The sequence below is a fragment of the Lentzea sp. NPDC060358 genome (genome assembly GCF_042725365.1).
In the GTDB taxonomy this organism is placed as follows: Bacteria; Actinomycetota; Actinomycetes; order Mycobacteriales; family Pseudonocardiaceae; genus Lentzea.
The window spans coordinates 1-55,509 of the sequence record NZ_JBHXCW010000012.1 but is presented as its reverse complement, the minus strand read 5'-3'; the positions used below and the strand labels follow the sequence as shown (position 1 = coordinate 55,509).

The 55,509-nt window shown below is 70.9% G+C and carries 57 protein-coding genes (1 of these 57 only partly in view); 20 read left to right on the top strand and 37 right to left on the bottom strand.

Annotated features, from left to right (window positions below; all coding sequences use genetic code 11):
* The 4 genes from ACFWGZ_RS04570 to ACFWGZ_RS04555 all read right to left on the bottom strand — a co-directional run.
* On the bottom strand, positions 1 to 2,066 hold the 5' portion of the coding sequence (locus tag ACFWGZ_RS04570) for a S8 family serine peptidase (RefSeq protein ID WP_382450068.1). It extends 1,081 nt beyond the left edge of the window; only the first 2,066 of its 3,147 coding nucleotides appear in the window; it begins with the start codon at positions 2,064 to 2,066; the stop codon falls past the left edge of the window.
* A 1,094-nt stretch (positions 2,067 to 3,160) separates the two neighbouring features.
* Positions 3,161 to 3,820, bottom strand: a complete 660-nt coding sequence (locus ACFWGZ_RS04565) for a hypothetical protein (protein WP_382450067.1) — start codon at positions 3,818 to 3,820, stop codon at positions 3,161 to 3,163.
* 85 nt (positions 3,821 to 3,905) lie between these two features.
* On the bottom strand, positions 3,906 to 5,180 hold the full coding sequence (dinB, locus tag ACFWGZ_RS04560; protein WP_382450066.1) for a DNA polymerase IV: 1,275 nt from the start codon (positions 5,178 to 5,180) through the stop codon (positions 3,906 to 3,908).
* Positions 5,181 to 5,215: 35 nt separating this feature from the next.
* The gene (locus ACFWGZ_RS04555) at positions 5,216 to 6,313 is read right to left on the bottom strand and encodes an amidohydrolase family protein (RefSeq protein ID WP_382450065.1); all 1,098 of its coding nucleotides are present in this window, start codon (positions 6,311 to 6,313) and stop codon (positions 5,216 to 5,218) included.
* A gap of 12 nt (positions 6,314 to 6,325) precedes the next feature.
* Here ACFWGZ_RS04555 and ACFWGZ_RS04550 point away from each other — a divergent pair, with 12 nt between their 5' ends.
* A complete protein-coding gene (locus ACFWGZ_RS04550; RefSeq protein ID WP_382450064.1) occupies positions 6,326 to 7,636 on the top strand; it encodes a glutamine synthetase in 1,311 nt (436 codons plus the stop codon).
* Here ACFWGZ_RS04550 and ACFWGZ_RS04545 read toward each other — a convergent pair.
* The 5 genes from ACFWGZ_RS04545 to ACFWGZ_RS04525 all read right to left on the bottom strand — a co-directional run bounded on the left by ACFWGZ_RS04545 (position 7,617) and on the right by ACFWGZ_RS04525 (position 11,324).
* Complete coding sequence (locus ACFWGZ_RS04545; RefSeq protein ID WP_382450080.1) at positions 7,617 to 8,156, bottom strand: sigma-70 family RNA polymerase sigma factor; 540 nt, start codon at positions 8,154 to 8,156, stop codon at positions 7,617 to 7,619. The genes ACFWGZ_RS04550 and ACFWGZ_RS04545 overlap by 20 nt on opposite strands.
* A gap of 185 nt (positions 8,157 to 8,341) precedes the next feature.
* Positions 8,342 to 9,019: an RNA polymerase sigma factor gene (locus ACFWGZ_RS04540; protein WP_382450063.1), complete on the bottom strand. Its 678-nt coding sequence runs from the start codon at positions 9,017 to 9,019 to the stop codon at positions 8,342 to 8,344.
* A 103-nt stretch (positions 9,020 to 9,122) separates the two neighbouring features.
* Positions 9,123 to 9,689: a sigma-70 family RNA polymerase sigma factor gene (locus tag ACFWGZ_RS04535; RefSeq protein ID WP_382450062.1), complete on the bottom strand. Its 567-nt coding sequence runs from the start codon at positions 9,687 to 9,689 to the stop codon at positions 9,123 to 9,125.
* Positions 9,690 to 9,936: 247 nt separating this feature from the next.
* On the bottom strand, positions 9,937 to 10,506 hold the full coding sequence (locus tag ACFWGZ_RS04530; protein ID WP_382450061.1) for a sigma-70 family RNA polymerase sigma factor: 570 nt from the start codon (positions 10,504 to 10,506) through the stop codon (positions 9,937 to 9,939).
* Between the two features lie 98 nt (positions 10,507 to 10,604).
* Positions 10,605 to 11,324, bottom strand: a complete 720-nt coding sequence (locus tag ACFWGZ_RS04525; protein ID WP_382450060.1) for a class I SAM-dependent methyltransferase — start codon at positions 11,322 to 11,324, stop codon at positions 10,605 to 10,607.
* Between the two features lie 33 nt (positions 11,325 to 11,357).
* Here ACFWGZ_RS04525 and ACFWGZ_RS04520 point away from each other — a divergent pair, with 33 nt between their 5' ends.
* Genes ACFWGZ_RS04520 through ACFWGZ_RS04505 form a run of 4 tightly spaced genes read left to right on the top strand, consistent with a single transcriptional unit; the run spans position 11,358 to position 15,254 of the window.
* A complete protein-coding gene (locus ACFWGZ_RS04520) occupies positions 11,358 to 12,203 on the top strand; it encodes a ParA family protein (RefSeq protein ID WP_382450059.1) in 846 nt (281 codons plus the stop codon).
* Complete coding sequence (locus ACFWGZ_RS04515) at positions 12,196 to 12,957, top strand: Fpg/Nei family DNA glycosylase (RefSeq protein ID WP_382450058.1); 762 nt, start codon at positions 12,196 to 12,198, stop codon at positions 12,955 to 12,957. Before ACFWGZ_RS04520 ends, ACFWGZ_RS04515 begins: the two co-directional genes overlap by 8 nt.
* Positions 12,958 to 13,010: 53 nt before the next feature.
* Positions 13,011 to 14,228: a cytochrome P450 gene (locus tag ACFWGZ_RS04510; protein ID WP_382450057.1), complete on the top strand. Its 1,218-nt coding sequence runs from the start codon at positions 13,011 to 13,013 to the stop codon at positions 14,226 to 14,228.
* A gap of 39 nt (positions 14,229 to 14,267) precedes the next feature.
* Positions 14,268 to 15,254, top strand: a complete 987-nt coding sequence (locus ACFWGZ_RS04505; RefSeq protein ID WP_382450056.1) for a quinone-dependent dihydroorotate dehydrogenase — start codon at positions 14,268 to 14,270, stop codon at positions 15,252 to 15,254.
* Here the strand turns inward: ACFWGZ_RS04505 and ACFWGZ_RS04500 are convergent.
* The 8 genes from ACFWGZ_RS04500 to rimO form a co-directional block, all read right to left on the bottom strand.
* Positions 15,197 to 16,417 carry a glycosyltransferase gene (locus tag ACFWGZ_RS04500; RefSeq protein ID WP_382450055.1) on the bottom strand — a complete coding sequence of 407 codons (1,221 nt, stop codon included), beginning with the start codon at positions 16,415 to 16,417 and terminating at the stop codon, positions 15,197 to 15,199. The two genes, ACFWGZ_RS04505 and ACFWGZ_RS04500, sit on opposite strands and share 58 nt — an antisense overlap.
* Positions 16,418 to 16,623: 206 nt before the next feature.
* The gene (locus tag ACFWGZ_RS04495; RefSeq protein WP_382450054.1) at positions 16,624 to 17,808 is read right to left on the bottom strand and encodes a uracil-xanthine permease family protein; all 1,185 of its coding nucleotides are present in this window, start codon (positions 17,806 to 17,808) and stop codon (positions 16,624 to 16,626) included.
* Positions 17,809 to 18,045: 237 nt separating this feature from the next.
* Positions 18,046 to 18,867, bottom strand: a complete 822-nt coding sequence (locus tag ACFWGZ_RS04490) for a hypothetical protein (protein ID WP_382450053.1) — start codon at positions 18,865 to 18,867, stop codon at positions 18,046 to 18,048.
* 28 nt (positions 18,868 to 18,895) lie between these two features.
* Positions 18,896 to 19,747 carry a PspA/IM30 family protein gene (locus tag ACFWGZ_RS04485; RefSeq protein ID WP_382450052.1) on the bottom strand — a complete coding sequence of 284 codons (852 nt, stop codon included), beginning with the start codon at positions 19,745 to 19,747 and terminating at the stop codon, positions 18,896 to 18,898.
* Positions 19,748 to 20,096: 349 nt separating this feature from the next.
* Positions 20,097 to 20,519 (bottom strand): helix-turn-helix domain-containing protein, encoded by a 423-nt coding sequence (locus ACFWGZ_RS04480; protein ID WP_382450051.1) that lies wholly within the window; start codon positions 20,517 to 20,519, stop codon positions 20,097 to 20,099.
* 102 nt (positions 20,520 to 20,621) lie between these two features.
* Positions 20,622 to 21,101, bottom strand: a complete 480-nt coding sequence (locus tag ACFWGZ_RS04475) for a CinA family protein (protein ID WP_382450050.1) — start codon at positions 21,099 to 21,101, stop codon at positions 20,622 to 20,624.
* On the bottom strand, positions 21,098 to 21,676 hold the full coding sequence (gene pgsA, locus ACFWGZ_RS04470; RefSeq protein WP_382450049.1) for a CDP-diacylglycerol--glycerol-3-phosphate 3-phosphatidyltransferase: 579 nt from the start codon (positions 21,674 to 21,676) through the stop codon (positions 21,098 to 21,100). The genes ACFWGZ_RS04475 and pgsA overlap by 4 nt, the downstream gene beginning before the upstream one ends.
* Entirely contained in the window at positions 21,673 to 23,076 is a 1,404-nt protein-coding gene (gene rimO, locus ACFWGZ_RS04465) for a 30S ribosomal protein S12 methylthiotransferase RimO (RefSeq protein ID WP_382450048.1), read from the bottom strand. Before rimO ends, pgsA begins: the two co-directional genes overlap by 4 nt.
* Before the next feature lie 95 nt (positions 23,077 to 23,171).
* Here rimO and ACFWGZ_RS04460 point away from each other — a divergent pair, with 95 nt between their 5' ends.
* From ACFWGZ_RS04460 to ACFWGZ_RS04425, 8 genes are all read left to right on the top strand, one after another.
* Positions 23,172 to 23,672 (top strand): amino-acid N-acetyltransferase, encoded by a 501-nt coding sequence (locus ACFWGZ_RS04460; RefSeq protein WP_382450047.1) that lies wholly within the window; start codon positions 23,172 to 23,174, stop codon positions 23,670 to 23,672.
* Between the two features lie 62 nt (positions 23,673 to 23,734).
* Complete coding sequence (locus tag ACFWGZ_RS04455; protein WP_382450046.1) at positions 23,735 to 24,586, top strand: MerR family transcriptional regulator; 852 nt, start codon at positions 23,735 to 23,737, stop codon at positions 24,584 to 24,586.
* Positions 24,570 to 25,364, top strand: coding sequence for a hypothetical protein (locus ACFWGZ_RS04450; protein ID WP_382450045.1), 795 nt, complete (start codon positions 24,570 to 24,572; stop codon positions 25,362 to 25,364). The genes ACFWGZ_RS04455 and ACFWGZ_RS04450 overlap by 17 nt, the downstream gene beginning before the upstream one ends.
* A gap of 94 nt (positions 25,365 to 25,458) precedes the next feature.
* A complete protein-coding gene (locus tag ACFWGZ_RS04445; protein ID WP_382450044.1) occupies positions 25,459 to 25,869 on the top strand; it encodes a hypothetical protein in 411 nt (136 codons plus the stop codon).
* Positions 25,866 to 27,020 (top strand): YcaO-like family protein, encoded by a 1,155-nt coding sequence (locus ACFWGZ_RS04440; protein WP_382450043.1) that lies wholly within the window; start codon positions 25,866 to 25,868, stop codon positions 27,018 to 27,020. Before ACFWGZ_RS04445 ends, ACFWGZ_RS04440 begins: the two co-directional genes overlap by 4 nt.
* A gap of 5 nt (positions 27,021 to 27,025) precedes the next feature.
* The gene (locus ACFWGZ_RS04435; RefSeq protein WP_382450042.1) at positions 27,026 to 27,679 is read left to right on the top strand and encodes a nitroreductase family protein; all 654 of its coding nucleotides are present in this window, start codon (positions 27,026 to 27,028) and stop codon (positions 27,677 to 27,679) included.
* 82 nt (positions 27,680 to 27,761) lie between these two features.
* Positions 27,762 to 28,229 carry a phospholipase gene (locus ACFWGZ_RS04430; RefSeq protein ID WP_382450041.1) on the top strand — a complete coding sequence of 156 codons (468 nt, stop codon included), beginning with the start codon at positions 27,762 to 27,764 and terminating at the stop codon, positions 28,227 to 28,229.
* A gap of 21 nt (positions 28,230 to 28,250) precedes the next feature.
* Complete coding sequence (locus ACFWGZ_RS04425; RefSeq protein WP_382450040.1) at positions 28,251 to 28,829, top strand: maleylpyruvate isomerase family mycothiol-dependent enzyme; 579 nt, start codon at positions 28,251 to 28,253, stop codon at positions 28,827 to 28,829.
* 99 nt (positions 28,830 to 28,928) lie between these two features.
* Here ACFWGZ_RS04425 and ACFWGZ_RS04420 read toward each other — a convergent pair whose 3' ends face one another.
* The gene (locus tag ACFWGZ_RS04420; protein ID WP_382450039.1) at positions 28,929 to 31,328 is read right to left on the bottom strand and encodes a DNA translocase FtsK 4TM domain-containing protein; all 2,400 of its coding nucleotides are present in this window, start codon (positions 31,326 to 31,328) and stop codon (positions 28,929 to 28,931) included.
* Between the two features lie 118 nt (positions 31,329 to 31,446).
* Between ACFWGZ_RS04420 and ACFWGZ_RS04415 the strand changes: the two genes are divergently transcribed.
* Complete coding sequence (locus ACFWGZ_RS04415; RefSeq protein ID WP_382450038.1) at positions 31,447 to 32,220, top strand: lysophospholipid acyltransferase family protein; 774 nt, start codon at positions 31,447 to 31,449, stop codon at positions 32,218 to 32,220.
* Here ACFWGZ_RS04415 and ACFWGZ_RS04410 read toward each other — a convergent pair.
* Together ACFWGZ_RS04410 and ACFWGZ_RS04405 are read right to left on the bottom strand one after the other, a co-directional pair.
* On the bottom strand, positions 32,117 to 32,797 hold the full coding sequence (locus tag ACFWGZ_RS04410) for a hypothetical protein (protein WP_382450037.1): 681 nt from the start codon (positions 32,795 to 32,797) through the stop codon (positions 32,117 to 32,119). The genes ACFWGZ_RS04415 and ACFWGZ_RS04410 overlap by 104 nt on opposite strands.
* 48 nt (positions 32,798 to 32,845) lie before the next feature.
* The gene (locus ACFWGZ_RS04405; protein ID WP_382450036.1) at positions 32,846 to 35,629 is read right to left on the bottom strand and encodes a BTAD domain-containing putative transcriptional regulator; all 2,784 of its coding nucleotides are present in this window, start codon (positions 35,627 to 35,629) and stop codon (positions 32,846 to 32,848) included.
* 124 nt (positions 35,630 to 35,753) lie between these two features.
* Between ACFWGZ_RS04405 and ACFWGZ_RS04400 the strand changes: the two genes are divergently transcribed.
* Positions 35,754 to 36,368 (top strand): class I SAM-dependent methyltransferase, encoded by a 615-nt coding sequence (locus ACFWGZ_RS04400; RefSeq protein ID WP_382450035.1) that lies wholly within the window; start codon positions 35,754 to 35,756, stop codon positions 36,366 to 36,368.
* A 68-nt stretch (positions 36,369 to 36,436) separates the two neighbouring features.
* On the opposite strand, the gene atpB is transcribed toward ACFWGZ_RS04400, so the two are convergent.
* The 9 genes from atpB to thyX form a co-directional block, all read right to left on the bottom strand.
* Positions 36,437 to 37,234, bottom strand: coding sequence for a F0F1 ATP synthase subunit A (atpB, locus tag ACFWGZ_RS04395; protein WP_382450034.1), 798 nt, complete (start codon positions 37,232 to 37,234; stop codon positions 36,437 to 36,439).
* A 123-nt stretch (positions 37,235 to 37,357) separates the two neighbouring features.
* A complete protein-coding gene (locus ACFWGZ_RS04390; protein ID WP_382450033.1) occupies positions 37,358 to 38,896 on the bottom strand; it encodes a CBS domain-containing protein in 1,539 nt (512 codons plus the stop codon).
* A gap of 63 nt (positions 38,897 to 38,959) precedes the next feature.
* Entirely contained in the window at positions 38,960 to 40,639 is a 1,680-nt protein-coding gene (locus tag ACFWGZ_RS04385) for a ribonuclease J (protein ID WP_382450032.1), read from the bottom strand.
* Positions 40,636 to 41,532 carry a 4-hydroxy-tetrahydrodipicolinate synthase gene (dapA, locus tag ACFWGZ_RS04380; RefSeq protein ID WP_382450031.1) on the bottom strand — a complete coding sequence of 299 codons (897 nt, stop codon included), beginning with the start codon at positions 41,530 to 41,532 and terminating at the stop codon, positions 40,636 to 40,638. Before dapA ends, ACFWGZ_RS04385 begins: the two co-directional genes overlap by 4 nt.
* A gap of 19 nt (positions 41,533 to 41,551) precedes the next feature.
* Entirely contained in the window at positions 41,552 to 42,163 is a 612-nt protein-coding gene (locus tag ACFWGZ_RS04375; RefSeq protein ID WP_382450030.1) for a TIGR03085 family metal-binding protein, read from the bottom strand.
* A gap of 25 nt (positions 42,164 to 42,188) precedes the next feature.
* Entirely contained in the window at positions 42,189 to 42,602 is a 414-nt protein-coding gene (locus ACFWGZ_RS04370; protein ID WP_382450029.1) for a hypothetical protein, read from the bottom strand.
* Between the two features lie 3 nt (positions 42,603 to 42,605).
* The gene (locus ACFWGZ_RS04365; protein WP_382450028.1) at positions 42,606 to 44,048 is read right to left on the bottom strand and encodes a serine/threonine-protein kinase; all 1,443 of its coding nucleotides are present in this window, start codon (positions 44,046 to 44,048) and stop codon (positions 42,606 to 42,608) included.
* A 71-nt stretch (positions 44,049 to 44,119) separates the two neighbouring features.
* Positions 44,120 to 44,521, bottom strand: coding sequence for an ACT domain-containing protein (locus ACFWGZ_RS04360; RefSeq protein WP_382450027.1), 402 nt, complete (start codon positions 44,519 to 44,521; stop codon positions 44,120 to 44,122).
* A gap of 4 nt (positions 44,522 to 44,525) precedes the next feature.
* Positions 44,526 to 45,230, bottom strand: coding sequence for an FAD-dependent thymidylate synthase (gene thyX, locus ACFWGZ_RS04355; protein ID WP_382450026.1), 705 nt, complete (start codon positions 45,228 to 45,230; stop codon positions 44,526 to 44,528).
* Between the two features lie 67 nt (positions 45,231 to 45,297).
* Between thyX and ACFWGZ_RS04350 the strand changes: the two genes are divergently transcribed.
* Both ACFWGZ_RS04350 and ACFWGZ_RS04345 read left to right on the top strand, forming a co-directional pair.
* The gene (locus ACFWGZ_RS04350) at positions 45,298 to 45,813 is read left to right on the top strand and encodes a toxin-antitoxin system HicB family antitoxin (protein WP_382450025.1); all 516 of its coding nucleotides are present in this window, start codon (positions 45,298 to 45,300) and stop codon (positions 45,811 to 45,813) included.
* A gap of 5 nt (positions 45,814 to 45,818) precedes the next feature.
* Positions 45,819 to 46,739: a DUF4097 domain-containing protein gene (locus ACFWGZ_RS04345; protein WP_382450024.1), complete on the top strand. Its 921-nt coding sequence runs from the start codon at positions 45,819 to 45,821 to the stop codon at positions 46,737 to 46,739.
* Between the two features lie 29 nt (positions 46,740 to 46,768).
* On the opposite strand, the gene ACFWGZ_RS04340 is transcribed toward ACFWGZ_RS04345, so the two are convergent.
* From ACFWGZ_RS04340 to ACFWGZ_RS04330, 3 genes are read right to left on the bottom strand one after another with little or no spacing between them, the layout of a single operon-like run.
* Positions 46,769 to 47,263: a hypothetical protein gene (locus ACFWGZ_RS04340; protein ID WP_382450023.1), complete on the bottom strand. Its 495-nt coding sequence runs from the start codon at positions 47,261 to 47,263 to the stop codon at positions 46,769 to 46,771.
* Between the two features lie 18 nt (positions 47,264 to 47,281).
* On the bottom strand, positions 47,282 to 47,890 hold the full coding sequence (locus ACFWGZ_RS04335; protein WP_382450022.1) for a TetR family transcriptional regulator: 609 nt from the start codon (positions 47,888 to 47,890) through the stop codon (positions 47,282 to 47,284).
* Between the two features lie 5 nt (positions 47,891 to 47,895).
* Positions 47,896 to 48,879 (bottom strand): aldo/keto reductase, encoded by a 984-nt coding sequence (locus tag ACFWGZ_RS04330; RefSeq protein ID WP_382450021.1) that lies wholly within the window; start codon positions 48,877 to 48,879, stop codon positions 47,896 to 47,898.
* A 130-nt stretch (positions 48,880 to 49,009) separates the two neighbouring features.
* On the opposite strand from ACFWGZ_RS04330, the gene ACFWGZ_RS04325 reads away from it, so the two are divergent.
* A complete protein-coding gene (locus ACFWGZ_RS04325) occupies positions 49,010 to 49,552 on the top strand; it encodes a helix-turn-helix domain-containing protein (RefSeq protein ID WP_382450020.1) in 543 nt (180 codons plus the stop codon).
* Positions 49,549 to 50,421 (top strand): SRPBCC domain-containing protein, encoded by an 873-nt coding sequence (locus ACFWGZ_RS04320; protein WP_382450019.1) that lies wholly within the window; start codon positions 49,549 to 49,551, stop codon positions 50,419 to 50,421. Before ACFWGZ_RS04325 ends, ACFWGZ_RS04320 begins: the two co-directional genes overlap by 4 nt.
* Positions 50,422 to 50,599: 178 nt before the next feature.
* On the opposite strand, the gene ACFWGZ_RS04315 is transcribed toward ACFWGZ_RS04320, so the two are convergent.
* Positions 50,600 to 51,106 carry a hypothetical protein gene (locus ACFWGZ_RS04315; protein WP_382450018.1) on the bottom strand — a complete coding sequence of 169 codons (507 nt, stop codon included), beginning with the start codon at positions 51,104 to 51,106 and terminating at the stop codon, positions 50,600 to 50,602.
* A 21-nt stretch (positions 51,107 to 51,127) separates the two neighbouring features.
* Positions 51,128 to 51,670, bottom strand: a complete 543-nt coding sequence (locus ACFWGZ_RS04310; protein ID WP_382450017.1) for a GNAT family N-acetyltransferase — start codon at positions 51,668 to 51,670, stop codon at positions 51,128 to 51,130.
* 70 nt (positions 51,671 to 51,740) lie between these two features.
* On the opposite strand from ACFWGZ_RS04310, the gene ACFWGZ_RS04305 reads away from it, so the two are divergent.
* Positions 51,741 to 52,946 carry a winged helix-turn-helix domain-containing protein gene (locus tag ACFWGZ_RS04305; RefSeq protein WP_382450079.1) on the top strand — a complete coding sequence of 402 codons (1,206 nt, stop codon included), beginning with the start codon at positions 51,741 to 51,743 and terminating at the stop codon, positions 52,944 to 52,946.
* Positions 52,947 to 52,979: 33 nt separating this feature from the next.
* Here ACFWGZ_RS04305 and ACFWGZ_RS04300 read toward each other — a convergent pair whose 3' ends face one another.
* From ACFWGZ_RS04300 to ACFWGZ_RS04290, 3 genes are read right to left on the bottom strand one after another with little or no spacing between them, the layout of a single operon-like run.
* A complete protein-coding gene (locus tag ACFWGZ_RS04300; RefSeq protein ID WP_382450016.1) occupies positions 52,980 to 53,417 on the bottom strand; it encodes a hypothetical protein in 438 nt (145 codons plus the stop codon).
* On the bottom strand, positions 53,414 to 54,151 hold the full coding sequence (dapB, locus tag ACFWGZ_RS04295; protein ID WP_382450015.1) for a 4-hydroxy-tetrahydrodipicolinate reductase: 738 nt from the start codon (positions 54,149 to 54,151) through the stop codon (positions 53,414 to 53,416). The genes ACFWGZ_RS04300 and dapB overlap by 4 nt, the downstream gene beginning before the upstream one ends.
* Positions 54,148 to 55,485 (bottom strand): M16 family metallopeptidase, encoded by a 1,338-nt coding sequence (locus ACFWGZ_RS04290; RefSeq protein WP_382450078.1) that lies wholly within the window; start codon positions 55,483 to 55,485, stop codon positions 54,148 to 54,150. The genes dapB and ACFWGZ_RS04290 overlap by 4 nt, the downstream gene beginning before the upstream one ends.
* Positions 55,486 to 55,509: the final 24 nt, after the last annotated feature.

Genomic DNA, 55,509 nt, shown 5'->3' with positions numbered 1-55,509 from the left:
GCCCAGCCGTGGCGGTAGGACGCGCCCGCGACCGGGGCGCTGACCGAGATCGTGCCGATCATGCCCTTGGCGGCGGGGTCGGGGGTCTTGAGCGCCACCGGTTTGGCGATGCGCGCGTCGACCGTCATGGACGTCTTGCCCGCCACGACGAACTTCGGCTGCACGATGAACGCGACCTTGAAGTCCGCCGGGCTCACGACGCTGGTGTCGACCACGTACTCGCCCTTGGGCAGCCGGACGTCGGTCCCGTACCCGGGATACCCCTTGCCGGTCGCGGTGTTGACGAAGTACGTGCTCTGGTTCTCGCCGGCCGGCGCGCCGTCGAAGCCCAGCACCGAGACGCCGACGTCGTAGCTCTCGACCTCGCGGTTGACGCTGATGAGCGTGCGCAGGCCGTTCGACGCGGCGATCGCACCGCTGTAGGCGCCGTCGGGCGCGGTCACCCTGGTGTCGGCGGTGACGGCGGCCTTGGCCTCCCCGCCGGCGGGGACCGTGATCTTCGCCGGGGACACGGCGACCAGACCGGCGGGCGAGGGCTTGCCGTCCGGTCCCTTGACGTCCACGGTCAGGTCGAGCGTCACGGGCTCGCTGCCGGCGTTGCGGTAGGTGACCTCGCGGACGATCTTCTGGTCGTCGTCGTGCGGCCACCGCTGCACGCCGAAGTTGATGTTGCTCGGCTCGGAGACCACCTGCCGCGCCAGCATCTTCGGCACGTCGACGCGACCGGTGCCCTGGTCGAACGGCGTCAGCGCCGGGTTGGCCTTCGCCGACGCCATGACGGTCGCCTTGAGCCGCTCGCCCGTCCAGTCCGGGTGCTGCTGCTTGAGCAGCGCGACGACACCCGCGACGTGCGGGGTCGCCATGGACGTGCCGTCCATCGCGACGTGGCCCTGCGTCCCCGCCTCGGCCGCCACGATGCCCACGCCGGGCGCGGTGACGTCCGGCTTCACCGCACCGTCCGCAGCCGGGCCGCGGCTGGAGAACGGCGCGATGCCGTCGTTGCGGTCGACCGCGCCCACGGTCAGCGCGGACTCGGCGCTGCCCGGAGAGCCGACCGTTTCCGGGGCCCCCGAGTTGCCCGCCGCGATCACGAACAGCGCGCCGGTCTCGCGGGAGATCCGGTTGACGGCCTCTTCCAGCGGGTCGACGTCCGGGGTGTCCCCTCCGCCCAAGCTCATGTTGACGACGTGCGCGCCCTGCTCGGCCGCCCACTGCATGCCGGCGAGAATCGCCGACTCGCTGCACCCGCCCGGCCGGCAGACCTTGCCGTCGAGGATCTCGGCATCCGGCGCGACCCCGCGGTACTGCTCGCCCTTGCTGGCGATGGTCGACGCGACGTGCGTGCCGTGCCCGACCTCGTCGGTGTTGTCCGGCGACTCGGTGAAGTTCTTCTCGGCGACCTGCCTGCCCTGCAGGTCCGGGTGCTGCTCGTCGACGCCGGTGTCGAGCACGGCGACCTTCACGCCCTTGCCGGTGATGCCCGCCTGCCAGGCCTGCGGGGCACCGATCTGCTTGGTGCTGCGGTCCAGCGCCGGCTTGCGCACGCCGTCGAGCCAGACCTTCTCGACCGCACCGCCGCGCAGCGACTCCCAGGCGCTGCCGGACTTGTCGGCCTTCCCGATCACCAGTCCCGCGACGGTCCCGGTGGCCGCCAGCGCGGTCACCCCCGATCGCGCGCCCGCCGCCGGCCGCACGATGACGGGCACGGTGCCGCGCCGCGCGTCGTCGTAGCCGAACTCGGCCAGCGACGTCACGTCGAACAACCGCGGGTCGAGCTTCCCGTTGCCCACCAACGGCACCGCGTCCGCCGGAACGACGTGCCGGTGCCCGTCGCGCGTGAAGGTGCGCACCGGCAGCTTGCCCCGGCCGGGACCCGGCACGTACCGCACGACGCGGTCGCCCGAGAGCTCGACCTTGTCGCCGGTGATCAACGTGACGCTCTGGTCGCGCTGGCCCGGCGGTGGTTCCTGCGCGTGCGCGACAGCGGTCGTCGTCGCGGCGACGAGACCGGCTGACAGCGCGAGCGCGGTGATCCCCCGGCGGGCACCTCGCTGACCTGCTCTCACTGGTACCTCCAGTGTTCGATGAGGTGATGTCACAGTGACCGTAGGGTCACCGAGCGTCACGCCACCTCCGTCTGGAGGCCGGTGCTGGTGGGAACGAAGTCGTCCCCGGGTCGTAGGTGGAGTGGCCGAACGACTGGTTGACACACCTCCTTCCCGCCCGGTCGGCACCGGCTCGGGGAGTGCGGTTCGGGGCGCACGGGGCGGGTCGCGGGCAGATGAGCGGGTGTGGGTTGTGGGTTGTGCGGCGGCGGTCTGGACCCACAGGGACAGGCCGGGCCAGCTGGGCCGGGAGCAGGGGCGGGGGCGGGAGTCGGGCGTTGGGGCCGGGGTCGGGGGGCGGGCATTGGGGCGAGGGTCAGGGGGCGAGGGTCGGGGACCGGGGTCGAGGGTCGGGGGTCGGGGACCGGGGCGAGGGTCGGAGGGCGTGGTCAGGGGGCGAGGGTCGGGGGGCGAGGGTCGGGGGGCGAGGGTCGGGGTCGGCGGGCGGCGGGATGCGGGCGGCGGGATGCGGGATGGAGGGACGTCGCCGGGGTGCGCCGGAAGGCGGGCTGCGGTCACGGGTCGGGGGTTCGGTTGCGGAGTGGTGAGGCTGCCGTGGGGACGCGGGGCCGCGGGCGGGACTTGTCGGGGACGGACTGTGGTCGGTTGGCGGGGAGTTGGGCGGCCGGGCGGCGAGGGGTGCGGTTCGGGTGGTGCGGCTCGGCTCGACGACGGGGGCGCGGGCTGTTCGGGCAGAGGCGGTGGGCGGGTCGAGGCGGTGGGCAGGTCGACGCGGTGGGCAGGTCGACGCGGTGGGCAGGTCGACGCGATGCGCGGGCTGGGCAAGGCAGGGCGCTCCGAGGGGCGGGGCTGGCCGCGCTCGTGGGCGAGTGGACCTCCTGGAGGGTGAGCGACCACCGCGAGGGTGCGGATCGCGCCGGTGTGTTGCGCGCTGGGTGTGTTGGGGGCTGGGTGTGTTGGGGGCTGGGTGTGTTGGGGGCTGGGTGTGTTGGGGGCTGGGTGTGTTGGGGGCTGGGTGTGTTGGGGTGGGGTGCGACGGGGGTGAGGAGCCGGTGCCCGCCCGCGCCGGGCGGGCACCGGGGACTGCCGTGCTGCTAGCTGATGGCCAGCGGAGTGCGGGAGTGCGGTAGTGGGAGCGGGCGGCGGTCCATCACCGCTCGTTCCAGCCGGCGGGCCGGGGACTCGCCCAGGAGTGTGCGGGCCAGGGTGGTGCCCTTGCGCGGGGCCAGGGCCAGTTCGGCGCGCAGGGCCTGCACGCCCACGTAGTGGGTGGCCTCCTCGAGGATGGCCTTCGTGTCGCTGATGGAGCGGGTGCGGCGGATGGCGTCCACCGCGGCTCGTTCCAGCGGGGCCACGTGGAAGCCCCTGCGGATGACCGGGCGCGGGAGGCGGTCTGTGCGTTCCAGGCGCAGGGTGGCGTGGCCCCAGGCGCGGGAGTGGCGCGGGGCCAGCACGTGGATCGCGTCGGCCGTGGGCAGGACCGCTCTCATGCCGTGCAGGTACAGGGCGTCGAACGCGGTGAGCATGGCTCGCTCGCCCGCGTAGAGGAGGGCGGCCTGGACGAGCTGTTCGCGGGAGGGGCCCGCCCTCGTCAGCAGGAAGATGCCGGGGAACAGGCGCTGCCACGGGCCTCCCGGGCGGGAGCGCTCGTCGATCAGGGACGCGGACAGTCCGATGTGGAGCAGGGCGGCCACCGGGGCCACTCGGTGGACGAAGAGGGTGCCCAGGGCTTCCAGGTCGATGGGGTGGCGCATGGGTCCATCGTGGGGTGGGGGGCGCCGGGGGAAGTGGGGTGAGCGGGAAGTTGTGGACAACTTCCGGGTTGTGGACAGGTTGCGATCACTCGGGCTTGGGAGCGGTCTGGCCGGTCCTCTCGGGACCGTCGCGCAGCAGGGAGGCCGGGCGGATGGCCAGCGAGCCGAAGCGGGAACGGGCCTGGTCGGCGGCTTGGTCGGCTTCGCGCCAGCCGTTCTCCGGGGCGTCGAAGACGAGTTGCTGGGCGGAGTCGGCGTTGTCAAGTCCCTCGATCCGGACGCCGATCAGGCGGACCGCGCCGGGAGGCACCTGGGTGTCGAGGAGCTCGGCGGCCGTGCGGTAGATCTCCTGGGTCACGTCGGTCGCGAGGGGCAGGGTGCGCGAGCGCGTGATCGTGGTGAAGTCGGCGAAGCGGACCTTGATGGACACCGTCCGGCCGCGCAGGCCCTTCAGGCGCAACGACGACGCCGAGCGTTCGGACAAGCGCAGCAGCTCGCGGCGCAACAGGGTCCGGTCGAGGTGGTCGACCTCGAACGTCTCCTCGGCACCGATCGACTTCTCGCGCGACGTGGGCACCACGGCGCGGTCGTCCACGCCCGCGGCCAGGCCGTGCAGGTGCTCGGCCAGCGCCACGCCGATCAGGCGGCGCAGGCGCGGCAGCGGTGTGGTGGAGACCTGGCCGACCGTCTCCAGGCCCAGCTCCTCCAAGCGTGCGGCGGTCTTCGCGCCCACGCCCCACAAGGCCGACACCGGCAACGGGTGCAGGAACTCCAGCACCGAAGAAGAGGGAACGACCATCATGCCGTCGGGCTTGCACATGCCCGAGGCGAGCTTCGCGAGGAACTTCGTCGGCGCCACCCCGACCGAGCACGTGACGCCGTGGTCCTCGAAGACGCGGGACCTGATCAGCTCCCCCACCCCGCCCGGCGTGAGGCCGAGCCGGCGCAGCGCACCGCCGACGTCCAGGAACGCCTCGTCCAGCGAGAGCGGCTCCACCAGCGGCGTGATGTCGCGGAAGATCGCCATGACCCCGCGCGACACCTCGTGGTAGAGGTCGAACTGCGGTGGCAGGTACACGGCGTCCGGGACCAACCGGCGCGCGTGGGCGGTCGGCATCGCGGACCGCACGCCGTACTCCCGTGCGAGGTAGTTGGCCGAACACACCACACCACGGCCGCTGACACCGCCGACCACGACGGGCACGGACGCGAGTTCGGGACGTTCGCGGATCTCGACCGACGCGTAGAAGGCGTCCATGTCGACGTGCAGCATCCGGCAGCCCGTGTCGTCCGGCCAGACGCCGTCACGCGCGCGGAAGCGATCGACCAAGCCGCGTGGCAGGTTCGCGCTGCGACCCATGAACACCTCTCTCGAACGCCCGTTCGAGCAGAATCCTACAGTTCGTACACGCGTGCCGCGTTCTCCGACGAGATCATCCGTGCGATCCGGTGCGCGTCTTCTTCGAGGAACGCATCGCGCCGCAACCCGTCGGCGAGGAAGTCCGACAACGCCTGCCGGAACAGCAACGCGCCGAGGTAGTACAGCTCGGGCAACGCGAACGCGTCGGACGAGAACAGGAACTTCCCGTACGGCACGATCTCCAGCGCCTCGGCGAACACGCGCGACGCCTGGTGCCCCAGCCCGTGCGTCGCCAGTCCCAGGTCGCAGAACACGTGCGGGAACACCTGCGCGAGGTATCCGGCCTGCCGGTGGAACGGGTAGTTGTGCAGCAACAGCACGGGCACCCCAAGCGAAGCCGTCGCCCGCAGGAACGGCGTCAGCAGCGACGGGTCGCACCGGTGCAGGTCGATGTCCGAGTCGCCGTACCCCACGTGGAACTGCAGCGGCAGCCCCGCGTCCAGCGCCTCCCAGGTGAGCCACGCGATCACCACCGGGTCCGCCAGCCGCCCCGGCTCCCGCGCCGACACCGCGGCGACGACCTCGGCATCGGCCGGCCGCGCTCCCGGCAGGTCCAGCCCGGCCCGGTAGGCCGCGACGGACTTCGCCCCCACCGCCGTCGAGGAGGCGAGCCGCGACCGCACCTCGGTCAGGAACTCCGAGGGTGGCACGACGTCCAGCAGCGACTCCGCCAGCACCTCCAGCCGCACGATCTCGTGCGCGGCGCCGCCGGTCAGCGAGGCCAGGTCGGGCCCCGCGACCAGCCGCTCCGGCTGGAACCCGCCGTCCACCAGGAACGTGTGGATGCCCGACGCCATCAGGAACGTCCGCGTCACCTCGGTGACGTGCAGGGAGTTCCTCCGCTCGAGGTACTCCTCCGCGGGCGCGTGCCGGGGCAGGTCCAGCAGAGGCGCGCACCACCTCCGCACCGCGAACCCGACCGCCGAGTCGAAGAACGAGCCGCCCAGCGGCGAGACCTCGTCCGCCTCCAGCAACAACGACTCGAACTCGGCGCGTGTGCTGTCCGTGCGCAACACACCGTGGCAGTGGTGGTCGATCAGCCCGATCTCGGCGACGAACGGCAGGATGGCCATAAGCTCAGCATCGTGGACTCTGCCGAGCGGGACCAGCGGTTCGACCGGGCGACCGGGCTCGTCGACCGGCTCGACGCCGAGGGCGTGCGCGTGGTCGCGCTCACCTGGGTCGACAACAGCGGGATCACCCGCACCAAGTCCGTCCCGCTGCGCCGGCTCGCCCACGCGGCAGCGCACGGCGTCGGCGCCTCACCGGTGTTCGACGTGTTCCTGTTCGACGACTGGATCATCCAGGGCCGGTTCGCCGGCGGGCCGGTCGGCGACCTGCGGCTGCACCCCGACCTCGACCGCCTCACCGTGCTCGCGGGCCAGCCGGGCTGGGCGTGGGCGCCCGCCGACCGCCACTTCCAGAGCGGTGTCCCGTACCCGATGGACCAGCGCCTGCAGGCGCGCCGGGCCGTCCAGCGGCTCGCCGAGCGGGGCCTCGGCGCCCAGGCCGGGTTCGAGATCGAGTGGTGCGTCGGCAAGGCGCACACCGACGACTGGGTGCCCGCGACGAGCGGGTCCGCCTACGGCCACGCGCGCCAGGTCGAACTGTCCGACTACTGCGTCGACCTCCTCGCGGCGCTCGACCGGCAGGGCGTCGAGGTCCTGCAGTTCCACCCCGAGTACGCCGCCGGCCAGTTCGAGGTGTCCACCGCGCCGGAGGACCTGGTCGGCGCCGCGGACACCGCCGTGCTCGTCAAGGAGACCGTCCGCGCCGTCACCCTCAAGCACGGCATGCGCCCGTCGTTCTCCCCCAAGGTGGTCAACGGCGGCGTCGGCAACGGCGGCCACCTGCACGTGAGCCTCTGGCGCGACGGCACGAACCTCTTCGACGGCTTCCAGGAGGAGGCGAAGCAGTTCAGCGCCGGAGTGCTCCACCACCTCCGCGCGTTGTGCGCGATCGGCTGTCCCTCTCTCGCGAGCTACCTCAGGCTCGTGCCGCACACGTGGTCGGCGCCGTTCGCAGCGTGGGGCGAGGAGAACCGGGAGACGGCGTTGCGGCTGATCCGGGACAACCTCGAGATCAAGTGCTTCGACCTCACCGCGAACCCGTACCTGCTCGTCGCCGGGGTCGTCGCCGCCGGTCTGGACGGCATCGCCACCGAGGCGGCGCTGCCGGACGGGCTGCACGTCGACCCGGCGCTGCTCGACGGCGTCCCGCGCCTGCCGGCGTCCCTCGGGGAGGCCGTCGACGAGTTCGAGAAGGACACCGTGCTCACCGAGGCGTTCGGCCAGGAGCTCGCGGGCACCATCGCCGACGTGCGGCGCGGGGAGATCGAGCGCTACCGGGACGCCAGTCCGCAGGGGGTCGCGAACCTCATCCGCTGGCGTTATTGATCTCCTTGCGCAGCCGCGTCAGCGCGCGGTGCTGGGCCACCCGCACCGCGCCGGGCGTCGACCCCACGGCCTCGGCCGTCTCCTCCGCGGACAGTCCCACCATCACCCGCAGCACCACGATCTCGCGCTGCTTCTCCGGCAGCACGCGCAGCAGCTTCGACATCTGGTCGGACAGCTCGCCCTGCATCGCCCGCTGCTCCGGACCCGCCGCGGTGTCCATCGACTCGGGCAGCTCGGGCACGGCCTCCGCGCGGTTGCGCGAGAAGCTGCGGAACGAGTCGGCCACCTTGTGCGCCGCGATGCCGTAGACGAACGCGAGGAACGGCCGTCCCTGGTCGCGGTACGACGGCAGTGCGGTCAGCACGGCCAGGCACACGTCCTGCGCGACGTCGTCCGCCGACGCGAACGTGCCGACGCGCGCACGGCAGTACCTCACGACCAACGGCCGGATGGTGCCGAGCAGCCGTTCGATGGCACGGCGGTCGCCGGCCACAGCGCGCGCGACGTGGTCGTCGGCCACTTCGGGACGACCCGTGTAGTAGGAGGGCGAAGGCGGGTCCACCGGTCCCGTGGCGCCACCGGCCGTCCGGTCCACCAACGCGTCGAGCGTCCCCCTCGAAGCTGCAACCGGGCCTCCGACCGAGGAGCGCTGAACCGCTCCGTCGGGCACCTTGCGGTGCAGGCCGGGTGTGAACTCCACGCAGATCACCGTTCCTCTTCTGGAAGCCGGCGCACGGAGAGCCTCGCGCGCCGGATCCGTCCTTCGACCGCACGCGGGGTGAGCCGCAAGAGCTCACCGATCTCCGCGTGCGAGTAGCCCTGGTCATGGAGGAAGAGCAGCCGCCGGTTGTCCTCGCTCAGCGCCGCGAACGCCGCGTTGACGGCGTCCTGCTCGATGACGGCGTCCTCGGGGGTCCCCTCGGTCACCACGTTCTCGAGCGAGGCCACGGTGTCGACCAGCCGCACGTCCTGCCAGCCGTTCCCCCGCGTCTGCCAGCGGCGGTAGACGTTCGGGAACGCGAGCACGCAGGCGTTGACGAAGTACTCGTTCAACGGCTGGCCGTGCTCGACGGTCCACTCCCGGCCGAGCAGCCCCCGGTCGCGGAAGATGACGTACCCCTCGTACACCGCGTCGCTCGCCAGTTCCTCCGCTTCCTGCGGCGGGATCTCCTGCCGCTGCAGGAACCGGCCCTGCTGGTCGCAGCGGGCGAACATCGCACCCGAGCGGACGAGCTTCGTAACAACTTCGAGACCATGGGCGAGAAGCTGACGGTGGAACTCCTCCCAGCGCGGGCCGGAAAGCCCCCACTCGCGGAAGTGCTGCATCAGCACCCCGTCTGTGCGCAGCCGGTCGGCGGCAAGCGCTGAGTCCGAACTTCCCATGCCCCCTGGTCCCTATGTCGGCGTCTTCCTGCCCTCTAGGTATGTCGTTTGGGTGCGTCCACCCCACGCACTCCGCACTACTTGTCACAAATGCAAACGAATGTCACCCGATCGGGACACTCAAAGCAGTGATTTCCTTGCGAAGTCGCCCCAACGCACGGTGCTGGGCAACACGAACGGCACCCGGCGTCGACCCCACGGCCTCCGCGGTCTCCTCCGCCGACAGCCCCACCACGACGCGCAGCACGAGGATCTCGCGCTGCTTCTCCGGCAGGAGGTGCAGCAGCTGCCCGAGCGTCCCGTTCAGCTCGCCCTGCAGGACGCGGTCCTCCGGTCCCCCGCTGCGCACGGCCTGGTCCGGCACCTCGGCCACCGGCTCCGCACGGTTACGAGCGAGCGCGCGATGAGCATCGGCGACCTTGTGCGCCGCGATGCCGTAGACGAACGCGAGGAAGGGCCGGCCCTGCTCGCGGTAGTTCGGCAGCGCCGTCAGCACGGCCAGGCACACGTCCTGGGCGACGTCGTCCGCGGTCGTCGCGGACCGGCCGACCCGCGCGCGGCAGTACTTCACCACCAGCGGTCGCAAATAGCGAAGCAGCAGATCAGTGGCCTTGCCGTCGCCGAGCACAGCCAGTCTGACCAGCTCCGCGTTGACTGCCGAAGTCTCCATCCGAAAGGTCCCCTCGTCTTCGTCCCGGAGAGGAGACGTGCGATCCGTCACTCCTTATGCGGAAAGTATGGAGAAACTTCAATTGTCACCCGGATGGAGCAACAGACAGCAGGGAGTGACAGGCGTTGAGCAACCACTCCACGTAATCGAAACCGGCTCGTTCCGCCGATTCGGTGATTTCGTGGCGAGTAATTGCCCGAGGCCGTTTCCTGCCCACGACGGTCTGACCGAGAGCCCCCGAGGCCCGTCAGATCAGCTCCTCGACCCCCACCGAGGTCCGCAGCTTCGCCAGGGCGCGGTGCTGGGCCACCCGGACGGCCCCCGGCGTCGAGCCGGTCGCCTCCGCGGTCTCCTCCGCCGACAGCCCCGCGACGACCCGCAGCAGCAGGATCTCGCGCTGCTTGTCCGGCAGCACCCGCAGCAGCCGGCCCAGGCGCACCGAGAGCGAGCCGAGCAGCGCGTTCTCCTCGGGGTCGATCGCGAGCGACGGCCCGTCCGGCACCTCGGCGACCGGTTCGGACCGGTTGCGCGCCGACACCCGGTGCGCGTCCGCGACCTTGTGGGCGGCGATGCCGTAGACGAACGCGAGGAAAGGTCTGCCCTGTTCGCGATAGGAGGGCAGAGCCGTCAGGACCGCCAGGCAGACCTCCTGGGCCACGTCGTCCGCGGAGGCGTACGCGCGCTCATGGCGGCCAACGCGCGCACGGCAGTACCGCGCGACGAGGGGCCGCACGGACGCCAGCAGCCGTTCCACGGCGAGCCGGTCACCCGCAACGGCCTCGTTGACCAGGGAGGCCAGCAGGTCGGAACTTTCCATCGCGTCGGTTCCCTACTTCGGCAGCGGAGACATCATCTTTCGCCGCCAACTCGTTCGGGACCACTCCCCGGGACCAGAAGTCCCGAATGCAAACGCTGTCAGGCGGTACGGCGGGCGAGCACGTGCAGGCGGGCGGCGACGTCGCGCAGCGGGGACCGCGTGGCAGCGGCCAGTTCCAGCTCGGCGAGCGCGTCCGCGGCACCGGGGTTGGCGTCGAGCACCACTCCGGGCACCAGGTCAGAAACTACGCCGTGACCCTGCAGGATCTCGACAGCCAGACCGGATTCGAGGACGAGTTTCTCGAGATTCGCCACGTCGAAGCGGCGCTGCAACGGGTCGCGGGTGCCCGCCAGCTGGCCCGCCTCGTCGTCGAGCAGCCTGCGCGCGTCGACGATCCGGCCCGCGATCGCGCGGTGCAGGATCGCCGCGTACCGGTTCGCGACCAGCACCGACACCGCGCCGCCGGGCGCCACGGCGACGGCCAGCGCGGCCAGTGCGGCGGGTGCGTCGTCGACGACCTCGAGCAGCCCGTGGGCCAGCACCAGATCGGCCTCACCTGCGGGAACGCCCAGCGAGTCGGTGTCGCCCTGGACCGCGTCGATCGTCACGCCGGCCTCGCGCGCACGGGTGTTCAGCGTCGCCAGCGCGTTCGGGGAGGGCTCCACGACCGTGACCGCGCACCCCGCCGCGGCGAGGGGAACGGCCCAGACGCCGCTGCCACCGCCGACGTCGAGCACGCGCGGCGGTTCACCGCCCCTGCGCTCCCGCGCGGCGGCCAGTTCGGCGTCGAGCACCCGTTGTACGGCGTCCGGTCGCATGGCACACAGAGTAGGAGACCCTAGAGTAGGTCTGTGCATACGGTGTCCGTGCTCAGCCTCAAGGGAGGCGTCGGCAAGACGACGGTGGTGCTCGGCCTGGCCTCTGCCGCCCTGCGCCGTGGCGTCCGCACTCTGGTGATCGACCTCGATCCGCAGTGCAACGCCACGTCGACGCTGGAACCCGAGGAGTCCAAGGCCAGCATCTACGACGTCCTGCAGGACCCGTCGGAGGAGAACCTGGAACAGGCGATCCGCCCCAGCAGATGGGGTGACGGCATCGACGTGCTGTCCGGGTCCGAGGACGCCGAGCTGCTCAACCACCCGGATCCGAACGAGTCGCGCCTGCACCGGCTGAAAGACGCGCTGCGAACACTGCGCGACATGTACGACGAGTTCCCGTACCACCTCGTGCTGATGGACTGCCCTCCCTCGCTGGGCCAGCTGACCCGCTCGGCGCTGGTGGCGGCCGACCGGGCGCTGCTGGTCACCGAGCCGACGATGTTCGCCGTGGCGGGCGTGCAGCGGGCGTTCGAGGCCGTGCAGAACGAGCGTGAGGCCAACAACGCCGACCTGCAACCGCTGGGCGTCGTGGTGAACCGGGTGCGGCCGCGCTCGCACGAGCACCAGTTCCGCATCGAGGAGCTGCGCGACATCTTCGGCCCGCTGGTGATGCCGGTGGCGCTGCCGGACCGGCTCGCGGTGCAGCAGGCGCAGGGCGCGTGCATGCCGATCCACGAGTGGGGCACGCCGGGCGCGCGCGAGGTGGCGCTGGCGTTCAACCTGCTGCTCGCCCGGATCCAGCGGATCTCCCGCAGCCGGCGCCGCGCGGTGCACCACGACTTCGACGACGACGAGATCCAGGAAGCGGTGGATGCCTGAGGGCGACACCGTCTTCCTCGCGGGCAAGCGCATGCACGACGCGCTCGCCGGGAAGACGCTGCTGAAGGGCGAGCTGCGCCACCCCAGGCTCGCCACGATCGACCTGGCGGGCCTGGACGTGCTCGGCGTGCGCACCTACGGCAAGCACATGTTCACGCACTTCTCCGACGGCAACAGCCTGCGCAGCCACTTCCGGATGGACGGCTCGTGGCACCTCTACCGGCCGGGCGAGCGCTGGCGCCGTCCCGCGCACCAGGCCCGCGCGGTGTTCGAGGTCGACGACCGGCAGGCCATCGGATTCGCGCTGCACGACATGGAGTTCGTTCCGACAGCGCGCGAAGATGAGCTCATCTCGCATCTCGGTCCTGATCTTCTGGCGGAGGACTTCGACGCCGCTGAGGCCGTTCGGCGGTTGACCGCCGATCCTTCCCGGCCCATCGGGATCGCATTGTTGGACCAGCGGGTGATGGCCGGAGTCGGCAATCTCTACCGCGCGGAAGTGTGTTTCCTGTTGCGCGTTCTGCCGACGGCCCCGGTGTCCGCCGTGGACCCCTCACGTGCGGTGGCGCTGTCGCGGAAGCTCTTGCAGGCCAACCAGTGGCGGCCGGAGCAGTCGACCACGGGCGACCTCCGCGTCCAGCACTACGTATTCGAGCGCACCGGCAGACCGTGTTTGCGATGCCGCACAAGAGTCCGATCGGACGAGATCGAGGGCAGATTCGTGTACTTCTGCCCACAATGCCAATCCGGTTGAACCGAGACGCCCGTCCGGCCGTGTCCTTCGATATGGCGGTAAATCTGGATGCGTTGCGCCCGGGCTTCACCGACGACCCGTACTCGGTGCTGAAGAACCTGCGCGAGTCGGGCCCCGTGCACCGGGTCGAGACCCTCGGCGTGCCGATGTGGCTCGTGACCCGCTACCCCGACGTGCGCGCGGCCCTGGACAACCCGCTGCTGTCCTCGCACGGCTCCGCGCTCGCCGAACCCCTGCGCGGCCACCCGCACTTCGCGTCTTGGTGGTTCGGGGACCTCTCCGACCACATGATGAACAGCGACGCCCCCGACCACACGCGCCTGCGCCGCGCGGTGTCGAACGTGCTCACGCCGCGGCGGATCGCCGCCCTGCGCCCGCGGATCGAGCAGCTCGCGGCGTCGCTCGCCGACGGGTTCGCCGACTCCGGCGGCTGCGACCTGATCGCGGACTTCGCGGCCCCGCTGCCGATCACCGTGATCATGGAGCTCCTGGGCGTCCCCGCCGTCGACCAGGAGAACTTCCGCTACTGGGCCGACGTGGTGACGGGCCTGGCCGACGGGGACGCGGCCTCGGCGCGCGAGGAGACCTCCGGCTACCTGCGCGACCTCGTGGCGCACAAGCGGACCTCCGGCGACGACGACCTGATCGGCGGCCTCGCCCGCACGACCGGCGAGGCGGCGCTGACCGACAGCGAACTGGCCTCTCTGTCGTTCCTGCTGCTCGTGGCGGGCTACACGACCGCCGTCGACCTCGTCGGCAACGGCACGCTCGCCCTGCTGCGCAACCCGGAGCAGCTCGAACTGCTGCAGCGCTCGTCGTCGATGCTGCCGGGCGCGATCGAGGAGTTCCTGCGCTTCGACGGGCCGGCCTCGCACGTGCTGCGGTTCGCCTCCCAGCCGCTCACGATCGGCGGCGTGCAGATCCCCGCCGGCGACGTGGTGCTGCTGTCGTTGGCCTCCGCCGAGCACGACACCGCGCGCTACCCGCGGGCGGACCAGCTCAACATCGAGCGGGCGGACCGGCAGCACCTCGCGTTCGGGCACGGCATGCACTTCTGCCTCGGCGCGCCGCTCGCCCGGCTCGAGGGCGACGTGGCGTTCCGGACGCTGCTGGAGCGGTGCTCGGGGCTCGCGCTCGACACGGCGCAGCCGCTCGGGTGGCGGGTGTCGCTCGGCAGCAGGGGGCTGCGGTCGCTGCCGGTGACGTTCCGGACCAAGCCGAGGATGCCGCTCGACGAGCAGGCAACGATCAAGGTGCCCAGGCCGATGTGACCGCGATCCCATCCTGAACTGGCGTTATAGGGTGGGCGCGTGGTCTACAAGCAGGTGGTTCGCAGGGCGTTGTTCGGAATGCACGGCGGCGACGCGGAGCGGGTCCACGAGACCACGCTCGCCGCCATGGCGCGGCTGAGCCCGCTCGCGCGGTTCGCCCGCGGCCAGAACAACCCCCGCACGGTCTTCGGCGTCCGCTTCCCCAACCCCGTCGGGCTCGCGGCGGGCCTCGACAAGGACGGCCGCGCGCTGCCCGCGTGGGCCGCGCTCGGGTTCGGGTTCGTCGAGGTCGGCACCGTCACCTGGCACGCCCAGCCCGGCAACCCCCGGCCGCGCCTGTTCCGGCTGCGCGAGGACGAGGCGATCATCAACCGGATGGGCTTCAACAACGCGGGTGCGCAAGCGCTTGCCGAGAAGCTCGGCCGGACGACGCTGCGGGCGCCGCTCGGCATCAGCCTCGGCAAGTCGAAGATCACGCCGGTCGAGGACGCCGTCCAGGACTACCTGAACTCGCTGACCGCGCTGCGGGACCACGGCGACTACTACGCGATCAACGTCAGCTCCCCCAACACGCCCGGCCTGCGCAGCCTGCAGGACAAGGGCGCGCTGACCGAGCTCGTCCAGGCCCTCACGCGCGCCACGGCCAAGCCGATGCTGGTCAAGATCGCCCCCGACCTCACCGACGACGCCATCGCCGAGGTCATCGAGGTGTGCGCCGGCAACGGCATCAAGGGCCTCATCGCCACGAACACCACCCTCAGCCGTGAAGGCCTGAAGAGCGCTCATCGCGACGAGACCGGCGGTCTGAGCGGCAAGCCGCTGACCCAGCGCGCGAACGACGTGGTCCGGTTCATCACCAGGAACAGCGACCTGCCGGTCATCGGCGTCGGCGGCATCGCGACCGCCGACGACGCCAAGCGCATGATCGACGCGGGCGCGAGCCTCGTGCAGATCTACACCGGGTTCATCTACGAGGGACCCGGGCTCTTGTCGAGGATCAACCGGGCGCTGTCAGCCGGGAGCTGAGGCGCCGTGCGCTCGACGTGCTCCCAGCGGCCCGCGGGCCGGTAGCCGCGCAGGACCGTGAGCGCCGACCGCAGCACCGCCACGAAGTCCACGACCACGATCACCATCAGCAGCGGGTACGCCACGGGCGCCAAGGCCAGCAACGGCGCCTTGGCGCGCCACGACTCGGTGAGGTCACCGATGATCGTGAACAGCGCCACGCCCGTGTAGACCGCGCACAGCAGCAGGATGCCGGTGAACCAGCCCGTCCGGAACGTCGCGCTGATGACGACGTAGACGAAGACCGGTTCGAACAGCACGAGCACCTCGCCCGCCGCCGTGTACGGCAGATGCACCCACGACAGCAGGCGTGAGCAGGTCGAGCCGAAGAACAGCGAGCGGTGCTTGTAGAACGCCTGCAGGCGCCCGAACTTCCAGCGGAACCGCTGCCTCAGCAGGCCCCGGAACGACGGCACGGCCTGCGTGTAGGCGATCGCGTCCGCCGCGAAGATGATTCGCCAGTCGAAGTTCCCGCGCCGCGACAGGATCTTCATCGAGAAGTCGATGTCCTCGGTCATCGTGTCGGTGTCGAAGTAGCCGCACTCGCGCACGACCGACGTGCGGAACATCGACCCGACACCGCCGATGACGTACTCGCAGTTGAAGACCGTGTAGCCCTGCTTGAGCCGGTGCACCACCGCATACTCCAGGCGCTGCACCCACCCCAGCACGCCGCGCTGCCCGGCCACCTTCACGTTCGCCGCCGCGGCCAGCACCATCGGATCCGCGAAGTGCGCCACCATCTTCGCGACGGCGGTGCGGGACAGCATCGAGTCGGCGTCCAGCACCATCACGAGCCCGTCGCCGACCAGCCGCATGCCGGCGTTGATCGCGGCCGCCTTGCCCGCGTTCTCCTGGGAGACGACGCGCACCCGGTCGCCGAACCCGGCCAGCGCGGCGAGGGTCCCGTCGGTCGAGCCGTCGTCGACGACGACCACCGACACGTCCGGATAGGAGCTGTCCACAACGGACTGGACCGCGCGGGCGACGCAGAGCTCCTCGTTGTAGGCCGGGATGACCACCCACACCTCGGGTTCGTAGGGCAGGGGGAGGTACCTGTGCAACGACAGGTCGTAGACGTCAGCCGCCACGAGGACGACGCACACACGCACAATGCCGATCATCGCGAGCGGCACCATCAACCACGCCAAGGACGTCATCGGCGATGACGCAGCAATCGGATGCGTGTCGAGACCAGACTGCCCGCGATGATGGCGCAGGCGAAGAAGAGCACCACGTAGTACGCGGCGACCATGACGAGACTCCCTCCGAGGACCGGATGCAGGATCGGTCCGATGTGGAGGGAAAAAACCACTCGAAGAGGTGGCGGTCAGCTGTGCCGCGCCGCCCTGAGCCACCGCATGACCGGGTGCAGGATCACGACGAGCAGCGAACCCCACACCATTCCGCCGAGCTCCAGGTCGCCGACCTCGATGGTCAGGTCGCCGACGCCGGCCACGAGCGCCGCGCCGCCCACCATCGCGTTCGCCGGGTTCGACAGGTCGACGCCGCGGTCCATCCAGATCCGCACGCCGATCAGCACGATCAGGCCGTAAAGGATCAGCGTGCAGCCGCCGAGCACCCCCGGCGGGATGGTGGCGAACAGCGCGATGGCCTTCGGGGAGAACGCCAGCGCCGCGGCGAAGACACCGGCGAACGCGAACGCCGCGGTCGTGTAGACGCGGGTCACGGCCATGACGCCGATGTTCTCGGAGTACGTCGTCGTCCCGACGCCACCGCCGAGGCCCGACAGGGCCGTGGACAGCCCGTTCGCGATGATCGCGTCGCCCGCGCTGCCGTCGAGGTTGCGCCCCGTCAGCGCCGCGACCGCCTTCACGTGGCCCACGACCTCCGCCACCAGCACGATCACGACGGGCAGCATCAGCAGCACCACGGACGGCCGCAGCTCCGGCTGGTGCAGCTGCGGCAGGCCCACCCACGCCGCCTCGCGCAGCTCGGTGAACCGGGCCTGCGGGACGGCGCCCGCCAGCAGCCCGCCCGCCCAGACGGCGACGAAGCCCAGCAGGATCGAGAACCGGAACAGCAGCCCGCGGCCGAGCACGCCCGCCAGCAGGATGACCGCGGTCGTGACGGCGGCCAGCACGGGCTGGTCCGCGAAGTTCGAGGTGGCCTGGTGCGAGAGGTTCAGGCCGATGATGATCACGACCGCGCCGGTGACGACCGGCGGCATGACCGACTCGAGCAGCCGCACGCCGAGGGCCTTCACGGCGATGCCGACGACGATCACCAGCAGGCCGGCGGCGACGACTCCGCCGAGCTGGGCCGCCATGCCCTGCTCGCGGGCGGCCACGAGCGGCGCCACGAACGCGAACGACGAGCCCAGGTAGCTCGGGACGCGGTTCTTGGTGATCACCAGGAACAGCAGCGTGCCCAAGCCCGAGAACAGCAGCGTGGTGGCGACGGGGAGGCCGGTGGCGGTGGGCACGAGCACCGTCGCGCCGAACATGGCGACCAGGTGCTGCACTCCGAACCCGATGGTGAGCGGCCAGCTCACCCGTTCCTGGGGTGCGACGGTTTCACTGTCGGTGATCCGACCGTCCCCGTGCACGGTCCACAACGCCAACGCACTGCCTCCCGGCGTTTCAGCCGGTCTTCCCGCAGACCGACCCCGGAATCCTGCCACGCCATGTAGTGACTACGGCTAGGTAACGGTCTGATAATCACACGATCGCCGTAAGGATCTCCAGAGAGAACCGTCGATTAGGCGTATGCAATCACAGAGAGTTACATCTCAGTGCGCTGAATAGCCGGACACGTCGCGCATCGCGGACGCCAGACCGGCCAGGTGGTCCGTCGCGTCGTCGAGCACCTCGCGCGGGTCCTGGAACTGCGTGCTCACCGCCAGCGCCTTGCCCGCCTCGGCGACCAGCGCGCAGTAGCGGTCCACACCGTCCGCCAGCTGGATCCTGAGCACCCGCACGCCCTCGACGAGCTGGGCCCGCTCCAAGTGCGGTGCGGTGTCCCTGGCACGTTCGACGGCCTGCAGCTGCCCGGACACCGCGCGGATGGCCGACGAGGCCTCCAGGGCGGTCTGACGGGCGTGCTGGACCGACTCGGCCGGCATCGTGGTGAGCGCGGGCGAGTCGAGCTGGCGCAGCAGCTCCGCCATCGCGTCCTCGGCGGTGTGCAGCTTCTCCATCGGCACCCGCGCGGACGAGATGTGCGCGGGCAGCGGCGGCCGGGGCGGAGGCGGCGGCGACAGCGCGAGCCGCTGCCGGGTCGCGGTGAGCTCGCGCAGCTTGAACCCGCTGCGCACGGCGAGCAGGCCGGGCACGGCCGCACCGATCGTGCCGCCGACCGCGGCCCACGTGTCGAGCACGCCGGTGAAGCCGAAGACGGCGAGCGTGCCGAAGATCGTGATCAGCACCAGCCAGAACGTGAGCACGGCGTTGGTCCGCTTGCGCTTGCGCTCGAGCTTCGCGACCGGGTCGTTCCACTTCTGCAGGCGGTAGCGCGCCTGCTCGGCCAGCGGGTGGCCCTGGAGCGACGCACCCAACTCGCCGACGACCTTGCGGACGATCTCGTTGTTGGGACGGTTTCTCCAGGGCTCCATGATCACCTGCTGACTCCTCCCCCGCGGCTCAGTGCTGAGCCGGCGGGACCTGCTGCTGGGTGGTCTTCTGCTCCTGCTGGACGCGCTGCGCGATCTCGGCCTGGATCTGCGCCGCCGCGCTGTTGCCCGCGGTGACCTGCTGCGGCGTGCCCTGCTGGCCGCCGTGCATGGACGCGCGGATCTGCTCCAGGCGCGACGAGCCGGCCATCTGGGTGGTCGAGGCCTGCACCTCGAGCATCCGGCCCTGGACCGAGTTCTGGGCGAGCTCGGCGGACCCGAGGGCCGTGGAGTAGCGCTTCTCGATCTTGTCGCGGACCTCTTCGAGCGACGGCACGTTGCCGGGCGCCGCGAGCTCGCTCATCTGGTTGAGCGACGCGGAGACCTGCTCCTGCATCTTCGCCTGCTCCAGCTGGCTGAGGAGCTTGGTGCGCTCGGCCAGCTTCTGCTGCAGCATCATCGAGTTGCGCTCGACGGCCTGCTTGGCCTGCGCGGCGGCCTGCAGCGACTGGTCGTGCAGCGTCTTGAGGTCCTCGATGCCCTGCTCGGCGGTGACGAGCTGGGTGGCGAAGCCCTGCGCGGCGTTCTCGAACTGCGTCGCCTTCTGCTCGTCGCCCTTCGAGCGCGCCTCGTCGGCGAGCACGAGCGCCTGACGGGCGGAGGCCTGCAGCTTCTCGACGTCGCCGAGCTGGCGGTTCAGCTTCATCTCCAGCTGCCGCTGGTTGCCGATGACGGCTGCCGCCTGCTGGGAGAGCGCCTGGTGCTGACGCTGCGCCTCCTCGATGGCCTGCTGGATCTGCACCTTCGGGTCAGCGTGCTCGTCGATCTTCGTCGAGAACGACGCCATCAGGTACTTCCAGAACTTCACGAACGGACTGGCCATCTCCTACGCCCTGCCTTCTCGGTGCCGGTGTTGGATCCATCGTCTCAATTGTGCGTCGGCGTATCCACCGACACGGGGAGATATCCGGGAACACCCTGACCCACCCCGGGACTTAGGAGTACACGTCTGACGACGTGCCAATCCTGCCCGCACCCGCGCCCTGCGACGCGGTGACCCAGTGTGCTGTGGCCAAGCCGTTGCCTGGCGTCCGGCACGCCGCCGTCGTTGTCAGTTGAACGTACGGGGAGTCGTTCTTGTTGCAGACGGTCACGTGGCCCGGACCACACGCCACCCGAATGCAGGCGGCCCCGCACACCTGGCGGAGTGCGGGGCCGGAACGACAGGGGGATCAAGCAGCAACTACCGCCTTGGGCGTCTCGCCGATCTTGCTGGTGAGCCGGTGCGTGAGCATGGGCTGCAGGCGCAGGTCGGACAGGTCGTCCGACAGCGTGGACGGCAGCACGCGGCCGCCCTCCAGCTTGCCGCGGTCCGCCCGCCCGTCCGGGACGGTGTCGGGCACCGTGTCCGGCGTCTGCTGGACGGCGCCGATGTCGGACGCGACGTGGTGCAGCAGCTCGGACAGCGGCAGTTCCAGTGCTTCGCAGATGGCCGCGAGGAGCTCGCTGGACGCCTCTTTGCGGCCGCGCTCCACCTCGGACAGGTACCCCAGGCTCACGCGGGCGGTCCGAGAGACCTCGCGCAGCGTGCGGCGTTGGTTGGTGCGGGCATGGCGAAGCCGATCACCGATCGCCTCGCGCAGCAGCACGGTCATCGCGCGCCTCCTTCCGGCCGGCCGTGTCCCTACGTTACCGATCGACACCGACAACGGGCAGTGACTTCCGAACACGTCCGCCAAGGGCGAACGAACGGCCGGTCACCGTTTGTTCCCGTCCGGCGTGATCAGCAAGTATTCCGAGAGCAGGACCAGCGCTTTTTCCACGGCTGTGAGACGCACCGCTGTCCGGTCGCCACTCACAGTGATCGTCCGCACTGTGGACACTCCAGGCCCGCTCAAGCCGATGTGGACCGTGCCCGGAGCGACCCCGTCCTGCGGACCGGGCCCGGCGACTCCCGTCAGCCCGACACCCCAGTCCGCGCCGCACCTCACCCGTGCGCCGTCGGCCAGCTGGACCGCGACGTCCGGGTGCACGGCACCGTGCTCGTCGAGCAACTGCTGATCCACGCCCGCGAGCTCGTGCTTGAGCTCGGTCGCGTAGACGATCAACCCACCGCGGACCACGGCACTCGCCCCCGGTGTGTCGACGATCGTCGCGCACAGCAGGCCCGCGGTGAGCGACTCGGCCGTGGCGACGGTCTGGTTCCTCTGCTGGAGCAGCTCGACGACGCCGGTCACAGCACCGCCCTGCCTGCTCTCGCCTTCATCTTGAACGCCCGGATGACGTAGTCGATTCCCGTCACGACGGTGAGGACGAGCGCGAGCGCCATGATCGCCCACGCGATGAGCTCCAGCACGTCGTTCTGCGGGAGCACGAACAGCCCGATCGCGATGACCTGGGCCAGCGTCTTGGCCTTGCCGCCGCGGCTCGCGGGGATCACGCCGTAGCGGATCACCCAGAAGCGCAGCAGCGTGATGGCGACCTCGCGGACGGCGATGGTGATCGTGATCCACCACGGCAGCACGTCGAGCATGCTGAGGCCCACCAGCGCGGACCCGGTCAGCGCCTTGTCCGCGATCGGGTCGGCGATCTTGCCGAAGTCGGTGATCAGGCCGTGCTTGCGGGCGAGCGTGCCGTCGATGTGGTCGGTGAAGCTCGCCACCGCGAAGATCGCGAACGCGATGAGCCGCCACGTCGTGTCGAAGCCGCCCGCTTCGAACAGGGAGAACAGGAAGACCGGTACGAGCGCCAGCCGCGCCATCGTGAGGACGTTGGCGACGTTGAGCAGCGGGACCTTCCTGGCCTCCGTCATGTCGGGATTACCTCGACGATCAGGTCGACGCCCTCGGAGTCGACCACCCGGCACCGCACGAAGTCGCCGCGCTTGAGCCCCTCGGCCTCCAGCACGATGCACTCGCCGTCGACCTCGGGAGCCTGGTGCTCGGCGCGGCCGACGCAGTCGTTCTCGTCGTCCTCCTCGGTCTCGACGAGCACCGTGACCTCGGTGCCGACCCGGTCCTCGGCGCGCTGGCTGGTGAGCTCCTCGACGAGGTTGCCGATGCGCTGCACCCGCTCGGCGATGGTGTCGGCGTCGAGCTTGCCGTCGAGGTCCTCGGCCTCGGTGCCGTCCTCGTCGGAGTAGCCGAAGATGCCGACGGCGTCGAGGCGGGCCTCGGTGAGGAACCGCTCCAGCTCGGCCAGGTCGGCCTCGGTCTCACCGGGGAAGCCGACGATGAAGTTGCTGCGGATGCCCGCCTCGGGCGCGTGCTCGCGGATCTGCCAGACGAGCTTGAGGAAGCTGTCGGTGTCGCCGAAGCGGCGCATGCGGCGCAGCACGTGCTCGCTGGAGTGCTGGAACGACATGTCGAAGTAGTTCGCGACCTTGTCGGTCTTCGCGATGGCGGCGACCAGGCTCGGCTTGGTCTCGGCCGGCTGCAGGTAGCTGACCCTGACCCGCTCGACGCCCGGGATGGACGCGAGCCGCGGCAGCAGCTGCTCGAGGGCGCCCTGCTCGCGCGGCAGGTCCTTGCCGTAGCTGGTGGAGTTCTCGCTGACGAGGAACAGCTCCTTGACGCCGTTCTCGGCGAGCCACATGGCCTCGGAGACGATCTCGTCCGGGTGCCTCGACACGAACGCGCCGCGGAAGCTCGGGATGGCGCAGAAGCTGCACCGCCGGTCGCAGCCGGACGCGATCTTGAGGGGCGCCACCGGTGCGTCGTCGAGGCGCTTGCGGGGCGTCTTGGTCGGCCCCCAGCCGTGGCCGGGCACCTGCACGGCGTCCTTGGCCTCCTGCCGCTGCACCGGCGTGATGGGCAGCAGCGTGCGGCGGTCCACCGGCACGTGCGACTCGACGGGCTTGCCGTGCAGCACGTCCTGCAGCCGCTCGGCGAGGTCGTTGTACTGGTCGAACCCGAGGACCGCGGCCGCCTCGGGGAGGCTGTCCGCGAGCTCCTTGCCGTAGCGCTCCGCCATGCACCCGACCGCGACGACCTTGGCGCCGGTGTCGGACGCGGCGAGCAGCGTGTCGACCGAGTCCTTCTTCGCCTGCTCGACGAAGCCGCACGTGTTGACGACGACGACGTCCGCGCCCTCGTCCACCAGCTCCCAGCCGCCCTCGCCGAGCCGCCCGGCGAGCTCTTCGGAGTCGACCTCGTTGCGGGCGCAGCCCAGGGTCAGCAGCGACACGCGTCGCGGAGTGGTGGGAGAAGACACGGTGCTCAGCGTAACCGGCTCCGCTCCGCGGGTTTGAATCGCGCCGCGACCTCTGCCCGCAGGCGTCCCGGGCGCCCGCTCCATACTTGACGGTTGTGACCAGTGGGGTAGTCGTGCGGCGCGCCCGCACCAGCGACGTGCGCGCCATGAAGGCGTTGATCGACGGATACGCGGGCAAGGTCCTGCTGGCCAAACCGCTGGTCACGCTCTACGAGGCGGTCCAGGAGTTCTGGGTGGCCGAGGAGGACGGCGAGCTGCTCGGCTGCGGCGCCCTGCACGTCATGTGGGAGGACCTGGCCGAGATCCGCAGCGTCGCGGTGTCGCCGCTCGCGCTCGGCAAGGGTGTCGGGCACCGGATCGTGGCCCAGCTCATCGCGACGGCCCGCGAGCTCGAGCTCGCGCGCATCTTCTGCCTCACGTTCGAGACCAGGTTCTTCCGCAAGCACGGGTTCGTGGAGATCGAGGGCACGCCGGTGAGCCCCGAGGTCTACGAGGAGATCATGCGGTCGGTCGACGAGGGCGTCGCCGAGTTCCTCGACCTCAGCTACGTGAAGCCCAACACGCTCGGCAACAGCCGGATGCTCCTGGAGCTGTAACTCTTCGAGTGATCACTCGAAGAGTCTTGACTCGACTAACCGGGTGGCGCGAAGCTACGGGCGTGTCCGAATCGCTCACCGTCGACGAGCTCGCCGCCCGCGTCGGCCTGCCCAGCAGCACCATTCGCATGTACCAGACGAAGGGTGTGCTGCACGCGCCGAGACGGCAGGGGCGCGTGGCGTACTACGACGCCTCGCACGTCGAGCGGCTGACGCTGGTCCAGCGGTTGCAGCAGCGGGGGTTCTCGCTGCCCGCGATCGCGGAGCTGATCTCGGCGCGCGAGAAGGGCGAGTCGGTCGCCGCGGTGCTCGGCATGGGCGAGACCGAGGGGCCCGACGACTGGGTCCGGATCAAGGTGCGCGACATCCGCCACCTCGTTCCGATGGGAGACGTCCAACCGCGACTCCTCCTCCGGGCAATGCGGTTGGGCTTGGTGCGGTGGAAGTACGGCTGGCCGCACGCGCGTCGCTGGGCACTCGAGGCGGGCGGCAGGCTCGCCGGCCTGCGGGTGCCCAGCGATGACGTCATGGACAGCTTCACGCGCCTGCGCACGGCGACCGACGCGGTGGCGGCGGACTTCGTGCGGTTGTTCGAGCGGCAGTTCTGGCCGGAGCTCGCGCGCAAGGCGGGCGACGAGAACCAGCTGGAGAACGTGCGGTCGCTGCTCGTCGAGCTCACCTACACCGCGGAGACCGCGGTCGTGGGGACGCTGCGGGAGTCGATCCGCGACGCGGCCGAGGAGTTCGCGTCGCGGCACGGGCTGCTGCCCAGCGACGACTTCCAGCCCGCGTGGGCCGAGCAGCCGCTGCCGCCGATCGCGGAGAACATCGTGGACCCGGCGGGCGACCTGCCGAGCGAGCAGGAGATCGCGAGCTTCCTGCAGAGGGGGGACGAGGATGAGCCTGGTCGCTGACCCCGCGTGGAGCGCCCAGATCAGGGACGAGGGGCTCGTCGTCCACGCGGGCGCGGATCTCGTGTACCTGATCCCCGACCTGCCCGGGGCGGTGGCCGTGGCACTGGCGGGGCTGTTCGAGCCGGAGCTGCGGGGAGTGGCGCGCACGGTCGACGAGAGCCGGTTGGGGGAACCGGTGCGCCGGCACGTGGCCCAGCTCAGGACCCTGGGCGCGCTCCGGCCGGCGGGGCTGCCGCCCGCGGGCGACGGGAAGCCGGTGAAGGTCGGCACGCGCGTCGTCGGCCGGGCGCCCGCCGGGCTGGTGGAGCGGCTGCCGCACGACGACGAGCCGGACCTGCTGCTCGTCGTGCGCACGACCGGGACGTTGCTCGACCTGGTCGAGGTGGCGCGCGAGACGCGAGTCCCGCACCTGCTGCTGGACCTCGCCTACCACCACACCGCCGCGATCGGGCCCTTCGTGGTGCCGGGTGGCGGCGCCTGCCTCGGGTGCCTCGCGGTGCGGGCGGGACGGCGGTGGGGCGACCCGCCTCCTCCCCCGATCCCCGGCGCACTGGCCTTCGACTTCCCGATTTCCCTTGCTCTGCAAGCGGTCCAGAACATCCGCACCGGATCACTGGCGCTGCTCGACACGGTCGTGACCGTCCACCTCGACGAGTTCACGACGACGCGGGAGAGCGTGCTGCCGGCGGCCGGGTGCGACATCTGCCCGACGGTCGAGTTCGGGCGCGTCTCACTTCCTTGGGGGAACCATGAACGCGACGGCAGTCCGGTTACCTGACCAGTTCTCACCCGGTGCGGCGGCGACCAGCGCCGCGACGCCCACCTGTTGCTGCTGTTGTTGCTGCTGCGCGGTTTCCTCGGTCGGCGCGGCCGTGCAGATCCCGGTCGCGTTGCGCCGAGACACCGCGGAACTGCCGAAACCCCGCGGCGCGCTCGTGCTGCCCGCCGCGATCTTCCCGCTGCTCGTGCTGGTGTCACCGTTCGTCGCCGACGGCGCGGTCCTGGACCTGCACCGGGGCTGGTGGGCCGGTGCCGCCGCGGCCGCGCTGGGCTGGGCGGTCGCCTCCGGGTTCCTCGCGCGCTCACCGAAGCCGTGGGCGAGCGTGGTCCGGCTGCTGGGCTGGGTGCTGCTGTGGTGCGTCGAGCCGTTCGTCGCGTTGCCCCTTCTGGGCGGCATCGCGCAGCTGGGTGACGTGGCGGCGGTGACCGGTGCCGTGCTGTACCTCGGAGGCGCGCTCGCGCTCGGGTTCTGGATCTTCCGGCGCAACCGGGCGCGGCGATGAGGACCGTCGCGGAAGCGCTGGCCGAGCGCGCGGTCGGGTGGCGGCAGGGCGTGGTGTCGCGGCTGCACCCCGTGCCGCGCAGTCTGTCCGATGTAGACGTCGAGGGCTGGGCGGCGGTGCCGGAACCGTTCGCCACCGGCGGCACCTCCGGGGGCACGTCGAAGGTCGCGGCGATCGCCGAGGCGCTGGAACGCCACGCCGCCGCGCGAGCGCGGCTGGAGATCGCGACCGACGGGCCGTGCTGGCCGCTGGAGCACTTCAGCCTGCACACGGTCGAGCAGCGCGTGGCCCCGGGTCACCGCTACCGCAAGGGGTACGTCGACACCCCGTACACGTGGGCGTGGACGTTGCCCGCCAACGAACCCGTCCGCGTGCCCGCCGGTCTGGTGGGGCTGGACGCGTCCTACGGCCTGCCCACGACGTCGTCCGGCCTCGCCGCGGGACCGTCGGCGACCAGCGCTCTGCTGAGGGCGGTGCAGGAACTGGTCGAGCGCGACGCGTTCACCACCACCTGGCTGCACTCCCTCGCCCCGCCGCGGTTCGCCGCGGACCTGCCCGGCGGAGTCGAGGCGTTCGACCTCACCCCCGCCTACAGCCCGCACCCGGTGGTCGCCGTCGCGGGGTCGCTGCCGATCGCCGGCAGGCCACGCCCGACGCTGGGGCTCGCCTGCCGCGCGACGGTCGGGGACGCCGTGCGCAAGGCGTACGAGGAGTGGGTGCAGGGCACGGTGTTCATCGAGGTGTGGCTGGCGCGCAACGGCGACCGGCCCGCCGGGGAACCCACCGACTTCGACCTGCACGCCGTCCACCACGCGACGCACCCTGCGCGGTGGGACGCGCTGCCGTGGTTCTCCGGTTCCGAGGCGGACCCGCCGCGCGATGCCGGGGCCACGGGCACCGCGGCGGAACTGACCGAGCTCGTGCACGCGCTGGACGACGCCGGCCTCCGGCTCGCCTACCGCGAGCTGACCACGCCGGAGCTGTCCGCGGTCGGCCTGCACTGCGTCCGCGCCCTGTCCCCCGACCTCGCGCCGCTGCACGCGGACCACCGCTGGCCGCACCTCGGCGGCCGCGCCCGGGAACTGGACTGGCGCTACCCGCACGCCTCGCCGGGCGTGTTCCCGAATCCCGCACCGCATCCGCTGGGGTGACGCCGATGTTCGACGACTTCTGGGCCGCCAGCCGGTTCTCCCCGCTGCACCGGCGCCGCCTCGGCGACCGGCTGCGCGACTTCCGCCCTCAGCCGCCGCTGGTCGACCCGCTGGAGCTGCCGTCGCCGCCCGTCGCGCTGCCCAGGCCGGGCGACCGGCTGCAGAAGCTGTTCCGGGCGCGCCGCAGCACCCGCGAGTTCGCGCCGAAACCGTTGACGGACAAGCAGCTCGGCGCGGTTCTCGGCGCCCTGACGGACACCAGCTACCCGTCCGCGGGCGGGCTGCAGTCGTTGCGCTGCTACGCGTTCTTCGCCGGCCGCGCGGTCCGGTACGACATCCGCCGCCACGCCCTGCAGGACATCGGCCCGGCCCCGGAAGACCTCGCCGAGGTCCTCGGGACGCCGTCGGTGCCACCGCTGACGATCGTGCTGGTGCTGGCGGACGCGGAGGCGTTCGAGAAGTACGGCGAACGCGCGGGCCGCTTCGGCCTGGTCGAGGCCGGTGCCGCCGCGCAGAGCATCTGCCTGCGCCTCGCGGAGCAGGGGCTGGGCGGGTACCTGCTCGGCGGAGTCGCGGACAACGAGGTGCTGCACGCGCTGGGCCTGCCGCGCGACCTGCGCGTGGCCACGGCGATCGCGTGCGGCCGCGTCCTCACCTGACGTTCACCGGATCGTGTCTACCGGTGGCAATCGATCACCGGCTACAACTGGGCGAGACCCTGCTCACACCGAGGAGCTCGCCATGTCGAAGACCCTGCGCTCGGCGTTCGTGGGTGCCGCGGCCACCCTGTCCCTGCTCTTCACCGGCACCCCGGCGCACGCCGTGGACGCCGTCGCGGTGACCGACGACTACCTGTTCTCGAAGTCCCTCAGCCAGTTCACGACACTGCGCGCCCAGCAGCCCTACGCCGACCAGCTCGACTGGTCGTCCGACGGCTGCTCGTACTCGCCGGACAACCCGTTCGGCTTCAAGTTCCTGCCGGCCTGCCACCGCCACGACTTCGGCTACCGCAACTTCAAGCGGCAGACGCGGTTCTCCGAGGCGAACCGGCTGCGCATCGACGACAACTTCAAGAGCGACATGTACCACCAGTGCGGCAGCAACTGGACGTGCAAGCGGACCGCGGACATCTACTACGCGGCGGTGCGCCAGTTCGGCGGCAGCGGCTCGTCGACTGCGGCGATCATGCGGCAGGCAGGAGTGCGGTGAGCGCCTGACTATCCTGCCGCGGTGACGGTGACCGCTGACGACCTCGACGCGGCCGTGTCGTGCCTGGCCGGCGTACTCGGCCAGGCGACCGGCCGGGACTGGGCCACCTCGCCCGGCACCGGTGAGTGGACCGGCCGGGACACCGCGGAGCACATCGGCGACTGCCTGCTGTCCTATGCGGCACAGCTCGTCGCCCGGCCCGCCGACCGCTACGTGCGCTTCCTCGCGGTGGCGGAGAAGGACGCGAGCCCGGCCGAGGTGCTGGAGTTCGCGGTGACCGGCGGCCGCGTCCTCTCCTCGGTGGTGCGGACGACGGCGCCGTCCGCCCGCGCCTACCACCCCACCGGCGTCGCGGGCCCGGCCCACTTCGCCGGCATGGGGTGCGTCGAGGTGCTGGTGCACGGCGAGGACATCGCCCGCGGCCTCGGCCTGGCGCTCGACCCGCCGCGCGACGTGTGCGCCCGCGTGCTCACGCGGATGTTCCCGCACGAAGACCTGGACGTGGACCCGTGGACCGGCCTGCTGTGGGCCACGAACCGCGCCGAGCTGCCGGGCCGCGAACCGCAGACCGGCTGGCGCTGGCAGGGCCCGCCGGACTGACCGCGAGAAACTGTCAGACCCGGTGAGTACGGTGAAACGCAGGGGTTCCCGGTTCGGGGGGACCCCTGCGTCAGCGTCGGGACCGGCCGGACCAGGCGGCTATTCGTCCTCGCCGGGACCGCCGCCGCGCATCAGGTAGATCACCGACTCCAGCTCGTCCGGCTTGATCAGCACCTCGCGCGCCTTCGACCCCTCCGACGGGCCGACCACGCCGCGCGTCTCCAGCAGGTCCATCAGGCGCCCGGCCTTCGCGAACCCGACCCGCAGCTTGCGCTGCAGCATCGACGTCGAGCCGAACTGCGACGTCACGATCAGCTCGGTCGCCTGCACCAGCAGCTCGAGGTCGTCGCCGATGTCGGCGTCGATCTCCTTCTTCTCGCCCGCCTTCTGCGACGTGACGCCGTCGGTGTACTCCGGCTGCGCCTGGTTCTTGGTGAAGTCGACGATCTGCGAGATCTCCTCGTCGCCGACGAACGCACCCTGGATGCGCACCGGCTTGCCCGCGCCCATCGGCAGGTACAGGCCGTCGCCCATGCCGATCAGCTTCTCGGCGCCGGGCTGGTCGAGGATGACCCGCGAGTCCGTCAGCGACGAGGTCGCGAACGCCAGGCGGGACGGCACGTTGGTCTTGATCAGACCGGTGACGACGTCGACGGACGGGCGCTGCGTCGCCAGCACCAGGTGGATGCCGGCGGCACGGGCCTTCTGCGTGATGCGGACGATCGCGTCCTCGACGTCGCGCGGCGCGGTCATCATCAGGTCGGCCAGCTCGTCGACGATCGCCATGATGTACGGGTACGGGCGGTACTCGCGTTCGGAGCCGGGCGGTGCGGTGATCTCACCGGACTTCACCTTGCGGTTGAAGTCGTCGATGTGGCGCACCCGGTTGACCTGCATGTCCTGGTAGCGCTGCTCCATCTCCTCCACGAGCCACGCCAGCGCCGCCGCGGCCTTCTTCGGCTGCGTGATGATCGGCGTGATCAGGTGCGGGATTCCCTCGTACGGGGTGAGCTCGACCATCTTCGGGTCGATCAGGATCATCCGGACCTCGTCCGGCGTCGCGCGGGCGAGCAGCGACACCAGCATGGAGTTCACGAACGACGACTTGCCGGAACCCGTGGAGCCCGCGACGAGCAGGTGCGGCATCTTCGTCAGGTTCGCGGTGACCATGTGGCCCTCGATGTCCTTGCCCAGGCCCACCACCATCGGGTGCGTGTCCTTGAGCGTCGACGGCGAGCGCAGCACGTCGCCCAGGCGCACCATCTCGCGGTCGCTGTTGGGCACCTCGATGCCGACCGCGGACTTGCCGGGGATCGGCGCGAGCAGGCGGACGTTGTCGGTGGCGACGGCGTAGGCGATGTTCTTGGTCAGCGCGGTGATCTTCTCGACCTTCACGCCGGGGCCGAGCTCGACCTCGTAGCGGGTGACCGTCGGGCCGCGGGTGAAGCCGGTGACCTGGGCGTCGATCGAGAACTGGTCCAGCACACCGGTGATGGCCTCGATCATCTGGTCGTTGGCCTTGCTGCGGGCCTTCGGCGCGTCGCCGTCCTTGAGGATCGTGGGCGGCGGCAGCTGGTAGTCGCCCTCGACCGCGCGCACCGCCATGGCCGGGGCGGCGGCAGCGGCGGCTGCGGCGGTCTTCTTCTCCCGCTGCACGGGAGGCCTCGCGACGACGGGCTCCGGCTCCTCCAGCGGGAGCTCGGCCTGCGGCTCCTCCTCGGCGGCGGTCTCCGCGGCCTGGCGGCGGCGGGACGGGCGGCGCAGGCGGGCCGGCTTCGGCTCCTCCTCGACCGGCTCCTCCTCCCCGAAGGGCTCGGCGGAGCTCTCGCGGTGCACGAGGGCGCGAAGTCGTTGCGGCACTTCACGAACCGGCCAGTGCAGCACGCACAGCAGGCCGAAGACGAAGATCAGCAGGAGCAGCGGGCCCGCGACCCACGGCGTGAGGCCCTGCGCGAGGAACCCGCCGGCGAGGTACCCCAGCGCCCCGCCCGCGTCGCGGCGCAGCACCGGGTCCATCGGCAGGCCACCGATCAGGTGGAACATGCCGAGCACGCCGACGGTCATCAGCACACCGCCGACGACGAGCCGGAACCGCTCCTCGGGCTTGGAGTCCGTGCGCATCAGCGTCACGCCGATGCCGAGCAGCACGACCGGGACGATCACCGCCGGGAACCCGACGGAGCTGCGCACGGCGACGTCGACCCACTGGCCGACCGGGCCGCCCGCCTGCCACCACACGCCCGCACCGGTGATGAACGCGAGCGCGATCAGGAACAGGCCGATGCCGTCACGCCGGTGTTCGGGCTCCAGCCCCTTGGTGCCGGTGATCGCGCGGACCACGCTGCCGACGCCGCGGCCCAGTCCACCCCACAGGGCGCTCACCACGCCGCCGCCCCTGCGCGGTGCGGGCTTTCTGGCAGCAGTGGAACGCGCGCGCGGCTTTGCTGGTGCTTTGCCGCGTGACGTGGTCTTTCTCGAAGTCCCTGTACGCCCGGCCATGGGTACAAGGTAGTCCCTTGCGCCTCACCAGCCCCGATTGCAACCGGGACGCGCCCGAAACCCCATGGTTCCCCCGATCGTGCACGGTGTCCGCACGACACGCCGTACGCTGCCCCGCGTGTCCACACCGCTCTTCTGGCGCGTGCTCATGGTGGTCGACCGGGGCCTGATCGCGCTGACCGGCAAGCTCGAGGTCTCGGGCGACATCCCGCCGGAGCTCGTCGGCAAGCCGTTGCTGCTGGCGTCCAACCACATCGGCAACCTCGACCCGATGGTGCTCATCGCGGCCTGCCACAAGGTCGGCGTCCACCCGCGCTTCATGCTCGCGGGCGGCCTGCTCGACGCGCCGGTCCTGGGGCCCGCTCTCAAGGCGTGCGGTCACCTGCGCGTCGACCGCAGGTCGGCCAACGTCGGCGAGGCGATGCACCGGGCCGTCGAGGCGCTGAGCAAGGGCGGCGACCCGATCGCCGTGTACCCCGAGGGCAAGATCACCCTCGACCCCGGCATGTGGCCGGAGCGCGGCAAGACCGGTGTCGCCCGCATGGCGCTCGGCGGTGGCATCCCGGTGGTCCCGATCAGCCAGTGGGGCGCGCACGAGGCCGTCTACTGGGGCAACCTCGGTGTCAGCGGCTGGAAGGACGTCAAGCCGTACCTGGTGTCGTGGCTGCGCGCGGTCCGCAGGCGGCCGACGTTCAAGGTCCACTTCGGCAAGCCGGTGGAGCTGTCGGACCTGCGGGCCGACACGATGGGCGACGCCCGCCGCGCGCACGAGCGGATCATGCTCGCCATCACCGAGAACCTGGTGCCGTTGCGCCTGGACGAACCGGACCTGCCGGCGTTCCACGACCCGACGCGGCCGACGACCGGTTCCTCCCCCTGGCGACCCGTGTGATCGAGCAGGCGATCACCGTCACCAGCATGAACAACGGCCTCGGGCCGCCGCTGTAAAGGCTCACCGCGAAGTCCGCGGCGGGAACGACCAGGGCCACCACGAACATCGCCGTGCCCGCCGTGGGCAGCTTCACCTTGGGATCGGCCCACGGCGTGCGGCCCCACGGCTTGGCGACGCTCATCCAGGCCTGGAAGGCGATCGCGCCGATCATGAGCGACGTCCCCACCGGCATCCAGGCCGTGACGTGGCCCTGCGCGGCCGCTTCGAGGTTGCCGCTGAGGATGAAGATGCCGACGTAGAGCTGCACGACGGTGATCACGAACTTCGCGAGCACCCACCAGTGCCGGAAGTAGCCCCACGGAGTCGTCGCGCTCAGCATCATGCCGCTGAACGCGCTGACGTTCGCCATGACCGCCAGCACCCGGTGGTCGAGGAAGCGCGCCATCTCGAACGCCTTCACATCGCCCGTCTTCATGCCGTACAGCAGCAGCGCCAGCAACGCGACGGCCTGGCTCATCCAGCCGACGGACGTGATGACGTGCAACCACACCAACAGGGTTCGTGCGCGCTTCTGCATGACATGTAGCTTGGCTACCTATTGCGGCTGGCACATCCGGGATGTCCCTTAGGACAGCTCGTGCAGCCGCGCCCGCACCTCCGGTATGAGCGGGTGGTCGTAGTCCTCGTAGATCGTCAGCGCTTCCAGCAGGTGCGTCCGCGCCACCTCCGGCTGCCCGACGCTCGACTCCCCCACGCCGTGCAACGCCTCCGCGAGGCTCTTGCGGTCGCCCAGCACGCGCAGGAAGCCGACCGCTTCACGGAACGAGTCGCGCGCCTCGACCCGTTCGCCGAGCTTCAGGCGCGCCCAGCCGATGCTCACCAACGCCATCGCCTTGGCGTGCACCGCACCGTGCGAGTCCATCACCTCGAGCGCTCTGCGCGCCGACGCCAGCGACTCCTCGTGCCTCCCGGCCAGCCGCAGGATGTCGCTCAGGAACAGCCTCGTGCCGCCCTCGCCGAACCACGAGTCCACCTCGGCGTGCCGGTCGAGCGCCTCGCCGAAGCGCTCGACGGCCAGGTCGAACCGGCGCAGGCCGCCGTACGCCATGCCCAGGCCGGTGAGGCTCCACGCCGCGCCGAGGCGGTCGCCGATCTCGCGCCGGATCGCCAGCGCGCGGTCGAACAGTTCCAGCGCGTCGGCGAAACGCTGTCCGCGGAACGCCGCGAGCCCCTGGCCGTGCACCGCCCATGCGCGCGCTGCCTGGTTGCCGTCACGTGCGGCCGTGCGTTCGGCGATGCGGTACGTGCGCGTCCACTCGTCCAGAGCGCTCGACACGATGAAGTAGTTCCACAGGGCGAGCGGGATCTGCCACGCCGCCGGCGAGTTCTCGTCCTCGGCGAGCCGCGCTACCGCCAGCAGGTTCGACGACTCCGTGCGGCACCAGGTGAACGCCTCGTCGTGCGAGCCGAAGTCCTGAGTGGACAGCGGCGGCAGCAGGAACGCCGGGTGGTCCGGCGGCGCGATGGTCGCCCCGGCCGCGTTCGCGGTGTCGAGGCACCACCGCAGCAGGCGCTGCACGGCCTCGTCGCGGCCGTCGGACGACTCCTCGGTGGCGCTGAGTTCCGTGGCGTACAGGCGGAGCAGGTCGTGCAGGCGGAACCGGCCGCGCGCGACCTCCTCCAGCATGTGCCCGCCCGCCAGCACGTCGAGCAACGCCCGCGCCCGCGACGCCGGCACGCCCGCGAGCGCCGCGACGGCGTCCAGGCTGATCTCGGCGCCCGGATGCAGGCCGATGAGCCGGAACGCCCTGGCGGCATCGGGTTTGAGGGCGAGGTAGGACCACGAGAACGCCGCGCGCACGGCCGTGTCCTCGTCGTCGCCCGTCGCCAGCAGGTTCAACCGGTCGCGTTCGTCCGCGAGGTCACCGGCGAGGTCGGCCAGGGTGAGGTGCGGGCGCGTCACGACGCGTTCGGCGGCGATCCGCACCGCCAGCGGCAGGTGGCCGCACAGCTCCACGAGCTTCGCCGCCGCCTCCGGTTCGGCGGCGACGCGGTCGCCGCCCACCGCGGACGTCAGCAGCGCCAGCCCCTCGTCGCGCGTGAGCGTCGACAACGTCACCGAGTGCGCGCTCTCCCGCGCGACGAGCCCGCCGAGGTGGTTGCGGGAGGTCACCAGCACCATCGACGACGAGCGGCCCGGCAGCAGCGGGCGGACCTGCTCGGCCAGCCGCGCGTTGTCGAGCAGCACCAGCACCCGCTTGCCCGCGAGCACGCTGCGGTACAGCGCGGTCTTCGCCGGCAGGTCCTCCGGGATGCGCTCGGGCGGCACGCCGAGGCTCTGCAGCAGCTGGTGCAGGGCGGCGGCGGGCTGCACCGGCGGCGCCGACGCGTCGAACCCGCGCAGGTCGACGTGCAGCTGGCCGTCGGGGAAACGGGTGGCGACCTGGTGCGCGAAGCGGACCGCCAGCGCGGTCTTGCCGACCCCGCCGGTGCCGGTGATCACGACGAGCGCGGGCGAGTGGTCGTGCGGCACGACCTCGGCGAGCTTCGCGAGCTCCTTCGCCCGGCCGGTGAAGTCGCGGATCTCGGGCGGCAGCTGCACGGGAACGAGCACGGGCGCGGCCGGTTCTGGCTGCGGGTCGTGGTGGCCCGCGAGCAGCTGCTCGTGCAGGCGGCGCAGTTCGGGGCCGGGCTCGATGCCGAGCTCCTCGACGAGCACCCGGCGCAGGTCCGCGAAGACGGCGAGCGCCTCCGCCTGTCTGCCGCCGCGGTAGAGCGCGGACATCAGCAGCCCGTGCAGCCTCTCCCGCAACGGGTGCGCGCTGACCAACGTCGTCAGCTCCGCCGCCACCTCCGCGTCACGGCCGACGGACAGCATCAGCGCCGCACGCTGTTCCACGGCCGTGAGTCGCAGTTCGGCCAAGCGCGCGCGTTCGACCGCGGCGAACGGACCGGGCACGCCGTCCAGGGCGATCCCCCGCCACAGCCCCAGAGCGAGGTCGAACGCGGCGAGCGCCTCCACCGGTGCGTCGCGCAGCCGCCCCGCCTCGTCCAGGTGTGCGCGGAAGAGCGCGGCGTCGGAACTGCCGGCCGGGAGCTTCAGCAGGTAGCCGGAATCGGTGGACAGCAACACGGAACTCGGCGCGCGCGAGGCCCGTCCCGGCTCGAACAGCCGCCGCAGACCGGCGACGTAGGTGTGGATGCCGTTGTCGGCGCTCGCGGGCGGCTCGTCGCCCCAGACCGCGTCGATCAGCTCGCTGCGGGACACCACGTGGTTGGCGCGCAACGCGAGGACGGCCAGCACGGCCCTCTGCCGCGGCGGCCCGAGCACGAGCTCCTGGCCGTCGAGCGTCGCGGCGAGCGCGCCCAGCAGACTGACGCGCAACTCGTTCTGCACTTCTCGTCTCACTTCGTCGCTGTCCGCAGTCGTGTAGCAACCTACCGTCAGGAATCGTCCAGAAGCCATCCAGAAGCCGTGCAGAGCGGTTCTCCACACTTCACTCAAGTGGATTGGGCCGAAATGAGGGGGCGGGATGAACGCGGCCGAGGTCTTCGACACGCTCGGACTGGAGTACCAGCGGGCGTGGTCGCACCAGCCCGCGCTGCACGGGACCCTCGCCTGGTTCGCCGCCACCCAGGCCGCCGGCTCGCGGGTGCTCGACATCGGGTGCGGCACGGGCGTTCCCGTCGCGCGCACGCTCGCCAAGGCGGGCATGAGGGTCACGGGCATCGACGTGTCCCCGGTGATGGTCGACATCGCGGCCACCCAGGTCCCCGAAGCCACGTTCCACAAGATCGACGTCCGCGACTTCGAGTCGCCGGCGGGGTCCTGGGACGTCGTCTGCGCGGTCTTCTCGCTGCTGCAGATGCCCCAGGCCGAGATCATCCGGGCGCTCGGCCAGATCGCGACCTGGCTGCGGCCCGGCGGCCACTTCTTCCTCGCCACCGTGCCGATCGACGTGGAACAGGTGACCGTGCCCTGGATGGGCCAGGAGATCGAGGTGTCGTCGTTCTCGGAGGAGAACTTCGAGAAGCACCTCGCGGACGTCGGCCTGCGGGTCGTGCGCAGGAGCCGGCCGGTGTTCACCCCGTCCTTCCCCGGCGCCACGCCCGAGGAATCGCTGCACCTGGTGTGCCAGCGCCCGTAGGTGCCGCGCGAACGGGCTGTGCCTCGGCATCCCTGGTCCGAGGCACAGCCCGGGTTCGACGCCACCGCTCAGTGCTGGTCGGCGAGCGCCCGCCCGATGAAGTGCGCCGACAGCAGCGCGAAGATGTAGGCCTGCAACACCTGCACCAGCGCCTCGAGGAAGAACAGCGCGATCGCGAGCCCGAAACCCAGCACCGACACCGGTTTCAGGTACACCGGCGCGTGGAGGAGCACGAACTCGCTGCCGAGCGTGAACACCAGGATCAGCAGGTGGCCCGCGAACATCGCCGCGAACACCCGGATCGCGAGGTTCACCGGGTCGAAGAAGAACTTCAGGATCACCTCGGTCGGGATCAGCAGACCCCACAGCACCGGCTTCGGCACGTCCGGGATGACGAACTGGTTGCGCAGGTAGCCCTTCAGGCCGAACTTCCGGATCCCCACGTAGTGGTAGAGCGGGAAGATGATCAGCAACGCGACGGCCGCGGGGAACCCGCTGTGCGTGAAAGTCGGGAACTGCACGAACGGCACGAGGCCGTAGAGGTTGTTCACGAGCACGAAGCAGAAGATGCTGACGATCAACGGCACGTACGGCGCGAACTCCTTCGCGCCTATCTGCTCCCGCGCGATGGTGTTGCGGCCGAAGTCGTAGACCGACTCGGCGGCGAACTGCCAGCGCGACGGGACGACGTTCATCTTCCTGGTGGTGGCCAGGAAGAACGTCACCACGATCACCACCGACAGGACCAGCAGGACCTGCGGCTTGGTCACGGAGAGGTCGAACGGCAGTCCGAACGGCTCGTGCCAGGTGAAGATCGGCGGCAGGAGGATGTCGTCTTTGCCAGGTGGGTGGAACTCGTCGGCCATTGGGCGAACCCCCTCGTCCATGGTCTGGGACCAAACTTTATCGGACGAGGGCGACGCAGATCACAGCGGGGTCACGAGAACGGGCGGCGTTCACACGGAAGTGTCAACGCCGCCCGGTGTCGATCATGGCAACGGATCAACCACGCGCAGCATGCGCAGCAGCCCGCGCAGCGGGACCAGTTCGTCGTTGGTCAACGTTCCTCCGCTGAAGTGCATCAAGTCATTGCGCATTTTGCGGACCTGGTCGAACAGCAGCAGAAACTCCTGGTGATCCAGCCTCCACCGCAACCGCACCCACATCTGCTCGTCCTTCAGCACCTGCTGATAGAGACCGAGCATGGGTCTTTGGCCATTGAGGATCTGCTGTCGCTGCCGCAGTGTGGCCTTCGTCGCGATCTCCTCGACGGTGAAGGCAGCACCCAAGGTCCGGTGCAGGCGCTGCTCAATCTCCTCCAGCAGGACAAAAGGTCTGACCAGACCGTCGAACTGCTGCGTGAGATCTGCAGTGGTGACGATTCCGCTGATCGAGCGGTCTGGTCCGCGAACGAACACATATCCGGTCGCATAGATCTCGGCTATCTGGTCGAGAAGATCTTCGTTGTGCTCGACTACCCGTGCATGCACAAGAGCGTCCCCGACCTGCACAGCACGCTCGGTCATGTCCGCCTGGCCGATGGACTCCCAACTGATCGCACCGCGCAGACCGCCATCCTCCTCGACCACTGCGAGCTGCGAGAAGTTGTGGGTGAGCATGAGCGTCCGCGCTTTGACCAGCGGGTCGCGCAGCCTCACCGAGATGATCCCGGCCGTGGCGGACCTGATCCTGCCAACGTGCAACTTGATCAGCCGATCCTCTACCGGGTCTTCCACCAGAACCTCGGTCTCGGGCTCGACCGGAGAATCGTCATCGATTGCCGGCTCCAGCACGACCACGTCTTCAGCATCGCCGTGCATGATCGGCGGTTTTGCGACGAGGCCTTTCTCGGCCAGCGCGAGTTCGATCATCGCCGAGGCGACAGGTGACTTGCGCTGCGCGCCGAACAGCTCGAACAGCCGCCGGACCTTGATCCGGACGGGCTTCACAGAGGCGGACTGCAGCGCGTCCGCCAGGAACGACACCGCGCTGGCCGGCAGAGCACTCACTGCGTCGTCCACGCTGGAGCCGGGGTCGACACCGACCTCGGCCAGCCGTGCGATCCTGCGCGGGGCCCCGAACTTGCGCAAGCCGGCGATGGTGAGCAACGATCCCAAGCTCGGCAGCAGATCGGGGCCAACCGCGTCACGCGGCAGGTCCGTGCGCAGCCACTCGACCGGTCGTACGTGCTGCCACCCTGGCGAGTGAGTCGCGCGGTACCGGTACTCGCCACTGACCCGGCCAATCGCAATCAACCGGGTCTTCTTCAGCGGCATCACGACGTGGTCGCCCGCCTGGATCTCACGCAGCAGACGCCACAGCTGGCCGACCCAGTTGTCGACGGAGCCCTTCTTCGCTGCCGGGTAGGCCGTGCGCAGTGCGAGCTTCAGCTCGTCGCGATCCTCGCAGCCGCCGATGTCGCCCAAGCCCGGCCAGCCTGCGATGAACAGGCCCTGCTCGAGGGCATCGGCCTCGCGTTCACCGAGTTTGCCGCCGCGCACGAGCCATGCAGCAGGTGATTCCTCCATGTCGTCCCCTCCTGGGAGGGGACGACACTACCCAGCTGCTCGTTCGCCGCCAAACCGATCAAGCTAGACGGGGATGACCGTCGGCACGATCATCGGCCGGCGGCGGTAGGTCTCCGCCACCCAGCGCCCGACGACCCGGCGCACCGCCTGCGCGACGCGGTGGGTGTCGGTGATGCCCTCGGCCTCGGTGCGCGCCAGCTCCATCTCCACGAGCGGCACCACCTGGTCGAGCGCCTTGGGGTCGTCGGAGAAGCCGCGCCCGGAGATCGTCGGCGACGACACCGCGCGACCGGAGGCGGTGTCGATGGCGACGGAGATCGAGATGAACCCGCCCTCGCCCAGCACCAGCCGGTCGGACAGGGTGGACTCGCCGACGTCGCCCACGGACAGGCCGTCGACGTAGACGTGGCCCACCACGACGCGGCCGGACACCGACGCCTTGCCGTCCACGAGGTCGACGACGACGCCGTCCTCGGCGATCACGACGTGGTCCTCGGCGACACCGGTGGCCACGGCCAGCGCGGCGTTCGCGCGCAGGTGCCGCCACTCGCCGTGCACCGGCATCACGTTGGACGGCCGGACGGCGTTGTAGAGGAACAGCAGCTCGCCCGCCGGGGAGTGGCCGGAGACGTGCACCTTGGCGTTGCCCTGGTGCACGACGGTCGCGCCGAGCTTGGCGAGGCCGTTGACGACGTTGAAGACCGCGTTCTCGTTGCCGGGGATCAGCGACGACGCGAGGATCACCGTGTCGCCCTCGCGGATCGAGATCTGCCGGTGCTCGCCCCGGGCCATGCGCGACAGCGCCGACAGCGGCTCGCCCTGCGACCCGGTGGAGACGAAGAGGACCTCGTCCTCCTCCATCCGCATGGCCTCGTCGAGGTCGACGAACAGGCCGTCGGGCACGTTCAGGAAGCCCAGGTCCGAGGCGATGCCCATGTTGCGGACCATCGAGCGGCCCACGAACGCGACCTTGCGCTTGTACTGCACGGCCACGTCCAGCACCTGCTGCACGCGGTGCACGTGCGAGGCGAAGCACGCGACGATGACCCGCTGGTCGGCCTTGCGGATCACGTTCTCGAGCACCGGGCCGATCTCGCGCTCGGGCACCACGAAGCCGGGCACCTCGGCGTTGGTCGAGTCGACCAGGAACAGGTCCACGCCCTCGTCGCCCAGCCGGGAGAACCCGGCGAGGTCGGTCAGGCGGCCGTCGAGCGGCAGCTGGTCCAGCTTGATGTCACCGGTGTGCAGCACGAGCCCGGCGGGCGTGCGGATGGCGACGGCCAGCGCGTCCGGGATCGAGTGGTTGACGGCGAAGAACTCGAGCTCGAACGGCCCGAACGGGTGCTTCTCGCTCTCGCGGACCTCGACCAGGCGCGGGTTCTGGCGGTGCTCCTTGCACTTCGCCGCGAGCAGCGCCAGCGTGAAGCGCGAGCCCACGACCGGCACGTCGGGGCGCAGCTTCAGCAGGAACGGGACCGCGCCGATGTGGTCCTCGTGGCCGTGCGTGAGGACGATGGCGTCGATGTCGTCGAGCCGGTCCTCGATGGCCCGGAAGTCGGGCAGGATCAGGTCCACGCCCGGTTGGTCGTCTTCGGGGAAGAGAACGCCGCAGTCGACGACGAGCAGCCGGCCGGCGTGCTCGAAGACGGTCATGTTGCGGCCGACCTCGCCAATTCCGCCGAGTGCGACGACGCGGAGGCCGCCTTCCGGCAGTGCGGGTGGCAGTTCGGTCGATTGGGTCACGCGTTGACTCCCAGTTCGGCCGCGATGGCCTCGATGTCCTCGGCGGCGGCCGGCACCAGCGGCAGACGGGGTTCCCCCACGTCCAGTCCGCGCAGGCGCAGCGCAGCCTTCGTGTACGTCACGCCGGGTACCCGGCGGAAGGGTCGCAGCAGTGGCAGCAGCGACTCGTGGATCTCCTTCGCTCGCACCACGTCACCCGACTCGTGGGCGTCGGCCATGTCGCGGAGGCGGTCCGCCGCGAGGTGGCCGATGACGCTCACGAACCCGACGGCGCCCACGGACAGCCACGGCAGGTTCAGCGGGTCGTCGCCCGAGTAGTAGGCGAGGTCGGTGCTCGCGATCACCCGGCTGCCCGCGTGCAGGTCGCCCTTGGCGTCCTTCACGGCCAGGATCCGCGGGTGTTCTGCCAGGCGCAGGATCGTGTCGACCTCGATCGGCACTACCGCGCGTGGCGGGATGTCGTAGAGCATCACCGGCAGCTCGGAGGCGTCGGCGACGGCGGTGAAGTGCGCCAGCAGGCCTTCCTGCGGCGGGCGCGAGTAGTACGGGGTCACGACGAGCACGCCGTGCGCGCCGGCCCTCGACGCCTGCTGCACCAGGTGGACGCTGTGCGCGGTGTCGTAAGTGCCCGCACCGGCCACGACGGTCGCGCGGTCGCCCACGGCCTCCACGACGGCCGTGAGCAGCGCGGCCTTCTCGCGGTCGGTCGTCGTGGGGCTCTCCCCGGTCGTGCCGTTCACGACCAGCCCGTCGTTGCCCAGGTCCACCAGGTGCTTCGCCAGTTCCTGCGCCCGGGCGAGGTCGACCTCGCCGCGGGAGTCGAACGGCGTGACCATGGCGGTGAGAACGCGGCCGAACGGGCGGTTCGGCCCTGCGTACGGGCTGGCAGGCATGCGCAGAAACTACCCGAGTTCAGACACTTCGGTTCAACGACCGCACCCGTTGCACCGCGTCGGCGTCACCGCTGTAGTCCACCCTCGCCTCGTCGCGGCCGAACGCGAGCATGACGAGCTCCGCCACCTCGCCCGTGACCACGACGCCGTTCGCCCCCTGCTTCGCGACCAGGTGCTCGCCGTCGGGCCGGACCAGGGTCACGCCCACGGGCGACGACTTGTACGTCATGCGCGCGGTGACCGGCAGCGACTTCCACAGCACGGCCTCGCGGCGGGCGTCGTGCGGCCGCGGCTCCCAGCCGGCCCGGGCGCGGCGCACGTCCTCGTGGTGCACGAAGAACTCGACGGTGTTCATCAGGTCGTCGATCGGCTTGATCCAGAACGGCGGCGTGCGCACGAGGTCGAGGAGCTCGCTCCACGCCTTGTGCGCGTAGTCGCCCTGGACCTTGTCCGTCCACTTCGCGAGCGGCGGCAGGAAGATGCCGGGCACGGTGTCCGGGCGCCGTTCGCGGATCGCGAGGTGGGCGGCGAGGTCCTTGGTCAGCCACGTGCCGCACAGCGTGGGCGCGTCGGGGCCGAGCTCGGTCATGAGGTCGACGAGCGCCTTGCGTTCGTCAAGGGCAAGACTCACGACCCCATTCCACCACAACCGGCGCTCACGCCTCGTTCGGCCGGTAGCAGGCGGTGAACCCGGTCGGCTTGGAGGAGCTGTCGGCGAGCAGCTTGACGACCTGGTCGCGCTTGAGGTTCTCCGGGTAGCCCGGCCAGTCCGGTTCCTGCCCGTTCACGTGCAACTCGTCGAGCCAGTAGCCCGACTGCCCGGAGACCTTGGCCATCTCGAGGTCGCAGCCCTTGACCCGGACCACCACCTCGATGATCTTCTCCGAGGACTTGACCGTGCGCTTGCCGACCTTCTTGGACTTCTTCTCCTTCTCCGTGCTCGGCTCGCCGGGGCTGCTGAACCCGGCGGCCTTGAGCTCGGTGACGAACTTGTCCTCGTTGCTGGCGCACGCCGTGAGGGCGGCCATGCTGCCGAGAACCACCAACGCGGAGATGATCCGTCGCTTCACGTTTCAGCTGTCCTTCTTGGCACTGATGGTGCCGTCGAGTTTGCTGCCGTCCTTGGCGGAGGCGATGCACCAGATCTTGCGTTCGGCGCTGCCGCTCTTGTCCTTGCGCCACGCGTTCTCGCCGGGGATGAGCGTGGTGAGCTTGAGCTTCGCGCCGTCCTTGACGAACTCCGAGTTGAGCGTCATCTCGCAGCGGGAGACGCCGAGGCTCGTCAGCGACTTCTGACCGGGGTAGGCGGCGTCGGGGTAGTTCGACGCGACGGGCAGCGTGTCGATCGCGTCGAACACCTCGAAGTCGTGCGGCTTGTCGCACTCCTCGCGGCTGTCCGTGTTGAGCAGCTTGGCCGGCGCGACCTCGCCGAGGCCGCAGGTGTTCTCGTACATGGCGAACACCGGGACCTGGCCGCCCTCGCCGTAGGTCAGCGCCTGGCTGTCGCTGCCGCCGGGGGCGGTGAACGCCCGGTGGGCGAAGATGCCGCCGGTGAACGCGGCGGCGGCGATCACCGCCGCGGCGACCAGCGCGAGGACGCGGTTGCGCTTCTTCTTCGCCGGGTCGGCCGCGGCGGGGGCCTGCCGGTACTGCTGGGTCTGCACGGGCGAGACGCCGGTGGGCGGCGTCGGCTGGTTGCCGATGCTGCCGAGCATCGCGCGGGCCTGCGGGCCGGAGAGCCGGGCGTTCGGGTCGGCGATCAGCAGACCGGTGATCACAGCGCCGAGGACGCCGGTGGCGCGGGTCAGCCGCGGCGTCTCGCTCATGATCGCGTGCAGCGTCGAGGCCGTGGAGGAGCGCTCGAACGGGCTCCAGCCCTCGACGGCGTAGCAGAGGGTGGCGCCCAGCGCCCACAGGTCGGACGCGGGACCGGCCTCGTGGCCGTGGATGCGCTCCGGCGACATGTAGGCGGGCGAGCCGATGAGGCTGCCGCTGGTCGTGAGGCGCGGGTCGTCGACGGCCTGGGCGATGCCGAAGTCGGTGAGCTTGACCTTGCCGTCCGGGCGGACCATCAGGTTGCCGGGCTTCACGTCGCGGTGCACGATCCCGGCCGCGTGCGCGGTCTCCAGCGCCGACAGCGCCTGCAGCGCGATCGACACGACCTGGTTGGGCGGCATCGGGCCGTGGGTGCTGATCAACGTCGACAGCGTCGCCGCCTCGACCAGCTCCATGATGATGTACGTCGTGCCGTTCTCGTTGATGGCGTCGTACACCGTCACGACGGCGGGGTCGTTCAGCTTCCCGGCGGTGCGCGCCTCACGCAGCGCGCGCTCCTCGAGGATGCGGCGTTCCTCGTGCGCGAGGCCGTCCGGCAGGTGCAGTTCCTTGACCGCGACGAAGCGACCGATGTGCCGGTCCTGGGCACGCCACACGATGCCCATGCCGCCGCGGCCGAGCTCGGCCACCAGGGCGTACCTGCCCGCGATGACGCGCGGTTCGACTGCCTGTCCGTGCACCGTGTGCTCTCCTACTACCGGGAACCGAGGGCATGACGGTACTTGAGACCCGCCAACCGGAGGATCGGTTCCTAGGCTTCCGGCGCTACAGCCAGTTCGTGACCTGCGGCACGCAGCGCCACCACGGCGCGGCCGAGGTCGGTCTGCTTCACGAGCAGGTGGTCGGTGTCGTAAGTGGACAGCGCGAACAGCGAGACGCCGGCGGCCGCCAGCTCCCCCGCCAGCGCGGCCATGATGCCGGTGAGCGTGAACTCGAGCGGGCCGCGCACGGTGAGCAGCCGCCAGCCCTTCTCCTCGCCGCCACCGCCGGCGGCGAACGACGAGGGCGCGATGACGGACAGCTCGTCCGGGGTCCTGGTGACCGACACGAGCACGTCGGTGAGGTCGAGCAGCCCGGCGGGGACTGCGGCGTCCGGCGCCAGGCGCGTGACCGTGTACTCGCCGGGACGGACGTCGACGATGAGCCGCTTCATGTGCTCAGCCTTCAACCACCAGTGGGCTGGAGGCAACTTCGGTGCCGTCCGGGAGTGTCGAGACGACGAAGTCCGCGAACGCGTTCGGCGCCGCCTTCACCAGCTCGCGCAGGCAGGCCACGGCGAGCTCGCGCAGCTCGACGTTGATGTGCTCGGTCGCGCGCATCGCGATGAAGTGCCGCCACGACCGGTAGTTGCCCGTCACGACGATCTCGGTGCCCGTGGCGTTGGGCAGCACGGACCGGGCGATCTGCCGCGCGCGGCGGCCGTTGACGGTCTTCTCCAGGCTGTGCACGAGGTCCTCGTAGGCCCGCAGGCTCGCCTCGGTCGCGGCGGTGAACCGGGCGTGCAGCTCGGGGTCCTGGGCGATCAGCGCCGGCTCGACGACGTCGGTCGGGTCGGTGCGCTGGGAGAGCTGCGAGTAGGAGAAGTGCCGGTGCCGGATCAGCTCGTGGGTGAGCGAGCGGGGCAGCTCGGTCAGGTAGAGCGTCGCGCTGCCGTGCTCGAACGCGGCGAGGTGGCCCACGTCGAGCAGGTGGTGCAGGAAGGTCGCGTTGGTGTTGGTCATCGGGTTCGCGCGGTCCCACGACTGGTAGCAGGCGCGACCGGCGAACTCGACGAGTGCGGCGCCGCCGTCCGCGTCGGTCGTCCACGGCACGTCGTCCGGCGGGATGAACTCGGTCTTGGCCACCAAACGCACTCTCGGCATGGCTCGACAGTAGCTCCGACACCACGTGGCGGTTGCACGATGTCGTCGGTGACGTCATAGTGGTGTCATGGACCTGTCGCCGTACATCGCGTCACTGCGCGAGGACCTGGCGACGGCCGCGTCTGCGGGGGACGAGAACACCCGCCGAACGGCCGCCGCGTTGTCCGCAGCGCTCGAGCCAGCCGCGCGACTGGCGATCATGAACGCACTGTCCGACCTGGCCGCGGAGGTCACCGCCTCCCTGGACGGCCAGGTCGTGGACGTTCGCCTGTCCGGTCGTGACGTCCAGGTGGTCGTCACGGGATCGGCCGAACCGGAGCCGGAGCCCGCCCCGCGTCACGAGGTGCCGCCGTTTGGCGCAGGTGACGCCACGGGTGACATCAGCCGCATCACGCTGCGCATGATCAACGAGCTCAAGTCGAAGGCCGAGGCCGCCGCGGCGGCGCAGGGCGTGTCGCTGAACTCGTTCATCCAGCAGGCCGTGGGGGGCGCGGTGCACGGCAAGCACAAGCATCAGGGGCACAAGGGGTGGAGCGGGACGACGGGCTCCGGCTCGCGCGTCCGCGGATGGGTGCAGGGGTGAGCGGGATGACCGGACCGGGGGAAGAGACGGGACCGGCCGCGCAGCCGGGCGTCGTGCGGCAGCAGAGCTTCGAGCTCGAGGGTGTCGCCGAGATCGACATCTCGCTGATCAGCGGGCGGGTGCAGGTGAACCTGACCCACGAGCCGGGCGTGCACGTCGAGGTGCGGCACGACCCCGCCGCGGGCAACACCTGGACCGAGGGCCTGTCCAGCGTGCTGAGCTGGGTCAGCGGCCAGTTCGGCGACAAGGCGGCGCCTGCTGCGGCGGGTCCGGAGGAGGCCGTGCGCGAGGCCCGCGTCGAACTGCTGGGCAACCGCTTGCGCATCGAGTCGTCGAAGGCGCTGCCGTTGCGCGCGGTGCCGTTGTCCGTGGTGGTGTCGGCACCCGTCGGGTCGCACGTGTCCTCGCGGACCGGTGCGGCCGACGTGCTGGTGACGGGCGGCGCGGGCCGGCTCGACCTGACCACCGGCACGGGCAGCGTGTCCGCGGACCGGGCGACCGGCGAGGCGAAGGTGAGCTCGGGCGCGGGCACCGTCCGGCTCGGCACGATGCTGGGCGCGCTCAAGGCCAAGACTGGCGGGGGCGACGTCGAGGTGTCGTCGCTCGCCGGCGGCACGAACACGGTCGTCACCGGCACCGGCGACGTCTGGCTGGGCGCGGTGCAGGGCAACGTCCAGGTGCGCACCGGCAGCGGCGACCTGACCGTCGCCGACGCCGCCTCCGGCGAGATCCAGCTGGGCACGGGCTCCGGGCACATCCGCGTCGGCATCCGCCAGGGCACGCTCGCGCGGATCGACCTGGTGTCCACCTCCGGCACCGCCCGCAGCGACTTCGACGTCTCGGCCGAGCCGCTGGGCGACGCCGCGCTGACGGTCACGGGCCGCACCGGCAGCGGCAACGCCCTGGTGACCGCGGCCTCGAACTGACCGGGGGTCGGGTGGGACGACGCCCCCGGTCAGGGCTCCTGGAACGGCTTGGAGCCACCGGGGACGTCGTCGGGGAAGATCGGGCACCGGACCTCGCCGGTGAGGAACTTCCGGAGGAAGCTCGAGAACGTCCCGTCGTAGGACCAGCTCCGCCGCAGGTCCGTGATCACCACGGTCCACTCGTCCGGCTCGCCGCGGGTGTACCAGAGGCAGTGCTCGTCGTTGACCGTGACGCCCCACGGCAGCAGGCCCGGCGACTCCGGGTGCACGCGCAGGCCGGGCTGGCGGCGCAGGGACCGCAGCAGCTGGGGCGCCTGCGTCATCCAGTTCAGGAACCCGGCGCGCGCGGTCGGGTGCAGGATCCTGACGTACCCGCCGACGATCAGCGGCGGGTACGCCTCGGCGAGGTGCACGTAGTCCGACGGCAGCGCCGTGCCCAGCCGGCCCCGGACCGCGGCCCAGTCGACCGGGTCGGGACGCCGTTCCGGCGCTCCCAGCAGATCGATCCACTCGTCAGGCGGCACCGTTCACCTCCGTGACCCTCAAGCATCGCCTGTGGCACTCGGAACTCGGTTGTACCGCAGTCCATCCACCACGAGTGAGACCACGGCGTCGAACTGGGCCTGGATGTGAGGATTCCCCCACTCCCGGGCGTGAGCCGGGTGGTGGAACATCTGCGTCGCGTCCCACACGGCCTGGGCCGTCCCGCCCACGTCGTCCGTCGCGAACTCCCCCTCGTCCACGCCGGCCGAGATGATGCTCGCGAGCAGTCCCACCAGGTGCTCGACGTGGTACTCGACGACGCCGCTGCTCTCGTTGACGAGCGTCTTGTACGTCGTGAACAGCTCCAGGTCCTCGGCGTGCGAGCTCCGCTTGCGGTCGAAGAGCTTCTGCAGCCAGGCCCGGAGCATCTCGGCGGCGGTGAGCCCCTCGCCGAACGCGGGCGCCATCTGCTCGTGGATCGTGTCGAGCCAGCGCCTGGTCACCGCCTCCCGCAGGGCGGCCTTGGTCGCGAAGTGGCGGTAGACGCTGCCGTGGCTGACCCCGAGCGCCTTGGCGACGTCGACCACCGTCGCCTTGGCGGGCCCGTACCTGCGCAGCACCTCTTCGGTCGCCACGAGGATCGCCTCCGCGGTCAACGCCTCCGCCACTGCACTCACCTCTCGCTGTCGAGCATCGCCATCTGCTGCTCGGGGTACCGCGTGCCCGCGGCCGCACCGACGGGGACGACGTCCTCGATCTCCCGCAGCTCCCCCTCGGTGAACGTCACGTCGACGGCACCGAGCGCCTCCTCAAGCCTCGCACGCTTGGTCGTGCCGACCAGAGGCACCACGTCCTCGCCGCGCGAGGCCACCCACGCGATCGCGAGCTGCGCGACCGTGACGCCCTTGGCCTGCGCGATCTCGCGGAGCTTGTCGACGAGCGCGTGGTTGCGGGCCAGGTTGTCGCCCTGGAACCGGGGCGTGTGGCCGCGGTAGTCGCCCTCCCCGAGGGTGAGCGGCGCGGAGGAGATCAGGCCGCGCGAGAGCACGCCGTACGCGGTGATGCTGATGCCCAGCTCACGGGTGGTCTGCAGGATCTCGCGCTCGACGCCCCGCTCCAGCAGGCCGTACTCGATCTGCAGGTCGGCGATCGGGTGGACGGCGTGGGCGCGGCGGATGGTCTCGGCGCCGACCTCGCTCAGGCCGATGTGCCGGACCCGGCCCTTCTCGACCTGCTCGGCGATGGCGCCGATGGTGTCCTCGATCGGCACGGCCGGGTCGAGCCGGGCCGGCCGGTAGACGTCGACGTGGTCGGTGCCGAGCCGCTGCAGCGAGTAGGCGAGGAAGTTCGCCACCGCGACCGGCCGGGTGTCGAACCCGATGAACGCGCCGTCGGCGTCGCGCATGCCGCCGAACTTCACGCTGAGCTGCACCTCGTCCCGGCGCCCCTTGATCGCCTCCGCGACGAGCAGTTCGTTGTGGCCCTGCCCGTAGAAGTCGCCGGTGTCGAGGAGCGTGACGCCCGCGTCGACGGCGGCGTGGATCGTCGCGATGCTCTCGTCGCGGTCGGCCGGGCCGTAGGCGTTGGACATGCCCATGCAGCCCAGGCCGAGGGCGGACACGACCGGACCGGTGGCGCCGAGCTGACGCTTCTGCATTTCGAACCCCTTCGTCGTCTTCGGTGGACTCCAGCCTGCCCGATCGAATGACAGATTTCAATATCTGTCAGTCAGCTAACTGTCAGTACCATTGACAAAAAAGTTCTGAACGTTCAAAGTATTTTTTGCGATGAGAGACGTGATCTACCTGGACCGGATGGAGCAGGCCGAGACCCTGCTCAAGCCGCAGCGCGTGGAGGTGCTGCGGCAGCTCGCCGCGCCGCGGTCGTGCACCGAGGTCGCCGAGGTGCTCGACCAAACGCCGCAACGCGTGCACTACCACGTGAAACAGCTGGTCAAGGCCGGGCTGGCCGCCCAGGTCGCCGAGCGGAGGGTGCGCGGCGTCCAGGAAGGCCTCTACCAGGCCGTGGCGCGGTCGTACTGGCTCTCGCCCCGGCTCGTCGGCCGGATCGGGTCGCGCGACGAGCTGGCGCTGGGCCACCTCGTCGACCTCGCCGAGCAGGTGCAGGCCGACGTGGCCGCGCTGGACCGGTCGAGCGAGCTGCCCTCCGTGGGCGTGTCCGGCGAGATCCGGGTGCGCCCGCAGGACCGGGCCGAGTTCCTGGCCGAGCTGCAGAACACCCTCCAGGACCTCTTCACCAGATACGGCGGCGCGGAAGGGGATGCGTTCCGCATCGCGCTCGCCTGCTACCCCAAGGGAGAAGACCGATGAGCACCACCACCGGAACCGTCCGCGTCCGCACCTCCGCCGACCCCGCCCGCGTGTACCGGGCACTCACCACCGAGGGGGACCTCCGCACGTGGCTGGCCGAACACGCGTGCGTCGACCTGGAGGGCGGTGAGTACGAGTTCTGGGGGCGCTACACACCGGAGGGCGAGCGCGGCCGGCAGAAGCTCTTGGAAGCGACTTCTTCTTCGGTGCGCTTCTCGTGGCTGCTGTTCGGCACCGAGTACACGGTCGAGCTCGCCGTGGAGGAACGCGACGGCGAGACGATCGTCGCCGCGACGCAGTCGCCGTACCCGAACTGGGGCCAGGGCGAGGACCGGGACGAGGTCCTCCAGACGTTCTGGCCGCTGGTGCTGGGCAACCTGGTCGAGCTCGTCGAGGGGCGCCCCGTGCTGGGGCTGTGCGACTTCACCTCCGCCGAGCAGCGGTTCGAGTTCGACGTCGCGGCCCCGCCCGCGGCCGTGGTCGACGCGCTGACCGACCCCGCCAAGTTCGCGCGCTGGTTCGGCGCCCGCATGGAGATCGAGCCGCACGTCGGCGGCCGGTGGTCGATGGCCAGCATCGAGGACGACGAGGCTCCCGCGAAGGTCGTCGCGCTCGACGAGGAGCACTTCGCGCTCGAGTTCCCCGGCGGCATGGTGTCCTCATGGGAGCTGAAGGGTTCGGAGGGCAAGACGCGGCTGACGTTCGTGCAGAGCGGCTTCGACCCGGCGGAACCGCCCTACGGCCCGTGGCTGGGCTGGCTGTCCGGGTTCGCGGACCTGCGCCGCATGCTCGAGCTGCCGGACTGGCGCCCGATGTGGCACTCCTACGACATCCCCGGCCTGCCCGACGGGGTGCTCGTCCTCGAATGATCGGGCGCTGAGCCACCGGGTGAGAGCCAGATCATCCGGCTCTCACCCGTTCGCGCCTGGCTTTCGCCGGGCCGACATCGCTACCTTCGGGGCCGTGCTGGAGTCAGCCCGGATAGCGGTAGCCGCGGTACTGGTCGCCTTCTCCGTGACGGCGGCGATCATCTTCAACTACTAGGCACTACATCCACGCCATCACGATGGCCGGTGACGCCGCGAGGACGCTGAACCTCGCGAAGCGCCCGACCATGCCGGTGGCGACGAACATCAGGGTGGACATGCCCGCCAGGCCGGCGAGCACGCTCGTCGCCATGAACGGCGGCACCCCCACCAGCGCGCTCACCCCGTGCGTGCCGGCCATCCAGTTCGGGTGGGCGCGGCACTTCGCGTGGATCCACTCGCCCCACCGGTGCATCCGCGTGCCGGGCCCGATCCAGCGCGCGAGCTTCGAGGGCTTCTCGCTCGGCTTGCGGCGCAGGAACCCCGGCAGGTGGATGTCGCCGCGGGCGGCGTAGAAGTAGAGGAGCTTGCCCAGCACCTGGCCGACCGCGACCGAGAGGCCGACGATCCAGAACGACGTGTCCGGCCAGCGCGCGCACAGCCCCAGGACGAACATCTCGATGCTGATCAAGGGGACGATCGCCGAGCCGAGTGCGACCCCGAAGGTGAGGCCGATCAAGGCGAGCACCCGGCCGAGGCTACACACTTCTCACGGGTCGAGTCGGACGATCAGGTCGCCGGACACCCTGATCTCGCGCAACGGGCGCCCGCCCGCGTCCAGCGTGCGCACCGTGCCGTCCCCCGCCCAGCCGAGCCGTTCGTAGAAGTTCCGCGACGCCTTGTCGGCTTCGGGCACCCACGCGATGCCGCGCGTCGCACCGGTCTCCGCGAGCCTGCGCGCCGCCTCGGCCACGAGCCGCGTGCCGTGGCCGCGCCGCCCCCACCTCGGTTCGACGAGAACGCTGAGCAGCGCCGTCGTGGCCGCGTCCGCGGGCAGCGAGCCGTCCGCGCCGGCCACCTCGTCGTCGGGGGCCTTGCTGGCGACGACGAAGCCGACCGTCCACTCCCCCTCGACCGCCTTGAGCACCGCTCCCTGCCGGACCGCGAGCGCCCACGCCTCGTCCGCGTCGAGCGTGTCGAGGACCTCCGCGGGGAGCAGTTCGGCATAGGCGAGCCGCCACGTCTCGCGGTGGATGCGGACGATCTCCGCGAGATCAGCAGCGGTGGCGGGGTGCACGCCGGCGTCGGCCATGAGCGCACCCTATCGACGCCGCCCCGCGGAATTGTCGGGGGTGCGTGGCAGCATCGCACCCGTGCAGACGATGAGTGCGGACGTGGCCCGTCGAATCGCCCTGGGAGCGCAGGGTTTCACCGACGCCCGGCCGGCGACACCGACCCGCAGGCACCTGCAACGCGTCCTGTCCCGCGTGCAGCTGCTGCAGATCGACTCGGTCAACGTGGCCGTGCGCGCGCACTACATGCCGCTGTTCTCCCGCCTGGGCTCCTACGCGCCGTCGCTGCTCGACGAGGCCGCGTGGACGCACTCGTCGCGCAAACCCCGCCTGCTCGTGGAGACGTGGGCGCACGAGGCCTCCCTCGTCCCGGTGCCCGACTGGCCGCTGTTCCACTCGGGCGCGAAGAGGCGCGGCTGGTGGCAGAACTACCAGACGATCCTCGACCGCTCCCCCCAGCTGGTCGACGACGTGCTGGCCGCGGTGCGGGAGCTGGGCCCGATCGGCGCCGGCGCGCTGGAGAAGGCCCTGATGGGCGACACGGGCCGCGCGAAGGGCCCGTGGTGGGACTGGTCGGAGGTCAAGCGCATCTGCGAGGTCCTGTTCGGCGTCGGCATCCTGACCACGGGCACCCGCCGCTCGTTCGAGCGCCTCTACGACCTGACCGAGCGCGTCCTGCCGGCCGAGGTGCTGGCCCAGAGGTGGGACCCGGACTCCGGCGCCCGCGAACTGGTCCGGCGCTCCGCGGTGGCCCTGGGCGTGGCCACCGAACCGGACCTGCGCGACTACTACCGCCTGGACCCGCGCCGCTCCCAGGCCGCGGTGGCGTCCCTGGTGGAGGAGGGCGTGCTGGAACCGGTGGCCGTCGAGGGCTGGCGCGCCGCCGCCTACCGGCACGTGTCCGCGGCGGCACCGCGGCGAGTGCGGGGCCGCGCGCTGCTGTGCCCGTTCGACCCGCTGATCTGGGAACGGGCGCGGACCGAGCGGATCTTCGGGTTCCGCTACCGCATCGAGATCTACGTGCCGGAGCCGAAGCGGGTGCACGGCTACTACGTGTTCCCGTTCCTGCTGGACGGCCGCCTGGTGGGCCGCGTGGACCTGAAGGCCGATCGTGCGGCGGGGGTGCTGCGGGTGCAGTCCGCGTGGGCCGAGCCGGGTGTGGACCGCGGGCGGGTGGCGGTCGAGCTCGCGGGCGAGCTGGCGCACATGGCCGAGTGGCTGGGGCTGGAGGAGGTGCTGGTGGTGCAGAAGGGGGACCTGGCGGCGGACCTGATCTCGGCGGTGCTCGCCGGATAGCGAAAACCCCAGGCCGATGGCCTGGGGTTGTGTTCACGACCGCAGCTCGATCGCTTTGCGCATCGTCTCGCGCGCCCGCCCGCGGTCCCCCGCCACGTCGTAGGCGTAGGCCAGCCGGAACCAGCCCCGCCAGTCGTCCGGCGCGGCCTCCACCTCGGCCCGCCGCTCCTCGAACCACGAGTCCGCGGCCTCCCGGTCGACCCGGCCGGACGGCCGGCGCGGCAGGTGCGAGACGTCGGGCAGCAGGCCGTCCGCCTCCAGTTCGCGCGCCATCTTCTCGGTCTCCCACCCGAACCGCAGGTTCGAGTACACGAGCCAGACCCCGATCAGCGGCAGGATCAGCACACCCACGCCCAGCAGCACGCCGACCACCTCACCGGTCTGCAGCAGGGCGATCGCGCGGCCTGCGAGCAGGACGAAGTAGACCGCGAGAGCCGCGATCAGCACCCCGACGGTGATGCGGACCTTCACAGGTCGAGGTACTCGTCGAGACCGACCGCGAGACCGGGGCGACCCACGATCTCCCGCACGCCCAGGACCACGCCGGGCATGAACGACGTGCGGTGCAACGAGTCCTGGCGGATCGTCAGGGTCTCGCTCTCGCCGCCGAACACGACCTCCTGGTGCGCGATCATCCCGGAGATGCGCAGCGAGTGGACCCGCACGCCGTCCACGACGGCACCGCGGGCACCGGGCTCCTCCTGCGTGGTCGCGTCGGGCATCGGGTCCATGCCGGAGCGCGCCGCCGCGATCAGGCGGGCGGTGTGCGCGGCCGTGCCCGAGGGCGCGTCGGCCTTGCGCGGGTGGTGCAGCTCGATGATCTCGGCCGACTCGTAGTAGCGGGCCGCGATCTCCGAGAAGCGCATCAGCAGCACGGCGCCGATGCCGAAGTTCGGCGCGATCAGCACGCCGACGTCCGGCCGTCCCTCGAGCAACGCCCCCACGGCGGCGATCTTCTCCGCGTCGAACCCGGAAGTGCCCACGACGCAGTGGATTCCGGCGCCGACGCAGAACTCCAGGTTGCCCATCACCACGTCGGGGTGCGTGAAGTCGACGACCACCTGCACGCCGGCGTCGACCAGCGCGGACAACGGGTCGTCGGCGTCGATCGCCGCCACGACCTCCATGTCCTTCGCGGCCTCGACCGCGCGGACCACCTCGGAACCCATGCGGCCCCGCGCGCCGAGAACTCCGACGCGAATCATGCAATCACCTCGTGTACCTGGTCCGGCAGATCGTCGGCGTGATCGTAAGGGCCGACCACGGCCGCGGCGACGGGACGGCGCAGCAGATCACGTGCGAGCAGCGCCACTTCCTCCGCCGACACCTCGTCGATGCGCGCCAGGGTCGCTTCCACGCTCAGGTGGTCGCCGTAGTTCAGCTCCGACTTGCCGATGCGCGACATCCGGGAGCTGGTGTCCTCCAGGCCCAGCACCAGCGCACCGCGCAGCTGCCCCTTGCCGCGCGCCACCTCCGCGTCCGACAGGCCGCCGCGCGCCACGTCCACGAGCACCTCGCGGATCACCCCGGCGGTCTCGCCCAGCCGGTCCGGCTGGCAGCCCGCGTAGACCGAGAACGTGCCGGTGTCCGCGTACAGGCCGACGGACGAGTACACCTGGTACGCGAGGCCCCGCCGTTCGCGGACCTCCTGGAACAGCCGCGAGCTCATGCCGCCGCCGATCGCCGCGTTCAGCACGTTCAGCGCGAACCGGCGCTCGTCGTGGCGGTCGAGGCCCTTCATGCCGAGCATCAGGTGCGCCTGCTCGGTGTCGTCGGTGTGCAGCACCAGCTTGCGGGCGTCGGCGATGCGCGCACGACCCGTTCGCGGGGCCACCGCGCTGCCCTCCCGCGACAGCCGGTCGCCGATCGCCTTGCGCACCAGGCGCATCACCTGCGCGTGCTCGATGTTGCCCGCGACGGCGAACACCATGCGCGGCAACGCGTAGCGCTTCTTGTAGAACGAGAACAGCGCGTCGCGGTCCATGTCCTGGATGGACTTCTCGGTCCCCAGCACCGGGCGGCCCAGCGCGTGCCCGCCGAACAACGCCTCGATGAACGCGTCGTGCAGCAGGTCTTCCGGGTCGTCGTCGCGCATCGCGATCTCCTCGAGCACGACACCGCGTTCGGTCTCGAAGTCGCGAGGACCGCAGATCGCCTCGAACACCACGTCGGAGACCAGGTCCACCGCGAGCGGCAGGTCCTCGTCCAGGACGTGCGCGTAGTAGCAGGTGTGCTCCTTGGCGGTGAACGCGTTCAGCTCGCCGCCGACCGCGTCGATCTCCTCCGCGATGGCCGCCGCCGTCCGCCGCGCGGTTCCCTTGAACAGCAGGTGTTCCAGGTAGTGCGCGGCACCGGCGACCTCGGGCCGCTCGTCGCGCGAGCCGACCTGCACCCACAGCCCGACCGACGCGGACCGCACGCCGGGGATGCGCTCGGTGATGACCCGCAGGCCCGACGGCAGCATGCTGCGCCGCACCTCGGACCCCGCGGAGGCCTCCAGCACGCGCGTGCTGCCCGGCTTCTGCAGGTGTCCCGGCACACCGGTACGCGGACGGCCGCGGGT

Bases quoted from the DNA above. Each gene is read 5' to 3' on its own strand.
- ACFWGZ_RS04440 (WP_382450043.1), top strand. From the start codon at position 25,866: ATGAGGACCGTCGCGGAAGCGCTGGCCGAGCGCGCGGTCGGGTGGCGG.
- ACFWGZ_RS04525 (WP_382450060.1), bottom strand. From the start codon at position 11,324: ATGCGACCGGACGCCGTACAACGGGTGCTCGACGCCGAACTGGCCGCC.
- ACFWGZ_RS04540 (WP_382450063.1), bottom strand. From the start codon at position 9,019: ATGGGAAGTTCGGACTCAGCGCTTGCCGCCGACCGGCTGCGCACAGAC.
- ACFWGZ_RS04310 (WP_382450017.1), bottom strand. From the start codon at position 51,670: ATGGCCGACGCCGGCGTGCACCCCGCCACCGCTGCTGATCTCGCGGAG.
- ACFWGZ_RS04325 (WP_382450020.1), top strand. From the start codon at position 49,010: ATGAGAGACGTGATCTACCTGGACCGGATGGAGCAGGCCGAGACCCTG.
- ACFWGZ_RS04330 (WP_382450021.1), bottom strand. From the start codon at position 48,879: ATGCAGAAGCGTCAGCTCGGCGCCACCGGTCCGGTCGTGTCCGCCCTC.
- ACFWGZ_RS04350 (WP_382450025.1), top strand. From the start codon at position 45,298: ATGGACCTGTCGCCGTACATCGCGTCACTGCGCGAGGACCTGGCGACG.
- pgsA (WP_382450049.1), bottom strand. From the start codon at position 21,676: ATGACGGAGGCCAGGAAGGTCCCGCTGCTCAACGTCGCCAACGTCCTC.
- atpB (WP_382450034.1), bottom strand. From the start codon at position 37,234: ATGGCCGACGAGTTCCACCCACCTGGCAAAGACGACATCCTCCTGCCG.
- ACFWGZ_RS04305 (WP_382450079.1), top strand. From the start codon at position 51,741: ATGAGTGCGGACGTGGCCCGTCGAATCGCCCTGGGAGCGCAGGGTTTC.
- ACFWGZ_RS04320 (WP_382450019.1), top strand. From the start codon at position 49,549: ATGAGCACCACCACCGGAACCGTCCGCGTCCGCACCTCCGCCGACCCC.
- ACFWGZ_RS04450 (WP_382450045.1), top strand. From the start codon at position 24,570: ATGAGCCTGGTCGCTGACCCCGCGTGGAGCGCCCAGATCAGGGACGAG.
- ACFWGZ_RS04485 (WP_382450052.1), bottom strand. From the start codon at position 19,747: ATGGCCAGTCCGTTCGTGAAGTTCTGGAAGTACCTGATGGCGTCGTTC.
- ACFWGZ_RS04400 (WP_382450035.1), top strand. From the start codon at position 35,754: ATGAACGCGGCCGAGGTCTTCGACACGCTCGGACTGGAGTACCAGCGG.
- ACFWGZ_RS04410 (WP_382450037.1), bottom strand. From the start codon at position 32,797: ATGCAGAAGCGCGCACGAACCCTGTTGGTGTGGTTGCACGTCATCACG.
- dapB (WP_382450015.1), bottom strand. From the start codon at position 54,151: ATGATTCGCGTCGGAGTTCTCGGCGCGCGGGGCCGCATGGGTTCCGAG.
- thyX (WP_382450026.1), bottom strand. From the start codon at position 45,230: ATGCCGAGAGTGCGTTTGGTGGCCAAGACCGAGTTCATCCCGCCGGAC.
- ACFWGZ_RS04430 (WP_382450041.1), top strand. From the start codon at position 27,762: ATGTCGAAGACCCTGCGCTCGGCGTTCGTGGGTGCCGCGGCCACCCTG.
- ACFWGZ_RS04480 (WP_382450051.1), bottom strand. From the start codon at position 20,519: ATGACCGTGCTGCTGCGCGAGGCGATCGGTGATCGGCTTCGCCATGCC.
- ACFWGZ_RS04515 (WP_382450058.1), top strand. From the start codon at position 12,196: ATGCCTGAGGGCGACACCGTCTTCCTCGCGGGCAAGCGCATGCACGAC.
- ACFWGZ_RS04500 (WP_382450055.1), bottom strand. From the start codon at position 16,417: ATGATCGGCATTGTGCGTGTGTGCGTCGTCCTCGTGGCGGCTGACGTC.
- ACFWGZ_RS04435 (WP_382450042.1), top strand. From the start codon at position 27,026: ATGTTCGACGACTTCTGGGCCGCCAGCCGGTTCTCCCCGCTGCACCGG.
- ACFWGZ_RS04360 (WP_382450027.1), bottom strand. From the start codon at position 44,521: ATGAAGCGGCTCATCGTCGACGTCCGTCCCGGCGAGTACACGGTCACG.
- ACFWGZ_RS04555 (WP_382450065.1), bottom strand. From the start codon at position 6,313: ATGGCCATCCTGCCGTTCGTCGCCGAGATCGGGCTGATCGACCACCAC.
- ACFWGZ_RS04420 (WP_382450039.1), bottom strand. From the start codon at position 31,328: ATGGCCGGGCGTACAGGGACTTCGAGAAAGACCACGTCACGCGGCAAA.
- ACFWGZ_RS04490 (WP_382450053.1), bottom strand. From the start codon at position 18,867: ATGGAGCCCTGGAGAAACCGTCCCAACAACGAGATCGTCCGCAAGGTC.
- dinB (WP_382450066.1), bottom strand. From the start codon at position 5,180: ATGGGTCGCAGCGCGAACCTGCCACGCGGCTTGGTCGATCGCTTCCGC.
- ACFWGZ_RS04345 (WP_382450024.1), top strand. From the start codon at position 45,819: ATGACCGGACCGGGGGAAGAGACGGGACCGGCCGCGCAGCCGGGCGTC.
- ACFWGZ_RS04535 (WP_382450062.1), bottom strand. From the start codon at position 9,689: ATGGAGACTTCGGCAGTCAACGCGGAGCTGGTCAGACTGGCTGTGCTC.
- ACFWGZ_RS04565 (WP_382450067.1), bottom strand. From the start codon at position 3,820: ATGCGCCACCCCATCGACCTGGAAGCCCTGGGCACCCTCTTCGTCCAC.
- dapA (WP_382450031.1), bottom strand. From the start codon at position 41,532: ATGCCTGCCAGCCCGTACGCAGGGCCGAACCGCCCGTTCGGCCGCGTT.
- ACFWGZ_RS04530 (WP_382450061.1), bottom strand. From the start codon at position 10,506: ATGGAAAGTTCCGACCTGCTGGCCTCCCTGGTCAACGAGGCCGTTGCG.
- ACFWGZ_RS04390 (WP_382450033.1), bottom strand. From the start codon at position 38,896: ATGGAGGAATCACCTGCTGCATGGCTCGTGCGCGGCGGCAAACTCGGT.